At 64.8% G+C, this 57,671-nt stretch carries 50 protein-coding genes, 1 tRNA gene and 1 pseudogene (1 of these 52 running past the window's edge); 16 read left to right on the plus strand and 36 right to left on the minus strand.

Translation table 11 applies throughout. The features are described from left to right. Positions 1-237: 237 nt before the first annotated feature. The gene (locus IWX64_RS12615; RefSeq protein ID WP_245345724.1) at positions 238-2,172 is read left to right on the plus strand and encodes an HNH endonuclease signature motif containing protein; all 1,935 of its coding nucleotides are present in this window, start codon (positions 238-240) and stop codon (positions 2,170-2,172) included. A 677-nt stretch (positions 2,173-2,849) separates the two neighbouring features. Here the strand turns inward: IWX64_RS12615 and IWX64_RS12620 are convergent. The 20 genes from IWX64_RS12620 to IWX64_RS12715 all read right to left on the minus strand — a co-directional run bounded on the left by IWX64_RS12620 (position 2,850) and on the right by IWX64_RS12715 (position 25,765). Then, positions 2,850-4,232: an ABC transporter substrate-binding protein gene (locus tag IWX64_RS12620; RefSeq protein ID WP_196867482.1), complete on the minus strand. Its 1,383-nt coding sequence runs from the start codon at positions 4,230-4,232 to the stop codon at positions 2,850-2,852. A gap of 180 nt (positions 4,233-4,412) precedes the next feature. Beyond that, positions 4,413-4,488: transfer RNA gene (locus tag IWX64_RS12625), tRNA-Leu, on the minus strand. Between the two features lie 165 nt (positions 4,489-4,653). Beyond that, a complete protein-coding gene (locus tag IWX64_RS12630; protein WP_196867483.1) occupies positions 4,654-6,090 on the minus strand; it encodes an NAD(P)/FAD-dependent oxidoreductase in 1,437 nt (478 codons plus the stop codon). Between the two features lie 95 nt (positions 6,091-6,185). Continuing rightward, positions 6,186-7,637 carry a S8 family serine peptidase gene (locus tag IWX64_RS12635; RefSeq protein WP_395939844.1) on the minus strand — a complete coding sequence of 484 codons (1,452 nt, stop codon included), beginning with the start codon at positions 7,635-7,637 and terminating at the stop codon, positions 6,186-6,188. A gap of 4 nt (positions 7,638-7,641) precedes the next feature. After that, on the minus strand, positions 7,642-8,604 hold the full coding sequence (locus IWX64_RS12640; RefSeq protein ID WP_312884108.1) for a Ppx/GppA phosphatase family protein: 963 nt from the start codon (positions 8,602-8,604) through the stop codon (positions 7,642-7,644). After that, on the minus strand, positions 8,601-9,293 hold the full coding sequence (locus IWX64_RS12645) for a DUF501 domain-containing protein (RefSeq protein ID WP_196867485.1): 693 nt from the start codon (positions 9,291-9,293) through the stop codon (positions 8,601-8,603). The genes IWX64_RS12640 and IWX64_RS12645 overlap by 4 nt, the downstream gene beginning before the upstream one ends. Before the next feature lie 73 nt (positions 9,294-9,366). Next, a complete protein-coding gene (locus tag IWX64_RS17060; protein WP_245345725.1) occupies positions 9,367-10,200 on the minus strand; it encodes an FtsB family cell division protein in 834 nt (277 codons plus the stop codon). Between the two features lie 84 nt (positions 10,201-10,284). After that, positions 10,285-11,565: a phosphopyruvate hydratase gene (gene eno, locus IWX64_RS12655; RefSeq protein WP_196867486.1), complete on the minus strand. Its 1,281-nt coding sequence runs from the start codon at positions 11,563-11,565 to the stop codon at positions 10,285-10,287. A gap of 44 nt (positions 11,566-11,609) precedes the next feature. Next, positions 11,610-12,437 (minus strand): MazG nucleotide pyrophosphohydrolase domain-containing protein, encoded by an 828-nt coding sequence (locus IWX64_RS12660; protein ID WP_196867487.1) that lies wholly within the window; start codon positions 12,435-12,437, stop codon positions 11,610-11,612. Then, on the minus strand, positions 12,430-13,566 hold the full coding sequence (locus IWX64_RS12665; RefSeq protein WP_196867488.1) for an adenosine deaminase: 1,137 nt from the start codon (positions 13,564-13,566) through the stop codon (positions 12,430-12,432). The genes IWX64_RS12660 and IWX64_RS12665 overlap by 8 nt, the downstream gene beginning before the upstream one ends. Before the next feature lie 88 nt (positions 13,567-13,654). Continuing rightward, positions 13,655-14,293: a DedA family protein gene (locus tag IWX64_RS12670; protein WP_196867537.1), complete on the minus strand. Its 639-nt coding sequence runs from the start codon at positions 14,291-14,293 to the stop codon at positions 13,655-13,657. Between the two features lie 443 nt (positions 14,294-14,736). Then, positions 14,737-16,023, minus strand: coding sequence for a thymidine phosphorylase (locus IWX64_RS12675; RefSeq protein ID WP_196867489.1), 1,287 nt, complete (start codon positions 16,021-16,023; stop codon positions 14,737-14,739). Between the two features lie 131 nt (positions 16,024-16,154). Next, positions 16,155-16,634, minus strand: a complete 480-nt coding sequence (locus IWX64_RS12680; protein WP_395939845.1) for a cytidine deaminase — start codon at positions 16,632-16,634, stop codon at positions 16,155-16,157. Positions 16,635-16,636: 2 nt separating this feature from the next. Continuing rightward, positions 16,637-17,923 (minus strand): ABC transporter permease, encoded by a 1,287-nt coding sequence (locus IWX64_RS12685; RefSeq protein ID WP_196867490.1) that lies wholly within the window; start codon positions 17,921-17,923, stop codon positions 16,637-16,639. Next, positions 17,920-19,164, minus strand: coding sequence for an ABC transporter permease (locus tag IWX64_RS12690; RefSeq protein WP_196867491.1), 1,245 nt, complete (start codon positions 19,162-19,164; stop codon positions 17,920-17,922). Before IWX64_RS12690 ends, IWX64_RS12685 begins: the two co-directional genes overlap by 4 nt. Further along, on the minus strand, positions 19,161-20,696 hold the full coding sequence (locus IWX64_RS12695) for an ABC transporter ATP-binding protein (protein WP_196867492.1): 1,536 nt from the start codon (positions 20,694-20,696) through the stop codon (positions 19,161-19,163). The genes IWX64_RS12690 and IWX64_RS12695 overlap by 4 nt, the downstream gene beginning before the upstream one ends. Before the next feature lie 167 nt (positions 20,697-20,863). Then, positions 20,864-21,997 (minus strand): BMP family lipoprotein, encoded by a 1,134-nt coding sequence (locus IWX64_RS12700; protein ID WP_334683284.1) that lies wholly within the window; start codon positions 21,995-21,997, stop codon positions 20,864-20,866. Between the two features lie 193 nt (positions 21,998-22,190). Continuing rightward, complete coding sequence (locus IWX64_RS12705) at positions 22,191-23,255, minus strand: LLM class flavin-dependent oxidoreductase (protein ID WP_334683285.1); 1,065 nt, start codon at positions 23,253-23,255, stop codon at positions 22,191-22,193. A gap of 77 nt (positions 23,256-23,332) precedes the next feature. Continuing rightward, positions 23,333-24,547, minus strand: a complete 1,215-nt coding sequence (locus IWX64_RS12710) for an amidohydrolase (protein ID WP_196867493.1) — start codon at positions 24,545-24,547, stop codon at positions 23,333-23,335. A gap of 78 nt (positions 24,548-24,625) precedes the next feature. Continuing rightward, on the minus strand, positions 24,626-25,765 hold the full coding sequence (locus IWX64_RS12715; protein WP_196867494.1) for a mannose-1-phosphate guanylyltransferase: 1,140 nt from the start codon (positions 25,763-25,765) through the stop codon (positions 24,626-24,628). Between the two features lie 274 nt (positions 25,766-26,039). Here IWX64_RS12715 and sdhC point away from each other — a divergent pair, with 274 nt between their 5' ends. The 5 genes and pseudogenes from sdhC (at position 26,040) to IWX64_RS12740 (ending at position 31,072) form a co-directional block, all read left to right on the plus strand. After that, positions 26,040-26,417 carry a succinate dehydrogenase, cytochrome b556 subunit gene (gene sdhC / locus IWX64_RS12720; protein WP_196867495.1) on the plus strand — a complete coding sequence of 126 codons (378 nt, stop codon included), beginning with the start codon at positions 26,040-26,042 and terminating at the stop codon, positions 26,415-26,417. A gap of 3 nt (positions 26,418-26,420) precedes the next feature. Beyond that, the gene (locus IWX64_RS12725; RefSeq protein ID WP_171586492.1) at positions 26,421-26,888 is read left to right on the plus strand and encodes a succinate dehydrogenase hydrophobic membrane anchor subunit; all 468 of its coding nucleotides are present in this window, start codon (positions 26,421-26,423) and stop codon (positions 26,886-26,888) included. A gap of 61 nt (positions 26,889-26,949) precedes the next feature. After that, entirely contained in the window at positions 26,950-28,728 is a 1,779-nt protein-coding gene (gene sdhA / locus IWX64_RS12730) for a succinate dehydrogenase flavoprotein subunit (protein WP_196867496.1), read from the plus strand. Continuing rightward, the gene (locus tag IWX64_RS12735; RefSeq protein WP_196867497.1) at positions 28,728-29,516 is read left to right on the plus strand and encodes a succinate dehydrogenase iron-sulfur subunit; all 789 of its coding nucleotides are present in this window, start codon (positions 28,728-28,730) and stop codon (positions 29,514-29,516) included. The genes sdhA and IWX64_RS12735 overlap by 1 nt, the downstream gene beginning before the upstream one ends. A gap of 258 nt (positions 29,517-29,774) precedes the next feature. After that, positions 29,775-31,072 (plus strand): annotated as a pseudogene (locus tag IWX64_RS12740) (ISL3 family transposase). A gap of 71 nt (positions 31,073-31,143) precedes the next feature. Here IWX64_RS12740 and IWX64_RS12745 read toward each other — a convergent pair. From IWX64_RS12745 to IWX64_RS12765, 5 genes are all read right to left on the minus strand, one after another. Beyond that, complete coding sequence (locus tag IWX64_RS12745) at positions 31,144-32,244, minus strand: YihY/virulence factor BrkB family protein (RefSeq protein ID WP_196867498.1); 1,101 nt, start codon at positions 32,242-32,244, stop codon at positions 31,144-31,146. After that, positions 32,192-32,824, minus strand: a complete 633-nt coding sequence (locus tag IWX64_RS12750) for a 2'-5' RNA ligase family protein (RefSeq protein ID WP_196867499.1) — start codon at positions 32,822-32,824, stop codon at positions 32,192-32,194. The genes IWX64_RS12745 and IWX64_RS12750 overlap by 53 nt, the downstream gene beginning before the upstream one ends. Positions 32,825-32,828: 4 nt before the next feature. Continuing rightward, positions 32,829-33,863 (minus strand): tryptophan--tRNA ligase, encoded by a 1,035-nt coding sequence (trpS, locus tag IWX64_RS12755; RefSeq protein WP_196867500.1) that lies wholly within the window; start codon positions 33,861-33,863, stop codon positions 32,829-32,831. 18 nt (positions 33,864-33,881) lie between these two features. Beyond that, positions 33,882-34,688 carry an exodeoxyribonuclease III gene (locus tag IWX64_RS12760; RefSeq protein ID WP_196867541.1) on the minus strand — a complete coding sequence of 269 codons (807 nt, stop codon included), beginning with the start codon at positions 34,686-34,688 and terminating at the stop codon, positions 33,882-33,884. A 113-nt stretch (positions 34,689-34,801) separates the two neighbouring features. Next, a complete protein-coding gene (locus tag IWX64_RS12765; RefSeq protein WP_196867501.1) occupies positions 34,802-35,341 on the minus strand; it encodes a hypothetical protein in 540 nt (179 codons plus the stop codon). A gap of 184 nt (positions 35,342-35,525) precedes the next feature. On the opposite strand from IWX64_RS12765, the gene IWX64_RS12770 reads away from it, so the two are divergent. Together IWX64_RS12770 and IWX64_RS17065 are read left to right on the plus strand one after the other, a co-directional pair. Then, the gene (locus IWX64_RS12770; RefSeq protein WP_196867502.1) at positions 35,526-36,308 is read left to right on the plus strand and encodes a CHRD domain-containing protein; all 783 of its coding nucleotides are present in this window, start codon (positions 35,526-35,528) and stop codon (positions 36,306-36,308) included. 16 nt (positions 36,309-36,324) lie between these two features. Next, positions 36,325-37,020: a class F sortase gene (locus IWX64_RS17065; protein ID WP_245345727.1), complete on the plus strand. Its 696-nt coding sequence runs from the start codon at positions 36,325-36,327 to the stop codon at positions 37,018-37,020. 116 nt (positions 37,021-37,136) lie between these two features. On the opposite strand, the gene IWX64_RS12780 is transcribed toward IWX64_RS17065, so the two are convergent. The 6 genes from IWX64_RS12780 to glyA form a co-directional block, all read right to left on the minus strand. After that, complete coding sequence (locus IWX64_RS12780) at positions 37,137-38,006, minus strand: ABC transporter permease (protein WP_245345728.1); 870 nt, start codon at positions 38,004-38,006, stop codon at positions 37,137-37,139. After that, positions 38,003-38,905, minus strand: a complete 903-nt coding sequence (locus tag IWX64_RS12785; protein WP_196867503.1) for an ABC transporter permease — start codon at positions 38,903-38,905, stop codon at positions 38,003-38,005. The genes IWX64_RS12780 and IWX64_RS12785 overlap by 4 nt, the downstream gene beginning before the upstream one ends. Beyond that, positions 38,898-39,839: an ABC transporter ATP-binding protein gene (locus IWX64_RS12790; RefSeq protein ID WP_196867504.1), complete on the minus strand. Its 942-nt coding sequence runs from the start codon at positions 39,837-39,839 to the stop codon at positions 38,898-38,900. The genes IWX64_RS12785 and IWX64_RS12790 overlap by 8 nt, the downstream gene beginning before the upstream one ends. Before the next feature lie 138 nt (positions 39,840-39,977). Then, positions 39,978-40,907 (minus strand): bifunctional methylenetetrahydrofolate dehydrogenase/methenyltetrahydrofolate cyclohydrolase, encoded by a 930-nt coding sequence (locus IWX64_RS12795; RefSeq protein WP_196867505.1) that lies wholly within the window; start codon positions 40,905-40,907, stop codon positions 39,978-39,980. Next, a complete protein-coding gene (locus IWX64_RS12800) occupies positions 40,904-41,056 on the minus strand; it encodes a hypothetical protein (protein WP_196867506.1) in 153 nt (50 codons plus the stop codon). Before IWX64_RS12800 ends, IWX64_RS12795 begins: the two co-directional genes overlap by 4 nt. Next, positions 41,050-42,357: a serine hydroxymethyltransferase gene (gene glyA / locus IWX64_RS12805; RefSeq protein WP_395939846.1), complete on the minus strand. Its 1,308-nt coding sequence runs from the start codon at positions 42,355-42,357 to the stop codon at positions 41,050-41,052. The genes IWX64_RS12800 and glyA overlap by 7 nt, the downstream gene beginning before the upstream one ends. A gap of 290 nt (positions 42,358-42,647) precedes the next feature. Between glyA and purU the strand changes: the two genes are divergently transcribed. Beyond that, complete coding sequence (gene purU, locus IWX64_RS12810) at positions 42,648-43,511, plus strand: formyltetrahydrofolate deformylase (RefSeq protein WP_196867507.1); 864 nt, start codon at positions 42,648-42,650, stop codon at positions 43,509-43,511. 132 nt (positions 43,512-43,643) lie between these two features. Here purU and IWX64_RS12815 read toward each other — a convergent pair whose 3' ends face one another. After that, positions 43,644-44,630, minus strand: coding sequence for a hypothetical protein (locus tag IWX64_RS12815; RefSeq protein ID WP_196867508.1), 987 nt, complete (start codon positions 44,628-44,630; stop codon positions 43,644-43,646). A gap of 216 nt (positions 44,631-44,846) precedes the next feature. On the opposite strand from IWX64_RS12815, the gene IWX64_RS12820 reads away from it, so the two are divergent. The 6 genes from IWX64_RS12820 (at position 44,847) to IWX64_RS12845 (ending at position 51,839) form a co-directional block, all read left to right on the plus strand. Further along, positions 44,847-45,368, plus strand: a complete 522-nt coding sequence (locus IWX64_RS12820; RefSeq protein ID WP_196867509.1) for a gamma carbonic anhydrase family protein — start codon at positions 44,847-44,849, stop codon at positions 45,366-45,368. Positions 45,369-45,400: 32 nt separating this feature from the next. Then, entirely contained in the window at positions 45,401-46,603 is a 1,203-nt protein-coding gene (locus IWX64_RS12825) for an ROK family transcriptional regulator (protein WP_196867510.1), read from the plus strand. Between the two features lie 113 nt (positions 46,604-46,716). Further along, on the plus strand, positions 46,717-48,261 hold the full coding sequence (gene mmsA, locus IWX64_RS12830) for a multiple monosaccharide ABC transporter ATP-binding protein (protein ID WP_196867511.1): 1,545 nt from the start codon (positions 46,717-46,719) through the stop codon (positions 48,259-48,261). 15 nt (positions 48,262-48,276) lie between these two features. Beyond that, a complete protein-coding gene (gene mmsB / locus IWX64_RS12835; RefSeq protein ID WP_196867512.1) occupies positions 48,277-49,548 on the plus strand; it encodes a multiple monosaccharide ABC transporter permease in 1,272 nt (423 codons plus the stop codon). A gap of 51 nt (positions 49,549-49,599) precedes the next feature. Continuing rightward, positions 49,600-50,682, plus strand: coding sequence for a substrate-binding domain-containing protein (locus tag IWX64_RS12840; RefSeq protein ID WP_196867513.1), 1,083 nt, complete (start codon positions 49,600-49,602; stop codon positions 50,680-50,682). Between the two features lie 74 nt (positions 50,683-50,756). After that, positions 50,757-51,839 carry a Gfo/Idh/MocA family protein gene (locus IWX64_RS12845; RefSeq protein ID WP_196867514.1) on the plus strand — a complete coding sequence of 361 codons (1,083 nt, stop codon included), beginning with the start codon at positions 50,757-50,759 and terminating at the stop codon, positions 51,837-51,839. A 77-nt stretch (positions 51,840-51,916) separates the two neighbouring features. Here the strand turns inward: IWX64_RS12845 and IWX64_RS12850 are convergent, their stop codons facing one another. The 3 genes from IWX64_RS12850 to purH all read right to left on the minus strand — a co-directional run bounded on the left by IWX64_RS12850 (position 51,917) and on the right by purH (position 55,489). After that, positions 51,917-53,149: an NADP-dependent isocitrate dehydrogenase gene (locus IWX64_RS12850; RefSeq protein ID WP_196867515.1), complete on the minus strand. Its 1,233-nt coding sequence runs from the start codon at positions 53,147-53,149 to the stop codon at positions 51,917-51,919. A 131-nt stretch (positions 53,150-53,280) separates the two neighbouring features. Continuing rightward, on the minus strand, positions 53,281-53,847 hold the full coding sequence (locus IWX64_RS12855; RefSeq protein WP_196867516.1) for a hypothetical protein: 567 nt from the start codon (positions 53,845-53,847) through the stop codon (positions 53,281-53,283). A 28-nt stretch (positions 53,848-53,875) separates the two neighbouring features. Next, positions 53,876-55,489: a bifunctional phosphoribosylaminoimidazolecarboxamide formyltransferase/IMP cyclohydrolase gene (gene purH / locus IWX64_RS12860; RefSeq protein WP_196867517.1), complete on the minus strand. Its 1,614-nt coding sequence runs from the start codon at positions 55,487-55,489 to the stop codon at positions 53,876-53,878. A gap of 137 nt (positions 55,490-55,626) precedes the next feature. Here purH and IWX64_RS12865 point away from each other — a divergent pair, with 137 nt between their 5' ends. Next, on the plus strand, positions 55,627-57,012 hold the full coding sequence (locus tag IWX64_RS12865) for an MFS transporter (RefSeq protein ID WP_196867518.1): 1,386 nt from the start codon (positions 55,627-55,629) through the stop codon (positions 57,010-57,012). Here the strand turns inward: IWX64_RS12865 and IWX64_RS12870 are convergent. Continuing rightward, positions 56,990-57,671, minus strand: partial view of a magnesium and cobalt transport protein CorA gene (locus tag IWX64_RS12870; protein ID WP_196867519.1) — the 3' portion only. 335 nt of this gene lie beyond the right edge of the window; only the last 682 of its 1,017 coding nucleotides appear in the window; its start codon lies beyond the right edge, outside the window; it ends in the stop codon at positions 56,990-56,992. The two genes, IWX64_RS12865 and IWX64_RS12870, sit on opposite strands and share 23 nt — an antisense overlap.

The raw sequence follows: 57,671 nt of genomic DNA on the forward strand, positions 1-57,671 counted from the left end.
GCCGACAAAAAGAACGCTACGGGCGGGTCGAGGGTGGGGCCACTTCAAACGGCTAAAAGTCCCCTAAGTGGGGCCATTTCAGAGTGCCATACCCAGGGGGTGGCCTCCCGGGGGTGTTGACGCGGTGTCGACTGGGTACCGGCCGGGACTCCGGGACCCGAAAATAGTACGAAAAAGTTATTACCGAGTGCCCGATTTAAGGCCAAAAATGTCAGTGCTCGATGATGGACTAGGGGTATGAAAAGCAGCAATTCTTCTGCTTCGCGGACCGGATTCCCGCCCGCTCCTGGCGCCGGGACTGAGTCCGACGGCGGCCCCACGGACGGCTCGCCCGCCGGACTTTCAGAGAGTCCTGCGGGTGGACCCACTCCCGAGGCTAAGGCTGAAACGGGGAATGGGACTGGTGCCGGTACCGGTACGGAGACTGCAGGATACGGTCCGGCTGGGCCGTTGGGTGAGGGTGCGGTGTGGTTCGCCCCGGCACCCGGCCCGACTGTGGTGACCGACCCGACTGTGGCACCCGGCCCGCCCGTGGTGACCGACCCGACCGTGGCACCCGCCCCGACCGTGGTGACCAACCCGGCCGAAGTGGCTGGCGCGGCGGCCGAAACCGACCTAACAGGCTCAAGCGAGGAGGCTGTTCGTGGTGGTGAGTCGGCTTCTGGTGGTGGGGCGGTGTTGACGGGGTGGGTGTCTTTGGCGGCGTTGGTGGACTCTGATGCGTCCCAGACCCTTGAGGTGATGAAGGCCCTGGATGGGTTGCGGTCGTGGGTTGATGCGCAGGAAGCCAAAGCGGTCACCCACCTGTGGGATCTGACCCGCGCGGAATACCCGTGGGTGGAAGAGGGAGCGCAGGATCTGGGCCGGACAATCACCGCAACCGAGATCGGTGCGGCGCTGCGCCTGCCGGACCGGACCGCTGGTGCCCTGATCGAGACCAGTGAGTTCCTGGTCCGGGACTACCCGTCAACCCTGCGGGTCCTTGAAGACGGGAAGATCACCAGGCGTCACGCTGTCACCGTGGTCGGGGAAGTGATCAGCATCCCCGACACCGTGCCCGGGGTGTGCGCCGGGTTCGAAGCCCAGTTGATCGATCTGGCCTGCCAGTTGACGGTCGCGAAGTTCACCTACCAGGCCGTCCGGTTACGGGAGGCCCTGCACCCTGAATCGATCACGGTGAGGCGGCGGAAGGCCCTCCAAGACCGGCGGGTGTCAATTAATCCGGACTACGACGGGATGGCCTGGCTTCACGCCTTCCTACCCACCGAGCAGGTCGCCGGAATTTTCCACCGCGTCGACACCGCAGCCCGGGCGTTACAAGCCCCCGACGAGGCACGCACGCTCAGCCAGTTACGCGCCGACGTCCTCATCGACGTCCTCACCAGTGCAGGCGCCACCGGGCACATGACCAGCGCAGAACCCACCAGCGTAGATCCCGCCACCGACGACCTTGCCGGCGACGGCCTTGCCACCGAAAAACCCGCCACTGGGGACCTTGCCGGCGGCGGGATGAGGGAATCGGGCCGCCCGGATAGGACTGACGGGGTCATCGAACCCGGAAGCCCTGTTAGTTCGGATGCACCGAATATGCCGGGTGGGACGGATGGCATGGGTGGGACGGATGGCACGGGTGGGTTGGCCGGCCGTGGTGACGCAGACGCTTACTGGGGTGTGCAGGCGAAAGTATTCGTCACCGTCCCCGTGATGACCCTCCTCGGCGGGGACACCCCGGGTGAGTTGGAGGGCTATGGTCCGATTGACCCCGAAACGGCCAGGAAGCTCGCCGGTCACGCCCAGTCGTTCACGAGGATCCTCACCCACCCGTTCACCGGTGCCAGACTCGGCGCCGACGCCACCACCTACCGGGTGCCAAAGGACCTCCAGGACGCAGTCAGAGTGCGGGACCGGACCTGCCGACACCCGGGGTGTAACCGGTTGGCCGTGTTCTGCGAACTCGACCACACAAAACCCTGGTCACAGGGCGGGAAAACCAGCTACGGCAACCTCGCGGCCCTGTGTAAACGGCACCACATGCTCAAATCCGAGGGCTACTGGCGCTACCGACAACCCGAACCAGGAATGATCATCGCGACCTCACCCGCCGGTCACAGCTATGTCACCAGGCCAGACCCGCCACCAGCACCACCACCCAAGGTCCCACCACCCTTCTAGGCAGAGCGCGCTTCTAAGCAGAGCACCCTCCCACGCAGCGCAATCCTCCACGCCGGTCCGGCTCCGGAGAGTCGCGTATCGAAGCAGCCCCCGTCTTCCGACGGCCACCTCACCCCCAAGCACCGTCGCCTCAAGGGCAACGCCCGCTTCCAGACAGCCGGGCCCCACGGGCAGCGCCCGCTTCCAGACAGCCGGGCCCCACGGGCAGCGCCCGCTTCCAGACAGCCGGGCCCCACGCAGCGAAGCCCACAGGCAGCCCTGCCAGTCGGTCAAGCGACCGGATCAGCCCACAGGCAGCCCAGGCAGCCCTGCCAGCAAGCAAAGGGACTGCTCAGCTGGCAAGCAGCCCTGTCGGCCGGTAAAGCGACTACTCAGCTGCCAAATAGCCCAGGCCGCCCTCGCTGGATAGTCCGCAGGTAACCCAGGACAGCACTGGCGGCCGGTCAAGCGGCCGGATCGGCCGCCAGTAGCCTCAAGCACCCCGACCACCCTAAGGGCCCCCTGTAGCCGCCAGAGTCCCCCGACCACCCCAGGGTCCCCTGTAGCCACCAAAGTCGCCCCGACACAGCAAAACGGTCGGTGCTACCCCTGGAACAGGGGTAGCACCGACCGTTTGTGGTGCGAGTGTCGTACTAGTTGTCAGTCGAACTGGAAATCAGTCGACCTGACTCATCCGTTTAGAGCTGCCCGGTTTCGGAGCGGCTCGGCTGTGGGACGTTGTCGCCGTCGAAGGCGTAGATTCCGATGAATGCCTCGGTGGGATCACCGTTCTCATCGAACGTGATCGGACCGGAGATGCCGTCGTAGTCAATGTCTTCGCCGTCGCGCAGCAGAGTGACGCAGGCAGCGAAGTCGTAGCACTTCTCACCTTCGCCAGTAACACCCTGCAGTTCGGCAGCAATGGCCTCGCCGTCGGTGGATCCTGCAGCCTCAGCTGCCAACGCGACAACATTTGCTGCGTCGTAGCTTTCACCCGCGTAGCTCCAGCTGGTGAGAGCTGGATCGATTTCCAACAGTGCTTCCTGGAAGTCGTCACCGGTGAACGGGCCAGGAATGGTGCCCTGTGCACCTTCCATGGTTCCTGGATCCAGATCCTCACTGTAGTCAGCGGTGTTGCCGTCCACGAGGAAGAGGGTGCTTGGGTCGACGCCCTGAGCGGTGAGAAGCGGCACAATGCTGGTTGCCTGATCGAAGCTGATGACGACGATGGCGTCCGGCTCTGCAGCGACGACTGCGTCGACCTGGCTGCTGAACTGCGAGTCGCCTTCGTTGAACATCTCGTTGGCGACCACCTGGCCACCTGCGCCTTCAACAGCCTCGCTGACGAAGCCCTGGAGTCCGGTGCCGTAGGCATCGTTCAGGGTGACCATGCCGACGGTCTGGGCGCCACACTCCATGATGTAGTTGCCGAGCACACGCCCCTGCAGCACGTCGGAAGGTGCGGTACGCCAGTACAGACCGTTGTCATCCCAGTCGGTGAAGTCGGGAGCCGTGTTCGCCGGCGAGATCTGGATGACTCCAGCGCCAGTGATCTGGTTGATCACGGTCCGGGATACACCCGATGATGCGGCACCGATGATGGCGCTGACGTCCTGGGACAGGAGGTCAGTGACTGACTGGGTGGCGATGTCAGTGGTGGTATCGCCCGAGTCACGGTGAATGATTTCGACATCCTGGCCGAGCACACCGCCTGCCTCGTTGATCTCCTGGACTGCCAGGTTTGTGCCGGCGATTTCGGGTGGGCCGAGGAACGCGAGTGCACCGGTGGTTGGCAGCAGCGTACCCAGGGTCAGTGGTGTCTCAGACGTGGTGGTTGCCTCAGGGACAGCTGAAGGGTCCCCCTTCGGGTTGGCCTCGGGGGCTTCCCCGCCCTGGCTCTCCGGGCAGCTAAGCCCGGTAGCAGCGGGTGCGGCTGAGGTCTCGCCGCCGTCTCCTTCAGGAGTCGATCCGCCGCAGGCAGATGCGAAGAGCGCGATGCCCAGCCCCAGGGCAGCGACCTTCGCTACGCGCGGTGCATTGTCTCCAATGCCAAACCGCACGGAGTTGCGTGTTGCAGTCATGTATTTTTTCTCCTCGACCGAAAGGCTTTGTGCGCCTTTGATGCGATCACCAGGTGTTCCTGGTATGTAGAAAAGCTAATGCAAAAACGTGTCGAAACTAAGCAATTCCGGTCACATCCTTGTAACGCTCGCCACAAGAGGATTGAATCCCTGCCGAACCACCAGCTTCCGGAGGGTCAGTGGTGCCCCAGGTCAGACTCGAACTGACACTGAACAGATTTTAAGTCTGGTGCCTCTGCCATTGGGCTACTGGGGCGGTGACGGGCTAATCGTCCCCTCAAGAATACGTGATCCACCCCATGTCCCGGTTCAGTCACGGTGTGCTCGCTGCCGTGAGGAAGGATCGCGATGAGTGGGATAACGCAAACGGCGGCACCTGCCCCGAAGGGCACGTACCGCCGTCAGCACCACTCTGGGTGGACTAGCTCTTCGCAGGCTCGCCGTAGGAGTCGGCCTTCGCTGCACCGGCGCTAGCTGGTGCTTCAGCCTTCTTCGGCGGCGGGGTGGCCGCTTCACGGAACTGGCGCTTGGGCGTCTGCAGGTCCATCAGCTGGGTGGTGTCGCGTCCGAAGACGAAGCTAAGGATCCAGTTCGAGACCACCCGGAACTTACGCTCGAACATCGGCATCGCCATGCCGTGGTAGCCGCGGTGCGCCAGCCAGGCCGGGAGTCCGCGCATCCCGAAGCCCATGATGTTGGCAACACCCTTGTACTGTCCGAATCCGGCCACTGCACCAAGATTCTTGTGCTTGTATTCCTTGACCCGGCCCACACCGTTGTTCTCCGCGTAGATATTCTTCGCGAGCAACTTGGCCTGCCGGACTGCGTGCTGTGCGTTGGGAACGCAGAACCCGCCAACTCCTCCGCCGGTGAGGTCGGGTACTGCCGCGACGTCGCCCGCGGTCCAGGCGCCGTCGATGGGCCCGTCGTCGCCCGTGATCCGGAGTTCCGCGTTGGCGCGCAGGCGGCCACGCTCGTCGATCGGGAAGTCGGAGGACCTGACCATCGGGTTGGCCTGCACCCCAGCAGTCCAGATGAGGGTGTCGGTCTCAAATTCGTCCGCCGGTGTCTTGTCCGGCATATTGATCAGCTTCAGGCGGCCGTCGACGGCGCTGGCAAGCGAGGTGTTCAGCTTGACCTGGATCCCACGGGACCGCAGGTGCGAAACCACCCAGACAGCCTGAGACTCGGTGACCTCGGGCATGATCCTGCCCATGGCCTCAACCATGACGAACCTCAGGTCGGCCTGCTCCAGGCGGTCGTTCTTCTTGACGGCCGCCCGTGCCATGTCCTCGATCTCGGTGATGGTTTCGATACCCGCGAACCCACCGCCGACGACGACGAACGTCAGCACGCGGTCACGCTCGGGGCCTGCGTCCATCAGCGAACCGGTTTCGATCCGCTCGAGGATCTGGTTGCGCAGGGCTACCGCTTCCTCGATGGTCTTCAGACCGATTCCCTGGTCCTTGAGTCCCTCGATCGGGAAGGTCCTGGTGATGGAGCCTGCCGCCATCACGACGTCACGGTAGGTGAGCTCAAATGGCTCTCCCCCGTTGCCGGGATCAATCATCGCCGTGCGGCGAGAGTGGTCGATGCCGGTCACCTTGCCGGTGATCAACTCGGTCTGCTTGAGGTGCGTACGGTGCGATACCACCGCGTGGCGGGCTTCAATGTTGCCGCCAGCCACCTCGGGGAGGAACGGCTGGTAGGTCATGTAGGGCAGCGGGTCCACCAGGGTGACGATGCCACCGTGGGACTTGACCTTCTTCTGTAGCTTGTGAGCGACGTAGAGGCCTACATAGCCCCCACCGACTACAAGAATGCGCGGACGATCGGAGAACTGTTGATTCAGTGCCATGGTTCGATGATACCGGACTTTGTGAAAATCTTCACTAACTCAGCGCCGGGCCAGATTCGGCCCCATAGCTGGGTGAAAGGAGCGGGAAAGTAGGATCACGGGCGGTCGTCGGCAGCATGCTCGTGGAAGCCGGTTTCAGTCTCCCCCGTCGCGTTGTCCACCGCAGCGCGCCGCGCCCGGAGGACAGCAACGGTGCCACCGGTCAGGATAACGAGGATCAACGAGCCGAAACCCAGCACGATGGCCGCGGGAAGACCGCCCGTAGTGGCCGCCACATCTTCGGCGACCGGCACCACGGGTTCGGGAATGTCGACGGGCGTCGGCTCGCTGGTGGGCTCCACCGGCTCGGGAGGTGGAGCTGGTTCTCCCCTGCGATAGATCTGGATGAACTCGGCCATGCTCCCGAGAAGGTTCTCCTCGGGCACAGCGAGGTCGGCGTTGACCGCCGCAGCGACATCGAGGATGCCGTAGCCGTACAGGGTGTCGCGCTCCCCGCCGTCGTCGCCGGCCTCCCGTGCAGTCAGGAGAATCCGGTTAATCACCTGGGCCGCCGAGAGGTCCGGGTACTGGGACCGGATCAGCGCGGCTGTGCCGGCAACCAGGGGTGCTGCACCGGAGCTGCCCGACCAGTCGGCGTAGACCCCGCCGGGCAGGGCACCCACGAGGTTTTCGGCGGGAGCGGCAACGCCAATGCTGATGCCTTCGGAGGAGGAATCAAGGCTCGCCTCGCCGTCGCGGTCCAGACCGGCGACGGCGAGAACCCCCGGCATGGTCGCCGGGGCGCCGACCTGCATGGAGCCGCCAGCACGGTTTCCGGCTGCGGCAACGATCACCACATCGTTCTCCTCGGCATAAAGGAACGCCTCGTCCCAGCTTTCCGGCCAGGTGGGCGAGGTGCTTCCCAGGGACATGTTGATCACCTGGGCGCCGTTGTCCACGGCCCAGCGGACGGCGTCGGGAATCTGCTGGTCAATACTGATTCCGGCGGGGTTGGGGCCCTTTGTCGGACCCTCAATCCAGACCGAGACGGCCAGCAGATCAGCCTGCGGCGCCACACCGACAATTCCGTCGGAGCCACGCCCGTAGGTGTCTGGCACGGTGGTTTCGACCGGGTCAGGAGACGGCGGCTGGTCGCCCGGAGATTGGTCGTCGTCGGCTGACGGCGTCGGGCTGGGAACGGGCTCAGGCAGATGCCCGCGCCCGGCCAGCAGACTGGCAACCAGGGTGCCGTGCTCGGACACTTCGCCAATACCGAGCTGGCCATCGAGCTGTCCCGCACCGGAAACATCTGTTCCGCCCACCACCACGCCATCAAGGTCGGGGTGAGATCCGTCGACGCCGCTGTCAATCACCGCAACCCGGACCCCCTCCCCCTGGGTGGTCTCCCATGCCTCGGTGATGCCATAGTCCTCCAGCCAGTACTCGCGTTCCCGCAGTTCATCGGCGTGGGCAGGGAACGCTGGCAGGAGCGCAGCGGCCAGCACCGCCCCGAGGAGGCAGGCTGTTGACCGCAGCCGGATATTTCGTGCACCGCGAGAGGGGGTCACCTGGTTAGTTTCCTGATCTTTGGCTGAGTGCGATTCCGTCAAGGATGTCGTGTTCGCTGGTCACGGAGGTGACCACTCTGCCTCCGGTGGCCACCGCTAGATGTGCGGTGATGGTCCGCCAGATCAACGCTCCGGCACCGATCACATCGACTCTGCCCGGGTGCATGTAGGGCAGTGCGGCCCGCTGGTCGCGGTTCATGTCCAACAGCTCAGTGGCAGCGCCTGCCACGAGGCCCTGGTCCAGTTCGGCACCATGGATGTCGGCTGGTGAGTACTCGGGCAACCGCAGTGCGTGCGCGGTGATCGTGGTGATGCTCCCGGCGACACCGACCAGCCGGGTGACCTGATCGAACGGCACCCGGAGCGCCGCGTCGGCGATGAGCCGCTGCACCTCGTTCTCCATGGTGGTGATCTCGGCCGCGGTGGGCGGGTCCGAGGCAAGGTAGCGCTCCGTGAACCGGACGCACCCCATGTCCATGCTGGTGGACGCGGTGACTCCTGCGGCATTGCCGACGACGAATTCGGTGCTGCCACCGCCGAGGTCGACGACGAGGACCAGTGAATCGTCACCGGCCGAGCCTGCGGCGGGCAGAACGCTCAGCGCACCGTCGAAAGACAGTGCTGCTTCCTCTTCCCCGCTTACCACCTCGGGGTGCACTCCCAGCAGGTCATGGATTCCCGCAGCAAACTCGTCCCGGTTCGCCGCGTCGCGGGTGGCCGAGGTCGCTACGAAACGAATCCGGTCCGCACCGTGTAAGTCGATGAGCCCGGCGTATTCACGGGCTGCGGCGAAGGTCCGCTCCAGTGCGGCGTCGGACAGCCTGCCGGTGGTGTCGACGCCTTCGCCCAGCCGGACCACCCGCATGAGGCGGACGACGTCGGTGAGGGTCCGGCCGTCGTCGGCCACGTCGGCGATCAGGAGGCGGATCGAATTGGTTCCGCAGTCGATGGCGGCTGTCCGCATTATGGCTCCTCGGTGGTTGCGGTTTTCGCGGTGGTTTCGGCTGTCGCCGCGTCGGCAGCGGACCGGCGGCTGGCCCGCTTCGTCTCCAGCTCCTCCGGGGTGAGGCCCTGGGTGCGGGTGTGCCGGCTGAGTTCGCGGTCGGGGGCTGACCCCGCTGTGTCCCAGGCCCCGGCACAGTAGCACCGGTCACGGGTCCACCACTGGGCGATCCCGTCGAGCGCCTCATCACCGAGCGGGTTGACCCCGGGACCGGCGGCCAACGAGTGACCGACCAGCACGTGCAGGCACTTGACCCTGGTGGGCATTCCGCCAGCGGAGACCCCGTCGATTTCGGGCACCGGCCCCGTCCCTGACCGCTCCCCGATGGCGTTCCTGACGCTCAGATAGTGTTCGTGCGCCTGTCCGTACTGATCAGCCAGGGCTGGATCCCGCTCCAGCCGCTCGGTCATCTCAGCCATCAGGCCTGACGCCTCAAGGCGTGAGACCGCAGCAGTGATCACCGGGTGGGTGAGGTAGTAGGTGGTGGGGAAGGGAATGCCGTTGGAGAGCCGTGGGGCGGTGGTCGCGACCAGCGGGTTTCCGCAGACGCAGCGTGCCCCGATCTCGACGACGTCCCGCACCGGACGGCCCAGCTGACGGCTGAGGGTATCGAGGTCTGAGCTGGTCAGTTCGGTGCTGGGTGCGGAATCCATGACGGCCTACCTTTCGTGCGTGGAAGCAGTAAACGTGCGGTGAAGTGGGGACTCGACGGCGGGGTTGCCGGGGCTAGGAGTCGGTCGCCGACCGCTCAATCGAGTCCCAGAGGGCATCGACCCAGGGCAGGTCCTGCGGCGCCTCGCCCGAGGAGCCGACAGCCTCCTCGCCGAGGACGCTGTCCCCCACCACGACGTAGCGGGTCTCACCGGGCATCACCAGGAAGATCCGTTCGCGGGCCTGCGCCTTGATATAGGCGGGGTCCTCCCAGCGGGCGATCTGCCGTTCGGACTCGAGCTGAGACTGTTCAAGGGCAGCGATTTCGTCGCGCAGCGTAGTGAGCTCGCCCTGCTGAAGGAGGTAGGTCCTTACCGAGGGTGCCAGCAGCACCGTAATGGTGACCAGTACTACTGCCAGGGCCAGGAGCCTGCCGGAGAAGGACTTCGCGGGGATGGGTTTGGCGTCTTCGGCCGGCACGATCGCCGGCGCGTCCCGCCGGAAAGGTCGCCGCGCCCGCCGGATGGCTCCAGCGAGCTGCAACCGCTGCTGAGCCCTCGCCTCGGAGGGACTCAGTGGAGCAGATTCGGCGGTACCCGGCTGAGAGGTACGTGACTCGGCGGTACCCGGTGTGGTGGTGCCTGCACCTGTGGTTCCTGGTTCGGCAGAGCGGGACTCATCGCTGCTGGCTGTTCCCGCGTGGGGGGCCGGTCCGCGCCCTGCGGGCCCCGCCGACTTTCCGGCTGGACCCGCTGGGCGGGCTGGTCGTAAAGACCCGGAGGACGCCGCCGTGGAGCCGGATCGCACGCCGGGGCGGGCACGCGGCCCACCCTCGTGGCTCTCCGGAGCCGGTGTCGCTGGCGCCTGAGGACCTGCGCTGCGCGGCACCTTGGGGCGGCGGGTGGACATCAATACTCCTCTGGATCCTCACTACACGTCACGGGCAGCCCGTAGGCAACCCTCTCTTACGAGGGTAGCCGCCGGGGCTGCGAACTAGGCCGTGAAACGCGGGAAGGCGGCCCGTCCCGCGTAACGTGCGGCGTCGTCGAGCTCCTCTTCGATCCGCAGGAGCTGGTTGTACTTGGCCACCCGTTCGGACCGCGCCGGTGCGCCGGTCTTGATCTGACCGGCATTGGTGGCGACACAAATGTCAGCGATCGTCGTGTCCTCGGTCTCACCGGAGCGGTGGGAGGTGATGGTGGTGTAACCGGAGCGCTGCGCCAGGGAGATCGCGTCCAGGGTTTCGGTGAGTGTGCCGATCTGGTTCACCTTCACCAGCAGCGAGTTCGCGGTATCGGCCTCGATGCCGCGGGCCAGACGCACCGGATTGGTGACGAAGAGATCGTCGCCGACGAGCTGGACCTTGGAGCCGACCTGCTCGGTGAGGGCCTTCCAACCGTCCCAGTCTTCCTCATCCAGAGGATCCTCAATGGAAACCAGTGGGTAATCCCGGACCAGTTCACCGTAGTAGGTGTTCATCTCGGTGGCGGAGAGGGTCTTCCCCTCGAAGTGGTAGGCGCCGTCAGTGTAGAACTCCGACGCGGCGACGTCGAGCGCCAGCGCAATATCCTTGCCCGGGGTGTAACCGGCCCGCTGGATGGCGGTGGTAATCAGGTCCAGTGCGTCGCGGTTGGACGGCAGATTCGGTGCGAAGCCACCCTCGTCGCCGAGCCCCGTGGCCAGGCCCTTCTCCTTCAGAACCGATTTCAGCTCGTGGTAGACCTCGACGCCCCAGCGGAGACCCTCAGAGAATGACTCGGCACCGAGGGGGACGATCATGAATTCCTGGATGTCGACGTCGGAGTCGGCGTGGGAGCCACCGTTGAGAATGTTCATCAGCGGCACCGGGAGCACGTGCGCGTTAGGGCCGCCCAGGTAACGGTAGAGGGGCAGTGCCGACGATTCGGAGGCTGCCCGGGCAACGGCGAGGGAGACGCCGAGCATGGCGTTGGCGCCCAGGCTGGACTTGTTCTCGGTGCCGTCGAGGTCGATCATGGCCTGGTCGATGGCCCGCTGGTCGGTGGCGTCGAAGCCGAGGAGCGCCGGCTGGATCTGCTCGATTACCGCTTCAACGGCCTGCAGTACGCCCTTCCCCAGGTAGCGGTTCTTCTCGCCGTCTCGGCGTTCGTTCGCCTCAAAGGCACCGGTGGACGCGCCAGAGGGTACCGCTGCCCGGCCGAAGGTGTCGTCGTCCAGCAGGACCTCCACCTCGATGGTGGGGTTGCCGCGGGAATCAAGGATTTCACGTGCGTGGATGGCATCGATGATGGCCATGGGAATGCTCCTTTGGTCCTAGGGGAAAATTGCAGTGCACCCGGTCAGGGGTTGACCTTCCCGGGTGGTGGGGTCAGTGATGGGGTCGGTTCAAGCCTAGTGGAAACGTCGGCGGAAACGCCGATCATGTCCTCGGCCTGCAGGGTCCGTGACCTTGCCTGAAGCCGAAGCACAGCGGACCGCAGCGCGAGCTCCGGATCCAGGCTCACGGCGGTGGACTGCTGCACCACCGCCAGCAGCAGGTCGCCGAGTTCAGTTTCGGTTTGCGGTGCGGCACCTGGCAGCGGCACGGTGGGCTCAGGCAGGCCCACGGGGATCCGCCGGAGAGTCTTGGCCGCCAGTGCCAGGGCGGGCAGCTGCCGTGGGATCCCATGAAAGGGATCTTCCCGGCGGGGTTCCTCGGCGCGTTTGACCCGGTGCCAGGTCTCCACGATCGAGTCGGTGGTGGCCGGGAAGCCAGCCCGCAGTGATCCGTCCGCGGCAAAGACGTGCGGGTTGCGGCGGATCATCTTGTCGGTCAGGGAGGTGACGACGTCGTCCAGCCCGAAATGCCCCCGTTCGCGTTGCAGCTGTGCGTGCAGCACCACCTGCAACAGGACGTCGCCGAGCTCGCCGCGCAGTTCCGTGGTGGCGGTGTTGCCGGCAGGAGCTTCAGCGTCAGCCGCGGAAGTGCCAGCTGCAGGAGTGCCCGGGAGCTCGTCGAGTGCATCGACGAGCTCGTAGCATTCCTCCACCAGGTATTCGACCAGCGAAGAGTGGGTGAGCTGCGCCATCCATGGGCAGTGTTCCCGCAACTGGGCCACCACCGCCACCAGCCGGTCCAGCGGGTGCTGGGTTCCGGCTGGGGCGCTGCGCAACTCAGGCTCAGCCATCGGCGTGAATGTAGCCTTCGGTGACGTAGGCAGCCAGCGCCTCCCGATCCTCGAGAGGCAGGAAGGCTGCGTCGACCGCGTTCAGAGTGAGCTCAAGCAGGTCATCCAGGTCGTAGTCGAACGTTTCGCTGAGGAGCTCGAACTCGTCGGTCAGGGTGACCCCGCTCATCAGGCGGTTGTCCGTGTTCACGGTGACCTTGAATCCGAGCTGGAACAGCAGGTCGATGGGGTGGCTGGCGATATCGCCGCCAAACGCGGCGACGGCGCCGGTCTGGAGGTTCGAGGACGGACACACCTCAAGGACGATGCCGCGGTCCCGGACCCAGGAGGCCACCTGTCCCAGGGTGACGACACCGAGCTCCGGCTCTTCGCTGTCGGCGTCGTAGTCAATCTCGATGTCTTCGGCGATCCGGACGCCGTGGCCCAGGCGCAGCGCGTGGCCATGCACCAGGGCGTCGACGATGCTGTCCAGGCCAGCGGCCTCGCCAGCGTGGACGGTGGCGGGGAACTGGTGCTCGGCCAAAAAGGTGAAGGCGTCCTTGAACCGGGATGGCAGGAAGCCATCTTCGGCGCCGGCGATGTCGAAGCCGACGGCACCCTTGTCACGGTGCCGGACAGCGAGCTCGGCGATCTCCTGGCCGCGGTCGGCGTGGCGCATCGCGGTGATCAGCTGGCCGACCTGGATGGCCCGGCCGCCGGCAACGATCGAATCCACTGCCTCGTCGAGGCCCTGCTGGACCGCTTCGACGGCTTCGTCGAGGCTCAGGCCCTTCGCGGTGTGCTGCTCCGGGGCCCAGCGGACCTCGCCGTAGACGACGCCGTCGTCGGCCAGGTCTTCGACGAACTCGCGGGCCACCCGGATCAGGCCCTCGCGGGTCTGCATGACGGCGATGGTGTGGTCGAAGGTTTCCAGGTAGCGGACTAACGACCCGGAGTTCGCTGATTCGCGGAACCATTCGCCCAGAGCCACCGGATCGGTCGAGGGCAGCTGGTGCCCCACCGCTTCGGCAAGCTCGATGATCGTGGACGGGCGCAGGCCCCCGTCGAGGTGGTCATGCAGGGAAACTTTGGGAAGGCTCCGCAGGTCGAAGGAAAGGTCGGTCGCTGGGGAGATGATTGGCTCAGTCACCTCACTTACCTTACGCGAGGTGCAGTGTGCACACCTAGCACCGTCCACCCGCCGAAGGGTGGCACCATTCGGCGGATTTCGGCGACGACTATTGGCTGTCCGAGGGGACTTTGGTCGGTTCGGGGCGCAGCGGGGTGGAGCCCCGGACCGCAGCAATGATGCGGTCGAGGATGATTCCGAGGGTGACGGCAATACTGATGGCCACCATCACGCCCAGCAGGTGGTTGTGCTCGAACCATGAGCCCGCGACGACGCCGATCCCCACCGAGTAGCTGGACCAGACAACCGCCGAGAGCCCAGTCAGGGCAACGAAGCTACGTCGTGAATACCCCGTGGCCCCAGCGGTGAGGTTGACCGCGACACGACCGATCGGAATGAACCGTGCCACCAGAATGAGCGAGGCTGCCCGCTTCTGCAGTTCGTGACCGGCCCAGGCAAAGGAACGCTGCATGCGGGCAGTGCGCATCCAGCGGAACCGTTCGGTCCCAATCGCCCGCCCCATCACATACGCGATGTTGTCCCCGATGAACGCGCCGAGACCCGCGGCGATGATCAGCAGCCAGGGGTTGGGGACGCCCTGGGTGAGGACCAGCGATGCCAGGCCCACCACCACCGATTCGCTGGGAAATGGTGGGAAGAACCCGTCGACGGTGCAGCAGATGAAGACCAGCAGGTAGACCCAGGGTTGTTCGGCGGTGCTGAGGATGAAGGTGCTGGCCGCGTTCATCGCCTGGATAAGCATTTCCATTTCGACCCACCGCCTTCCTGACGCTCGCTGACTCCCGGACACCCGGACACCCACCACGATGCCAGCCGACACAGGATGCCACCATGGGTGGATGCCCTGACCAGACCCCTGACTCTGGTTCTGTTTCTTACTCTGGTGCTGGTTCTGGTTCTGGTTCACGCGAGTGAACAGTGTCCAGGCATAGCGCCGCGGCGCTTGAGGACCAGGGTTTTCCAGGACCAGGACCAGAATGTTTCAGGACCAGAGCGTTTCAGGGTGGGGATTGGCTCAGCGTCGGATGTCGGGTTGATGACTCAACCCAGCGGATGATTCAACGGTAGTGTGCCGATGCAGGCTGCCGCGTCGACCGTTCGGCTGATCTTTGCACCCGCCGCCTCCTCCCGTGGGGGGATGGGAGGAGGCGATGGCGGGAAGTGCAGACCCTAGGCGATGCGGTCCAGGATAAGTTGCGCGTCGGGCCGTGAGCCTTCAGGGGCAATAACGACGGCGCCCTCGAGCGCTTCACGCGCCCGGTCAAACTTCTCGGGGGTGTCGGTGAGCAGTGTCATCAGCGGCTCACCGGCACGGACCAGCGCGCCCGGCTTGGCGTGCATCCGAACGCCGGCACCCGCCTGCACCACGTCCTCCTTACGGGCACGGCCCGCACCGAGGCGCCACGCGGCGACGCCGACTGCCAGGGCGTCGAGTTCCACCAGCACCCCATCGGCGGGGGCGTAGATGGTCTCGGATTCCCGTGCAACCGGAAGTTCAGCACGGGGATCGCCGCCCTGAGCTTCGATCATTGAGTTCCAAACATCCATGGCACGGCCGTCCTTCAGCGCCGCGGCTGGGTCCGCATCCCGCACACCAGCGCAGGCGAGCATTTCCTCGGCCAGCCGGACGGTCAGTTCGACCACGTCCTCAGGTCCGCCACCGGCGAGTACCTCGACCGACTCCTGCACCTCGATGGCGTTGCCAGCGGTGAGGCCCAGCGGGGTCGCCATGTTGGTGAGGAGCGCAACGGTGTTGACGCCGGCGTCCTGGCCCAGCGCCACCATGGTGCGGGCCAGCTCACGGGCCTGATCAAGGTTCTTCATGAACGCTCCGCTGCCCACCTTCACATCGAGCACCAGCGACCCGGTGCCCTCAGCGATTTTCTTGCTCATGATGGAAGAGGCGATCAGCGGGATGGCCTCCACGGTCCCGGTCACATCCCTGAGCGCGTAGAGCTTCTTGTCGGCAGGTGCCAGTCCCGCGCCCGCAGCGCAGATGACGGCGCCGACGTCGGCCAACTGACGCATCATCTCATCGTTGCTCAGATCGGCGCGCCAGCCGGGGATGGATTCCAGCTTGTCCAGGGTGCCGCCGGTGTGGCCCAGCCCGCGGCCGGACAGCTGCGGGACAGCCACCCCGAAGACTGCTACCAGAGGTGCCAACGGCAGGGTGATCTTGTCGCCCACTCCCCCGGTCGAATGCTTGTCACTGGTGGCCTTGCCCAGCGAGGAGAAGTCCATCCGCTCGCCCGAGGCGATCATCGCCGTCGTCCACCGGCTGATCTCGGCGCGGTCCATGCCGTTGAGGAGGATCGCCATATTGAGGGCTGCCATCTGCTCGTCGGCGATGGCGCCGCGGGTGTAGGCGTCGATGGTCCAGTCGATCTGGTCCGGGCTGAGGGTGCCTTTGTCCCTCTTGATGCGGATGATGTCGACGGCGTCGAACTGCTCAGACATGGGTGCGGGTGTCCTTTACTTCTGGTGTTTCGTCGGTGATTCGTCGGTAAATACTGGTGCGCTCAGGGCTGACCGTGTTCTGGGTGAAGTTCCCAGTGACGTTCTGGGATGAGGTTCCGGGGTGAGCCGGTTCAGGATAGGTGCTCTGGTCCGAAAGCGTCGGGCAGTACCTCATCCATGGTCTTGATGCCGCTCACCGTCAGGAGTTGCATGCCGGGGGCGCGGAACTCGTAGAGCAGCTGCCGGCACCGGCCACAGGGCATGAGCGTGTTGCCGTTGCCGTCGACGCAGCTGAACGCGACGAGTTTCCCGCCACCGGTCATCTGGAGCTGGCTCACCAGTGAGCACTCAGCGCAGAGGGTCAGCCCGTAGGAGGCATTTTCCACGTTGCACCCGGAGACCATGCGTCCGTCGTCGGTCAGCGCTGCGGCACCGACAGGGAACTTCGAGTACGGCACGTAGGCACGGCACATGGCCTCCGTCGCAGCGGCGGTCAGCATCTCCCAGGGGATCTCGTCGGCCGGGATCCCTGACGCGGGATCCTCAGCTGCGGGGTCCTCAGCTGTGCCATTCCCGGTCATAGGGTCCTCGGTCATGGAGTTCTCGGTCATGGCTACTCCTTCATGTACGGGGTGCCGCTGGCGGCCGGTGGACGGGACCGTCCCACCAGGCCAGCCACCGCGAGGATGGTGACAATGTACGGGAGCATGGCCATGAACTGGCTGGGCACCGAGGTTCCGACGATCGACAGCACATACTGCAGGTTGGTGAAGAACCCGAACAAGAGGGCAGCGAAGAACGCCCCGATCGGGTTCCACCTGCCGAAGATCAGCGCGGCCAGCGCGATATACCCGGCACCGGCGGTCATGTCCCGGGAGAAGGAACTCACTGAGACGAGGGTAAAGAAAGCGCCTCCGAACCCGGCGACCGCGCCACCCAGGAGAACGTTCCAGAACCGGGTCGAGTTGACCTTGATCCCCATGGTGTCCGCCGCCTGGGGGTGCTCGCCAACGGCCCTGACCCGCAGGCCCCACTTGGTGTGGAACAGGCCCACATAGATCACAATCACTGCCACGTACATCAGGTAACCGACGATGCTCTGCCGGAAGAGGATGCCACCGATGATCGGCAGGTCGGACAGGAACGGGACGCTGATCACGGGCAGGCTGGGTGGGGAGTTGAAAGTGGCCGGGTCGCGGCTCAGCAGGGTCGACGCGAGGAAACCTGTCAGACCCGAGACGAGCACGTTCAGTACCACACCGACGATGATCTGGTTGACGTAGTACTTGATGCTGAACACCGCGAGCACCACCGACACCAGGGTGCCGGCGAAGGCCGCAGCGATCAGCCCAACGTAGGCGTTACCGGAGATGGAGGCGGCTACCGCGGCAGCGAACGCGCCGGACAGGAGCTGACCCTCGATGGCGATGTTGACCACGCCTACCCGCTCACACAGGACACCCGAGAGCGAGCCAAAGATCAGCGGGATGGCGAGGGTGACAGACCCTGCGATGAGGCCCGCCAGCGAGATGCTCGGGGTATTGGCACTTCCTACCACCCAGGTGAGGAAGCCGATCATGAACAGCGCACCGTAGGCGATCGGGATCCACCTGTTGATCTTCCGCCCGTTCCTGACCTGGAGGAACGCGTAGACGGCGATCAGGGTCAGGGCGACGGCGGTGAACCAGCCGACGGCGGTGGCAGGGAGGGCCAGGTCGGCCAGCCGGAACCGGTCCGAATCGTTCGAGATGCGAAAGACCGCGGTCTGTGCCGGACTGCCCAGGGCGAAGACCAGCAGTGCGACCAGGGCGCCGATGCCGAAGCCAATGGGCGCCTTCCAGTTCCTCACTGTCGCGTTAGGCGTCGGGCCCTCCGGCCGCGTTTGGGTTGCAACACTCATGCCACTCCTCCAGCTGCCGTTGTGGTGGTCATGTCCTCTGAGGACTGATCAGGCTTGGTGGTCTTTTTCTTCTTCTTCTGGTCAATCCGGAAGATGGCCTTGACCAGCGGAGGCGCGGCGATGAAGAGCACAATCAGCGACTGCACCACCAGGACGATGTCGATGGGCGTTCCGGTCTGGGTCTGCATCTGCACACCGCCGGCGCGGAACGCGCCGAACAGCAGGCCGGCGAAGAAGACACCCCACGGGTGCGACCGGCCCAGGAGTGCCACCGTGATTGCGTCGAAGCCGAAGCTGGCGGCGATACCGCCGGTGAGCACCTTCTCGGTCCCGGCGACCTGGGCCACCCCGGCGAGTCCCGCCAGTCCACCAGCGATCATCATGACAACTACATACCCCTTGGTCACACTGATGCCTGCGGTGCGGGCAGCGTGGGGGTTGGCTCCGACAGCGCGGAGTTCGAATCCCGTGGTCGAGCGGTTCAGCAGCCACCACACACCGTAGGTTGCCGCGATGGCCACCAGGAAGCCCAGGTGCAGGCGGTAACCGGAGCCCAGGAGCAGCGGGTACAGGGCGGAATCGTCCAGGCGGGGGCTGATCGGGTTCGAGGACCCGGGGTTCTGGAAACCTGGCGTGAACAGCAGGTAGGCCACGAGATACACGGCTACATAGTTGAGCATGATCGTCACGATCACCTCATGCGCGCCGGTGCGGGCCTTGAGGATGCCCGGGATGAAGCCCCAGAGGGCGCCGCCGATGAATCCGGCAACCACCGCAATGAGTAGGTGAAGACCCGGTGGAAGTTCGAGGGTGAAACCGACCCAGGCAGCGAACGTAGCGCCGAGGATGATCTGTCCCTGGGCGCCGATGTTGAACAGGCCGGTGCGGAACGCGATCGCCACGCCGAGGCCCGCGAGGATGAGCGGCGTCGCGACGGTCAGCGTCTCGGTCAGCGGTCGCAGTGCCTGCGCCACCGTGTCTGCCCGGGGGTTGAAGATAGCGCCCTGGAACAGTGCGATATACGCGCCGCTGGCCGCTTCCCAGGCGGCTGCCAGCATATCTCCGGGGCGGCTGAAGAAGTACGCTGACGTTTCTGCCACCCGATCATCGGTGACAGCGATCAGGATGCCTCCGAGCACGATGGACAGCACCACCGCCAGTACGGCGACCAGCGTGCTTCCGCCCATGATCCGGTGCAGGACACTGCGGGAGCCATCGCCCTGCTGCAGCTGTGAACTCATTGCTTCTCCTCCGCGGACTGGCCGAGGGCCTCGTCCGCCGTCATTCCGGCCATCATCAATCCCAGGACGTCGCGGGTGGTATTTCCAGGCACCACACCCATCAGTTTGCCGCGGTGCAGGACGGCGATCCGGTCTGCCAGTTCGCTGATCTCGTCGAGCTCGGTCGAGACAATCATGACGGGGGTGCCGCTGTCGCGCTCCTGCACAATCCGCTTGTGGAGGAACTCGATGGATCCGACATCGACGCCGCGGGTGGGCTGCGACGCGATAAACAGGTTCAGCGGCCGGGATAGCTCACGGGCCAGCACCACCTTCTGCTGGTTACCGCCTGACAGTGTCCCCACTGCGGAATCCGCCGATTGGGTGCGCACGTCGTACTCGTCGATCTTTGCTTTGGCGTTGGCCATCACCACCGACGGCTTCATGGCCAGCCCCTTGGCGAACGGGGGCTCGTTGTACCAGTTGAGGATCAGGTTCTCGGCGACCGAGAAGGTTCCGACCAGTCCGTCGACCTTGCGGTCCTCCGGGACGAAGCCAACACCCTGGCGGATTACATTCTTGGCTTTCAGACCGATCAGTTCGGTGCCCTTGAGCTTGATCGATCCGCTCGCGTGATCCTGCAGGCCCAGGATGGCCTCGGTCAGTTCGGTCTGACCGTTGCCCTGGACGCCAGCGACGGCGAGGATCTCGCCCTCGGCAATGTCGAAGGTGACGTCGTCGACCAGGCGCTGCCCGGTGGCTGAGAGAACCGTCAGGTTCTTCACCTGGAAGGTGCGCTCCCCGGGGTTGGCTGGTTCCTTGTTGAGGCTGAGGCTCACCTGGCGGCCGACCATCATGTTGGCCAGTTCGGTGGTGCTGGTACTGGGGTCGACGCTTCCGACTACCGCGCCGCGGCGGATCACCGTGATGACATCAGAGACAGCCCGGACCTCGCGCAGCTTGTGGGAGATGAAGACGATAGCGGTGCCAGCCGCTTTAAGCTGGCCTATGATGTCGATCAGCTCGTCGGTTTCCTGGGGGGTGAGGACCGCCGTCGGCTCGTCAAGAATGAGTACGCTCGCGTTGCGGACCAGGGCCTTGATGATTTCCACCCGCTGCTGCACACCCACGGGTAGGTCTTCGATCAGGGCATCGGGGTCGACGTCGAACCCGTAGCGGTCGGAGATGTCACGGATTTTGGCCCGCGTTTTTTCCAGGTCGAGGAGGCCGCCGGCGCGGGTGAATTCGTCACCGAGGGCCACGTTTTCGGCGACGGTGAACACGGGGATGAGCATGAAGTGCTGGTGCACCATGCCGATCCCGGCAGCCATGGCGTCGCCGGGACCCTTGAAGGCGACCGATTTACCGTCGAGTAAAATTTCGCCGTCGGTCGGTTCGTAGAGTCCGTACAGGACATTCATGAGGGTCGACTTGCCCGCACCGTTCTCACCGAGCAGACAGTGCACTTCACCGGGTTTGACGACGAGGTCGATGGAGTCGTTCGCCACCAGGGTGCCAAACTTCTTTGTTATTCCCTGCAGTTCGAGCAGCAACGGACTCCAACCACCTGTTCTGGATCGGGACCGGATGTCAACGGAGGGGGCCGCCTGACCGGTCGATAAGGTTCTTGCTGGTTACCAGCCTAAATGCAAGACGCGCCGTCAGCTTGAGCGTGTGGGAATCCCTCACGCTCAAGCTGCGGCGCGTTATGCCTTGGCTGTTATGACTCCGGGCTGGCGTCGGAATCGACGGTGATGTCGCCCGAGATGATGCCTGCCTGGATCTCTTCCAGTTCGGCCTTCAGCTCGTCGGAAACAGCGGCTTCCTGGTCGTGGAAGGGCGCGAGGGCCACTCCACCGTTTTCGAGGGTGCCAACGTAAGGCGTGTTGTCGAAGTTGTCGTCGACGTCGGTGCTGATGACCTCTTCAACAGCCTCGCCCATGAGCTTCATGACCGAGGTCAGGATGAACTCATTGCCGGCGTCAACCGTGAGGAACCCATCGGAGTCAACCCAGATGACCTTGGCATCGGCGCCGTCTGCGTTGGCTTCCTCGACTGCTTCAATGGTACCGAGGCCCACAGGACCGGCAACCGGCATGATGATGTCGGCGCCTTCGTTGATGAAGTTCTCGGTGTTGGTCTTGCCGTTGGCGAGTGACTCGAAGTCGCCGGTGAACGTACCCGTTGCGGCTTCCTTGTCCCAGCCGAGGAGCTGGACGTCCTCGCCCTTCTGCTCGTTGTAGTAGGCGACACCGTCAGCAAAGCCATCCATGAAGATGGTCACGGTGGGGATCTGGATGCCGCCGTAGGTGGCGACCGTGCCGGTCTGGGTGGTGCCAGCAGCGGCGTAGCCCGCGAGGAACGCAGCCTGAGCCGTGTCGTAGATGATGGGCTTGACGTTGTCCAGTTCGATGGCGTTGTCGTCAACGATGGCAAAGTTGGTGTCCGGATTGGCCTCTGCAGCCTCCGCGGTGGTGGCAGAGAGAAGGAAACCGACGGTGACGACCATGTCGCAACCGCTCGTGACCATCGAGTTCACGTTGGGTCCGAAGTCAGTTTCGGCCTGTGATTCGGCTTCGCGGATCTCGATGCCCAGGCTGTCGCGGGCGGCGGTCAGGCCCTCGTAGCTGGACTGGTTGAACGACTGGTCGTCGAATCCGCCCGCGTCCGAGACGATGCAACCGGTGTAGTCAACGGTTGCTTCGGTTGCCTCTCCGCTAGCGTCCGAGGTACCTGCTGGCTCTTCGGGAGCCGCGCCACAACCGGCGATCAGCAGTGCCGAGGCGCCGAGCATAGCGGCTGACAGGGCGGTCTTGTTGTTGAGGCGCGTGGTGGTGCGCTGTGAGTTCTTCAAAATTCCTCCAGAAAGAAATGGGCCCCACGGCCGAAGACCTCAGTGAGTGACCGCCCCGGAAGCACTCAATCGTGTTCGTGGCTCTGTTTTCACTGATTTTTCGTAGGCTCTGTGCCGCACCGTGGGTCCGGCACGATATGAGCATACTCTAGCGGCGCCCTGCCCCAGCTCCTACCAAATCAAGCGACGGAAATCACATTGTTCGGGATTTGTTACCAACCGGTATTCCATTGGAAACCTCACGTCCCCACGCCACGCTGAGCGCTTCGAGAGATGCCACCCGCGACGCAACCTCGTAGGTGGTCCCGGTGATCATCAGTTCATTGGCTCCGGTCTGCTGCACCAGTGCGTCAAGCCGCCCGGTCGCCTGTTCCGGGGTGCCGACCGCCTTGATGGCGGGGAGGTGCTCCAGCACCATCAGCTCCTGATCGGAGAGTTCCCTGGCAGCTGCCTCCTCCGGCGAGACGATGGGACCCAGTTTGCCGGAGCGCAGGGCCAACGCCATGATGCGGGCCGGGCCAGCCAAATAGTCAGCTTCTTCCTCGGTGTCAGCGGTCAGCGCCGAGGTGGCGAGCATCGCGTACGGCTCATCGAGCACGGGTGAGGGCTGGAAGTTGGACCGGTACAGGTTCATCACCGCTGCGGGATCCTCGTTGCCGAAGTGGTGCGCGTAGCTGTAGCGCAGTCCCAGCATGCCTGCCAGCTGCGCCGAGTATCCGCTGGAACCGAGCAGCCAGACCTCGGGGTAGCTGGAGGCCGACGGTGTGGCGACCAGGTTCAATGCCTGATCCGTTGACCGGTGGTCGCCCAGCAGGCTCATCACCTGCAGGACATGCTGCGGGAATTCCTCGACGCCCAGGCCCCCGGCCTGCCGCCGGAGCGCCATGGCCGTAGCCTGATCCGTGCCGGGCGCCCTGCCGATGCCCAGGTCGATCCGGTCCGGGTACAGCGCCTCAAGAAGTGCGAACTGTTCAGCGACCACGAACGGCGCATGATTGGGGAGCATCACTCCCCCGGAGCCGAGCCGGATGCGTTCGGTCTGTGACGCCAGGTGGGCCATCAGGACGGGCGGGGAGGTGGATGCCACTGCCGGCATGTTGTGGTGTTCGGCGACCCAGAACCGTCGGTAGCCCAGCCGGTCAGCGGCCTGCGCGAGGGTGGTGCTGTCGGCGAGGGCGTCCCCCGACGACTTTCCGGCACCGACGGTGGCAAGGTCGAGGACTGACAGGGGCGGACGGGTATTCACTGATGTACTCACACTGGGGCTAACCTTTCGGGCACCGGCTCTATTCCAACCGAGTCACCAGCCAGCGCAGGATGTTAATCGGAAACCCGCTAGTGGCGCACTCCCCTGATCGCGCGCAGTGCGGCGTTGGCCATCACCCGGACGCCGCAGCCAATCGCCTGCTCGTCGGGGTTGTAGTCGCCCCGGTGCAGGTCGTAGGTCTCCCCGTTCGGTGTGCGCGTCCCGAGGCGCATCATGGCGCCGGGCACCTCCTGGGTCATCCAGGCGAAATCCTCACCGCCCATTGACTGAGGCGTGAGGACGACGGCGTCCGGTCCGAGTTCCGCGCGCGCCGCGGCTTCCAGCAGTCCGGTTTCCGCTTCGGTGTTGATCACGGGCGGCACTCCGCGGGTGTGTTCCAGATGGACGTCCACCCCGAAAGGAGCGGCAATCTGCCGGACGGTGCTGTCGAGGAGGTCACCCGCGGCTTCCCAGGCCTCACCGTCGAGGCAACGCATGGTGCCGGACATGAAGCCGTGGCCGGGAATGGCGTTGGGCGCACTGCCGGCATGGATCTGGCCCCACACCACCGACACGGCACTGCGGACGTCGATCCGCCGGGACAGCACGGCTGGCACGTTGACAGCAATGTTGGCGAGCGCGAACACCAGGTCCTCGGTGAGGTGCGGCCGCGACGTGTGACCTCCCCTCCCGGTCAGTTCCACCCGGACGGTGTCAGACGCCGACGTGATGGCCCCGATCCGGGTCCCCACCAGGCCGACGTCGATATGCGGGTCGCAGTGCAGTGCCACGATCCGTGGCACGTCGCGGAGCACTCCCTGCTCGATGACTTCCAGGGCGCCGCCGGGCATCATTTCCTCAGCGGGCTGGAAGATGACCCGGATGCGCCCGCCCAGCGGCTCGTCGTCGTTCATCCGTGCGAGCACCAGCGCCACCCCGAGCATCACCGTCGCGTGGATGTCGTGACCGCAGGCGTGGGCAATACCGGTCGACGACGACTCGTAGGCCAGCCCCGTCTCCTCCAGCACCGGCAACGCGTCAATATCCGCGCGCAACCCCAACTTGATGGGACCGGAGCCGATGTCGACGAATAATCCCGTGTATTCGAGCCGCTGGGGTGTCAGGCCCGCTGCCTCCAGCCGCTCCACGAGCCGGTCGGTGGTGCGGTGTTCCTTGTGCGACAGTTCGGGGTGCATGTGCAGATCCCGCCGGAAAAGGGTCAGATCCTCCAGCAGGGGGGCAAGCCACACGCCGATGGAAGGGGCTGCTGCGGGATTGGTTGGCGCACTGCTGTTGGTTTGCACCCCTCCAGCCTAGCCACAGCCGGTCCGCACTCTTGAACTGTGCAGTTGGGTTAAGCGGGAAGGATGGCTAGCGGGTTGTTAGAGGACGTCGATCTCGCCGCTGGCACGCAGGTGCTCGACGGCCTTCTTGACTTCCTGCGCGTGCTCCTTGGTGGTGACCAGCAGTGCGTCGGGGGTGTCGACGATGACGACGTCGTCAATCCCAATCAGGGCGATCACCCGCTTCGTGTCGGAAACCACGATCCCCGAAGCGTTGTCGGAGAACACCCGGGCCCCCTCGCCCATCACGGTCAGCTTCGAGTTCTCGATGGCGGGATTCAGCCGGCCGATGGCGGCGAAATCGCCGACGTCGTCCCAGCTGAAGTTGCCGGGGATCATCGCCACGTCACCAGCCGCGGCGGCCGGTTCGGCGACCGCGTAGTCGATGGCGATCTTCGGCAGGGTGGGCCAGACCCGGCGGGCCACCTCAACCCGGTTCGGGGTATCCCAGGCCTGCGCAATTTCGGTCAGCCCGGCATGAAGGATGGGCTCGTTGGCTTCGAGGTGGCGGAGCATGAGCGCCACCGGGGCCACGAACATTCCGGCGTTCCAGCTGTACTTTCCGGATTCGAGGTACCCCTGGGCCACTTCCTCGGACGGCTTCTCCACGAATTCGATCACCGCGTGGGCGCTCGGGGCACCCTCGATCTCGAGCCGCTCCCCGGCGCGGATATAGCCGAAACCAGTGGCGGGAAGGGTGGGCTTGATGCCGATGGTGACGATATAACCCTGGGCCGCTGTGTGGATCGCTTCGCGCACCGCGTCCTGGAACACCTCCACCGGAGTGATTACCTGGTCGGCGGCGAACGAGCCCATAATGATGTCCGGGTCCCGCTGGTACAGGATGGCAGCGGCGAGGCCGACGGCGGCGGCGGAGTCTTTCGGTTCGCTCTCAAGCACCAGGTTGGAGTCCTGGATCTCGGGGATCTGCTTCAGGACCGCCGTGCGGTGCACCTTACCGGTGACCACCATGATGCGGTCACCGCTGAGCGGGCCCAGCCGATCATAGGTGGCGCGGATGAGGGTGCTGCCGGAACCGGTGAGGTCGTGCAGGAACTTGGGCGCGGCCGCACGGGAGAGCGGCCACAGGCGCGTCCCCACTCCACCGGCGGGGATCACACCGTAGAAGCGCTCAAGCGCCTCGGTCGAATTTTGGGCACCAGCCCGCTGCGTAGTCATCGCCTCCACGTTAGTGCACGATGGTGAATTCGGCGGGCCGCAGAGCGGCTCCGACCGCCGATCGGCCCCCGAACCGCACCCGCCACGAGCCAAAAACGGGGTGCAGGTGAAGCGTCACTTTAGCGCCTGTTAAGAATGTCACAGCGTAGGGAAGCCTAAATTGAACCCACGGGTGACGGAGCCTACATTAGGATCAAGTGAAGAGTGCTTTCGCATCGGCGTCTTTCTGCGTGGGAGACATGCATACGCCGGGCGTGCAGGGGAGGTTATTTCAGTGTCGAAGATACCAGCGGGCACCCTCTACCGCGGCCGTGAGGGCATGTGGTCATGGGTAGCCCATCGTATTACCGGAGTAGTGATCTTCTTCTTCCTCCTGGTTCATGTGCTTGACACCTCTTTGGTGCGCGTGTCCCCCGAGGCTTATGACGCAGTGATCGAATCCTACAAAAACCCCATCATGGGCCTGGGCGAACTGGGTTTGGTGGCAGCCATCGTGTTCCACGCGTTCAACGGGCTCCGCGTCATCCTGATCGACTTCTGGAAAAAGGGGCCCAAGTACCAGCGTCAGCTGCTCTGGGGCGTCATCGGGCTGTGGGCCGTCACCATGGTCGCGTTCTCCATCCGTCACCTCTCAGTTGTCTTTGGAGGCTAAGCCATGGCTAATCCAGTAATTGAAAGTCCCCGCTCCGGGCGCGTTGCGCCGGAGTACACCCGTACCGGTGCCAGCAAGGGCAACTTTGAGATGTTGGCCTGGCTGTTCATGCGGGTCTCAGGCATCATCCTGGTGGTCCTGATCTTCGTCCACCTGTGGACTTCACTGATCGACGGCGATGGCATCAAGGGCGTCGACTTCGGTTTCGTGGCCGGCAAGTGGGCTGATCCGGTGTGGCAGATCTGGGACCTGGTGATGCTGTGGCTGGCAATGCTGCACGGCACCAACGGTGTGCGGACCATCATCAACGACTACGCGGAGAAGGACTCGACCCGGTTCTGGCTCAAGAGCGTGCTCTACGCCTCCACCGTTGTCATCATCGTGCTCGGCACCCTGGTGATTTTCACCTTTGATCCGTGCCCCGTGATCGACGGCGTGGCGCACGTAGCGCCATACTGCCCGGCTCCGTAGGGCTCTCGACGCATCAGGCCGCCGGCGCGGCCGTCCGGTTACAACAGAAAGAGCAACACGTATGCAGGTCCACAAGTACGACGTCGTTATCGTGGGTGCCGGCGGCGCCGGTATGCGCGCCGCCATCGAATCCGGGCAACGTGCGCGGACCGCAGTTCTGACCAAGCTGTACCCCACCCGCTCCCACACCGGGGCGGCGCAGGGCGGCATGTGCGCGGCTCTGGCCAATGTCGAAGAAGACAACTGGGAATGGCACACCTTTGACACGGTCAAGGGCGGCGACTATCTGGTTGACCAGGACGCGGCGGAGGTGATGGCCAAGGAGGCCATCGACGCCGTGCTGGACCTCGAGAAAATGGGGCTGCCCTTCAACCGCACCCCCGAGGGCCGGATCGACCAGCGCCGCTTCGGCGGCCACACCCGTGACCATGGCAAAGCCCCGGTACGCCGCTCCTGCTACGCAGCCGACCGCACCGGACACATGATCCTGCAGACCCTCTACCAAAACTGCGTCAAGCACAACGTCGAGTTCTACAACGAGTACTACGTGCTCGACCTGCTGACCGTTCAGGAAGAAGTCACCGTCGACGGGGTCACCAAGTTGCAGACCCGGGTAGCCGGCGTCGTCACCTACGACCTGGCAACCGGCGAGCTGCACGTGTTCCAGGCCAAGTCGATCGTCTTCGCCTCGGGCGGTGTGGGTAAGGTCTACAAGACCACCTCCAACGCACACACCCTCACCGGTGACGGAATGGGCATCGCGTTCCGCCGGGGCATCCCCCTGGAGGACATGGAGTTCTTCCAGTTCCACCCAACCGGCCTGGCCGGTCTGGGCATCCTGCTCTCCGAAGCCGCCCGCGGCGAGGGCGCGATCCTGCGTAACTCCGAGGGCGAGCGGTTCATGGAACGGTACGCCCCCACCATCAAGGACCTGGCTCCCCGTGACATTGTGGCCCGCTCGATGGCCAACGAGGTACGGGAAGGGCGCGGCTGCGGACCGAACAAGGATTACGTCCTCTTGGACCTCACCCACCTGGAGCCGGCACACATCGACGCGAAACTCCCGGACATCACCGAGTTTGCGCGCACCTATCTCGGCGTCGAGCCGTACACCGAGCCGGTGCCCGTCTTCCCCACCGCCCACTACGCGATGGGCGGCATCCCCACCAACATCAAGGCCGAGGTGCTGCAGGACAACGACACCATTGTGCCGGGCCTGTACGCCGCCGGTGAGGTGGCATGCGTGTCGGTGCACGGATCAAACCGTCTGGGCACCAACTCACTGTTGGACATCAACGTGTTCGGCAAGCGCGCAGGCATCTACGCGGCGGAGTACGCATTGACCGCCGACTTCGTGGAAATCCCCGAGAACCCGCTCACCGAAACCGAGTCGCTGCTCGACACGATGCGCAGCTCCGAAGGTGGCGAGCGGGTGGCACAGATCCGCAAGGAACTGCAGGACATCATGGATGCCAACGTCCAGGTGTTCCGCACCGAGGAAACCCTGCTCGAGGCGCTCAGCGTCATCGACGGCCTGGAAGAGCGGTACAAGCACGTCACCGTCCAGGACAAGGGGAAACGGTTCAACCTGGACCTGCTGGAAGCAGTGGAACTGGGCTTCCTGCTCGACATGGCCAAGGTCATGACCGCCGCCGCCCTGCACCGCAAGGAATCCCGCGGCGGGCACTTCCGCGAGGACTTCCCCGACCGGGACGACGAGAACTACCTGACCCACTCGATGGCCTACCTGGATCCGACGGCCACCGAAACCTCCGGCGTGCGCCTGAAAACCAAGCCGGTTGTGTTTACCCGTTACCAGCCCATGGAGCGTAAGTACTAATGAGCACAGAAACAGTCGAAAGAGAACCAGCCTCCAAGATCGACCTCGCACCGGGGATTGGCGGCGGCGGGGAAATCCCGACGTTCGACATCACCCTCAAGGTACGCCGCTACAACCCGGAGGTTTCCGACGAGTTCCACTGGGACGAGTGGAAGCTGACCATGTACGGCACCGACCGCGTGCTGGACGCCCTGCACAAGGTCAAGTGGGAGCATGACGGTACCGTGACGTTCCGTCGCTCCTGCGCCCACGGTGTGTGCGGGTCCGACGCGATGCGGATCAACGGCCGAAACCGGTTGGCCTGCAAGACCCTGCTGAAGGACCTCGACACGTCCAAGCCCATCCTGGTGGAGCCCATCAAGGGCCTCCCGGTGGAGAAGGACCTCATCGTGGACATGGAGCCTTTCTTCCAGTCCTTCCGTGAAGTCATGCCGTTCCTGGTCAACCGTGGCCACGAGCCCACGAAGGAGCGCCTGCAGTCGTCCGAGGAGCGCGAACGTTTCGATGACACCACCAAGTGCATCCTGTGCGCCGCGTGCACGTCCTCGTGCCCGGTGTTCTGGACCGACGGCCAGTACTTCGGCCCAGCCGCAATCGTCAACGCGCACCGTTTCATCTTCGACTCCCGCGACGACGCCGGCGACATGCGCCTGGAGATCCTCAACGACAAAGAGGGTGTGTGGCGTTGCCGCACCACCTTCAACTGCACCGAGGCTTGCCCCCGTGGCATTCAGGTGACCAAGGCCATCGCCGAGGTCAAGCAGGCCATCCTGAACCGCAAGATCTAGGAAACTTCAGCTCAGCCTCATGAACGGCTCTGGCCCGGTCCCGCTCTCCAGCGGACCGGGCCAGAGGTGTTTAATCGGAGTTGTTTAACCTGAGTTGCTTAACCGGCTCTTCACGAACGAGAGTGTAGTGGTCGGCCTTCGGTGATCTCTCGGGACATCGTGGACGGCGTTTGGTGCGCGTCGGTGGAGGGGTAGGGGTCGAGGTCTCCCGGAAGATGGAAGTTCTCACACTGATCATCCCGGCCGAAAGACCTCGACGTGCTCAACCCTACGTTCGCGACCCCTGATCTGACGACGTTCTGCCGCCTCGACGAACTCGGCCTGGTGGCCGTCGGGCAACATCTGGACCCGAAGCGCGCGGTGATCAAGTGCCGTGTCGTGGAGTCGGACGGGTGGTGCCGCGAATGCGGGGCCGAGGGCACGCCACGGGACACGGTGATCCGCCGTTTGGCGCATGAGCCATTCGGGCACCGGCCCACGACACTGCTCGTACGGGTTCGCCGGTACCAGTGCTCGGGATGCCGGCGGGTGTGGCGGCAGGACACCTCGAAGGCGGCCCCGTCTCGGGCGAAGATCTCCCGTGGCGGACTGCGGTGGGCACTGACCGGACTCGTGGTCGACCACCTGACCGTGTCCCGTATCGCGGCAGGTCTTGGAGTGCCGCTAACGACGCCGTTCTGGGCGAGGGCAAGCGTCGGCTGATCGATGACCCCACCCGGTTCGACGACGTGTCCGCGATCGGGGTCGATGAGCACGTGTGGCGGCATACCCGTCGCGGCGACAAATACGTGACGGTGGTCATTGATCTGACGCCAATCCGCAAGAAGACGGGCCCAGCACGACTGCTAGACATGGTCGAGGGCCGCTCCAAGCAGGTGTTCAAGCAATGGCTCCGGGGTCGGCCGCAGGCCTGGCGGGACGGCGTGGAAGTGGTCGCGATGGATGGGTTCACCGGGTTCAAGACCGCGACCAGCGAGGAGCTCCCGGACGCGGTCCCTGTGATGGACCCGTTCCATGTGGTGCGGCTTGCCGGCGACGGGTTGAATCGGTGCCGGCAACGTATTCAGCAGGCAACGCTCGGGCATCGGGGGCGGGCCGGGGATCCGCTGTATCGGGCGCGGCGGACCCTGCATACTGGCGCGGACCTGCTCAGCGAGAAACAGAACGCACGGCTGAATGCTGTCTTCGCGGTCGAGGATCACGTCGAGGTCGAAGCGACGTGGGGCATCTATCAGCGGATCGTCGCCGCGTACCGAGAACCTGATAAGAGACGAGGAAAGCAGATGATGCAGGCGGTCATCGACGCGGTCACCAGCGGCGTCCCGAACACGCTGACCGAGGTCCGTCGGCTCGGCAGGACCCTGAAACAGCGTGCCGCGGACGTGCTCGCGTTCTTCGACCGTCCCGGCACCAGCAACGGCCCCACGGAGGCGATTAATGGGCGCCTCGAGCACCTCCGCGGCTCCGCCCTCGGGTTCCGGAACCTCACCCATTACATCGCCCGTAGCCTCCTCGAATCAGGCGGCTTCAGACCTCAACTACACTCTCGTTCGTGAAGAGCCGCTTAACCAGAGTCGGTGTTTAACCAGAGTCCTTTCGGTGAAGACGGTTGTTCACCGCCATGCCGCTAGCCCTTCTGTCGGTTGGCGACGCGGCTGCGCTGCTTCAGCGACCGGCCGTGGCGCGGGGTGAGACCCGCCTCGGTATCGGCGGCACCAATGGCGCCCCAGGCGGCGGCCAGCAGGTAGACCTGGCTGAGCAGGAAGAACCAGACGAACAGGCCGACGACGACGGTGAACGGTGCCAGCAACGGGTTGCCTTGGCCAACACTGCCGAGGAGCAGGGTGCTGAAGGTGCGCAGCACGGTGCTTCCGACCGCGGTAATCAGGGACGACTGGATGAGCAACCGACGGGACTGCTCAATCCCCGACGCACGCCGGAAGAGGATGACTGCGACGGCGAAGTCCACCACCAGCATCAGCACGATACCGGCGAGCTGGGTGAAGGGCCGGCCTGTGTCGCCGAACTCCAGCCAGTCGAACACCACGTCCAGGAGGGTGTTGGCCACGAGGCCGATCGCGGTGGTCACGATCATCGCAGCCCCCAGCACCAGGAGCGTCCCCAGGTCCTTGATCCGCAGCAGGATGGGATTCACCAGCAGTGGGGGTAACGCGAAAATCCCCCTCATGGCCTGCCGGACACCCGCAATCCAGCCCAGCGCGGTGATGAGGGTGATGACCGTCGAGACGATCAGGGTGAGGGTCAGGCCCTCGTTGGCGTTGAACAGGGCTTCGGGGGTGGCGAGACCGGGGCCATCGGGTTCCATGATGAGGATGCCGGGAGCGGTGGCATCCACCGCCTCGACGATCAGGTTCTGCAGGGGTGCATTGCCGGCGACCACCAGGCCCAGAATGGAGAACCCGGCCAGGAGCAGCGAGGCCATGGAGAAGAACAGCCGGTAGGCGATGCCCGCTGCCATGAGCGGACCCCGTCGAACCACGTAAAGGTGGAACACCCGGACGGCGCGGACCACGAAGATGCGGGCCAGCAGGTAGGTGATTGTCGGCTCCGCGAGGGCCAGACCGGTGAGCCCCCGGCGCCGCGCCTTGCCCAGGTCACGGCGGGCGTCGATGACCTTGCGTTTGAGGTGGGCTAGCTCTGCCGGGCGGGGCTCATCATAGTGCGGACCCTGGGCCGTGGCTGCGGTCCGGGTGTTGATCTTGGCCAAAGCTCAGCTCTTCCCTCAGTCTCCAGATGCCCAACGAGTCATGCTCGTACAGACCCATAGTACGGACAGTGAAGGAGGCTTCGAACCCTTCAAGCTGACTCTCGGCCCAGTCCATGCTGGCCGTACTGACATCGTGGGCCACTGTCACATGCGGGTGGAAGGGAAACTCGAGGGTGCGCTCCAGGGGACCACACTGCAGTTTCTCGTGCAGTGCCACGCAGTCGGTGAATCCCTCGTCCAGGTTCAGGTACACCACCGGAGAGACGGGCCGGAACGTCCCGGTGCTCTTCAGGGTGACGGTGAACGGCCGCTGCCCCCTGGCTACCTCACGTACATGGGCGGTGGTTTCAGCCCAGTCCGAAGCGGGGGTGGTCGTCACTAGCGTGATATGCGCCGGGATCAGGGAGGCCATCGGGTCGCCAAAGGCAGCACGCCACTGTTCGAGGATCGCCGCCAACGGTTCCGGCACTGCGATGACTATCCCAACGCAACTCTCCCGGACACCACCGGCCGACGGCGCGGCTTCGCCGTCGGCCGGTGACGGCTGACCGCTGGTGGAGGCCCTGATGCTGTGGTCCATGCCGCTAGCGCGCACCACCCAGAGGGGGAAGGAACCCGAGTTTCGCGTACACATCCGCCAGCGTGGCGGAGGCGATGCTGCGCGCCTTCTCCGCACCGCGGGCGAGGAGGGAATCGAGTTCGGCGGGGTCGTCGAGGAGTTCGGTGGTGCGGAGTCGGATGGGATCAAGGTGGGCGACCACGACGTCGGCCAGCTCGGTCTTCAGATGCCCGTACATGCGGCCCTGAAACTCCCCCACCACCTCATCAATGGTCTTGCCGGTGAGCATCGAGTAGATCGAGAGCAGGTTGGACACCCCTGGCTTGGTTTCCCTGTCGAACCGGATCTCCGTCCCGGTGTCGGTGACCGCCGACTTGATGCGTTTGGCGGTTACCTTCGGGTCATCCATCAGGTTGATCAGGCCTGCCGGCGAGCTGGCAGACTTCGACATCTTGGCCGTCGGATTCTGCAGGTCGTAGATCTTGGCCGATTCCTTCTGGATGAAGGGCCTCGGAACCACGAACGCTTCCCCGAAGCGGGAGTTGAAGCGTTGCGCCAGGTCCCGGCTCAGTTCGACGTGTTGCCGCTGGTCCTCCCCCACCGGAACGCCCTCCGGCTGGTACAGCAATATATCTGCGGCCTGCAGGATGGGGTAGGTGAAGAGGCCAACACTGGCCGCGTCGGCGCCCTGTTTCAGGGACTTGTCCTTGAACTGGGTCATCCGTGACGCTTCACCGAAGCCGGTGATGCAGTTCAACACCCAGCCCAGCTGGGCATGCTCCGGCACATGGGACTGCACAAACAGGGTGCACTTATCCACGTCCACCCCGCCAGCGATGTACTGCGCAGCGGTACGGCGGGTACGCTCAGCGAGTTCCGCCGGGTCCTGGGGCACCGTGATGGCGTGCAGGTCCGGGATGAAGTAAATCGCCTCGTACTCGTCCTGCATCCGCACCCAGTGCACCAGCGCGCCGAGGTAGTTTCCCAGATGAAGGGACTCACCCGAGGGCTGCATGCCGGAGAGGACCCGCTGCCGTGCACCGGTGGTGGAGATTGTCATGGTTGTTGATTCCTGAAGTTAGAGCCGGTAGTCCACTACCAGCGGGGCATGGTCTGAGAATCGCGTATCCCAGGAAGGTGCTCGGTCGACGACGGCGTCGGCTGCGGCTGCGGCGAGGCCCTGGGTGGCGAGGTGGTAGTCAATCCGCCATCCGGTGTCGTTGTCGAAGGCCTGGCCGCGCCAGGACCACCAGGTGTAAGGTCCGTCCACCTCGCCTGCGAGGCGGCGGTGAACGTCGACAAACCCGAACTCGTCATCGAAAAACCTGTCGAAGTAGGCGCGCTCCTCGGGGAGGAATCCCGCCTTCTTCTGGTTGCCCTTCCAGTTGCGGATGTCGAGCTGGGTGTGTCCCACGTTCAGGTCGCCGACCAGCAGGGCATGGTCGCGGGTGCGCCGCAGCTCGGGGAGCCGCTCGGACATCACATCAAGGAAGCGGTACTTGTCGGCCTGCTTGGGGCTGTCCACCTCGCCCGAGTGGACGTAGGCGCTGACGACGGTCAGGCTGACACCCGAAAGGTCGAAATCGGCCTCGACCCAGCGGCCGGACGTGGCAAAGTAGTCATCGCCGATATGGGTGCGGGTGGCCAATGGCGCCATCCGTGAGGCGATCGCGACGCCGGCGCGGCCCTTCGCCTCCGCTTCGGCGTGGATGATATGCCAGGAATCGCCCAGCAGTCCCCGCAGGATGTCGTCGGGCGCCCGCACCTCCTGCAGGCAGAGGATGTCGATCTCACGCTCGGCCAGCCAGTCGGCCATGCCTCGTTTGTAGGCCGCCCGGATGCCGTTGACGTTGACCGTTGCGACGCGAAGCGCCGCCCCTTTGATGGGGGACAACACGGCAGAGGAGGCGGGAAGGGTTGCTGTAGAACTCACTCGTTCAACCCTACCGGAGCGCGCTGGCGGTGGGGTTGAACCGCGGGTGGCAGCTGGTGCCGCACTCAGTCGACAACAGTGCCCTCCACCGGGCCGTCGTCGTTCCGCTTCATCATCGAGCGCGCGTTGTGGGAGGTGATCTCAATGGTTTCGAGCGCCCGACCAACTGTCTCCTCATCGCTGGACTTCCCGGCGTCCATATGGTCGCGGATGACCCGGACCTGGACCTGGACGATTTTGAAGCTGTGGTCAAGTTTCATATCTCGGGCCAGCGTTGCCTCATCGACGACGCCGGTCGTGGTGGCGTCCGGGATGCCGTTGGCGCGGTTGAACTGTTGCTGGGCCTCGTTAATGCGGGCCCTCGCGTTGCGTGCCGCCGACCGAAGGCTGAACACCACGAAACTGAAGATCAGCAGCCAGCCGAGCGAAATGATCGCCACCAACCAGCCGACTACATCGTTCTGGTTCGCGGCGAAGACCACCGCCACGAGGAACACGATGAGCATGATGCTCATCCCGATGGTGCCCATCCGCAGGCTCAGCCCTCGGCCCGCACCCGTGGGAGCTCCGGTTGCTGCAGGTTTTTGGTTCCCTAGAGGCTTCATAGAGACCATTCTCGCAAATCTCTCGCAACTAGGGGACTTCGAGGGTGGGCTTCCACCGTTGGCGAACGCTGCCCGCTCCACTTCTTTTCAGAACCCGACCCATCCGTGACCCGCACCACTCCGAAGTAAAAGTATGTGTGCTTATGATTGGCATGCTAATACTCGCACTACGGAGGAAAATCACATGAATAAGAACTTGCGTCTTCTCGCAGTCCCCACCCTCGCCCTCGGCATGGTTGCTATGGCCGGTGCACCAGCAATGGCTGACCACGCCGACGGTTCTTACACCGCCACGTTCGGCCAGCTCAACGGCACCACTGGTACCGCCACGTACACCATGGACATTGATGATACGACGGCGACTGTGAACCTGCAGGTTTCCGGCCTGGCCGAAACCTTCATGGACGCTCCGTACCCCCACGTACAGCACATTCACGGTGGCGCACTGGGCGAATGCCCGACCATGGCGGATGACGAGAACGGTGACGGCATCATCAACACCTCTGACGGCGCACCTGCCTACGGCGGAATTCTCACCACGCTGACCACCAGCGGCGAGACCAGCGCTGCAGAGGGCCTGAACCTCGAGCTGGCTGGCCAGGGCGGAAGCTACTCCATCGAGCGCACCTTCGAGATGAATGCAGAGACCCTGGATTCCATCGAAGCCGGTACCGCAGTGGTTGTTATCCACGGACTCGACCCAGCTACCGCAACCGGTACCGAAGAAGCGTTCAACTCAGAGAGCGACATCGCTCCTGACCTGCCACTGGGCGCAACCTCGCCTGCACTGTGTGGCGTTGTGACAGCCGCCCAGATGGGCGCCATGCCTGAAGGTGGCGCTGACACCGGTGTTGCACAGTCCAGCACCAACAACATGGGAGCGCTCGTCCTCGGAGGTGGCCTCGTTCTGGCTGCTGCCGCTGGCGGCACCTACGTGGTTCGCCGCAACGCTGCAAACCGCGCATAAGGAATAGTCTGATTTCATGATCAGCACTACAAACGGTCGTCGTCGAGGCTTTGCGGTCTCGGCGGCGACCGCCCTTTTGATACTCACCGCCTGCGGCGCCGAGGCGCCTCCGCAGGGCACTGACCAGTCGTCTTCGGCTGCGCCCACCTCGGCCGCCCCCCCGGAGGCGTCGCCGACGCCGACCGCGTCACCGTCAGGCACCCCCACCCCGTCGGCCGCATCCTCACCCGCACCCTCGCCGGAGCTTCCCGCTGTGCTCGAAGCGTCGAAGCCGGTGTCGTTCAACATCCCGACGATCGATGCCGGATCCGAACTGCTCCACCTGGGACTGCGTGACAACGGGTCGCTCGAAGTGCCACCCGAAGGCCCGGGTGCGCCGGCCAGCTGGTATGACCAGTCGCCCACGTCGGGCGAACGGGGACCATCAATTCTGCTCGGCCACGTCAATGCGACCGGCGGCGGTCCAGGCGTCTTCGCGGACCTGCGGTCCCTGGAAGCCGGCGACGAGATCAACGTGGTCCGTGAGGATGGCACCACCGCTGTCTTCGCCGTCGACCGCGGCGAGCAATACATGAAGGACAACTTCCCCACCCTTGAGGTTTATGGGAACACCGACGCCGCCGAACTCCGCCTGATCACCTGCGACGGGTACAACCCGGACACCGGCGAATTCGACGACAACTACGTGGTGTACGCGACCCTCGTCCTCTAGCAGGCCAGTACGGCTTGACAGAGCAGGGCTACCAGTTCACGAGGCAGATTGGGTGGCCTGCGGGATCAAGATCCCGCCGTCCTCCCGTTGTCGTGTTGGACCCCGATCATCCGCACCTACTTGAGGAACAGCTTCCGCAGCCGGCTGGTGGTCAGCACCATCCCGATCAGGATCATCACCAGATAGTAGAGAATGTGGATCGCCGTCGCGGACGTGAACGTGCCGACGCTGATCTGGCGCAGCAGCTCAACACCATGCCAGAGGGGAAGCGCCTGGATGAACCATTGGATGCCCTGCGGGTACACGCTCAGCGGGTAGAACGTCGCCGAGAACAGGAACATCGGCAACATCACGAAGTTGATCCAGTCCATCTGCTGGAAGGTCTTCATGTAGCTGGTGATCCCCATCCCGAAGGACGCGAACCCGAACGCGATCAGCACCGACGCCGGCACCATCAGCAGCGCCCACGGTGTGGTGATCAACCCCATCATGCCCATCACGGCTGTGAACCCGGTGGCGTACATGGCCCCGCGCAGCAGGGCCAGGAAGATCTCCCCGATCGCGACGTCCAGCGGCCCCAGCGAGGTGTACAGCATGCCCTGGTAGAGCTTCGCGAAGTTCATCTTGAAGAACACGTTCCAGGTGGAGTCGTAGACGGCGCCATTCATCGCCGAGACGGCCAGCAGGGCCGGAGCGATGTAGGCCGCGTAGCTGATCTCCTCGCCGCCGGGCCCGACGACGTCGCCCACCAGTGCACCGAGCCCCACCCCCATGGAGATCAGGTAGAGCACCGGCTCGAAGAAGCCCGAGACCATGATCAGCCAGTTGCTGCTCTTGGTCGCGCGCAGACCACGGGCGATCACTGCTTTGGCGTTGCGGGAGTAGAGGGCGCTGAACCGTCGGTTGTGCGCGGTGATCCGGTAGTCGTCGTCGGTCAGCGGCCGGGCCGACGACGGGCCGGATCGCTGGGCCAGGTTCTCGATCATTTGCCCAGCCTCCGTTCGTAGGTGCGACGGGCCAGACGCCAGCCGAGGAAGGCGAGCGCTACCAGATACACGAGGTGGATCACTGCCAGCCAGGCCGGCACCGGGTAACCGTAGGTGAGCATCCGGCCCAGTTGGGTGCCGTGCCAGAGCGGTGAAACCCACCCGATCCACTGCAGGAAGATCGGCAGGGTGTCCAACGGGAAGAAGGTGCCGGAGAACAGGAACATCGGCGTGACGAGGAAGCGCATCACCAGCGCAAACTGGCCCTTGTCCTCCTCGACGCTCGCCGAGTAGGCCATCAGCGGCAGCCCGAAGGAAAGCCCGCACAGCACCGCCACCGGGACCGCCGCCCATCCCCACGGCGACGGCGAGGCGCCAAACGCTGCAACGATGCCGAAGTAGATGGTGCTCATCAGCACCAGCCGCAGCGTGATCGCGATGATGTAGCCGTTAACAATCTGGTGCACCGCCAGCGGGGAGGCGTGTGGACCGTAGTACACCCGCCGCCATTTGAAGCCATCCATCACCGGGTAGGTGAACTCGGTGGCGGCGGTCATGATGGTGGCCGCCGCGAGCAGGGCCGGCGCGATGAACGCGAGGTAACTGACCCCGCCGAAAGCGTCCGCCGAGTTCTGGTCCACGAGGGTGGCCAGGCCAACCCCCATGGCGAACAGGTACATCACCGGGTTGCCCACACTGTAGGCGATGAGCGTCCAGCGGTACCCGTTCATCACCCGCAGGGCATGTTCGGCGTAGTACCAGGACCCGAACCGTTTCGCCCGGTCCGCCGAGACCTGAGGCGAATGGGCCCGCAGGGGCGGTGACGCCGTCGTCGCCGTGGCATTGGGTGGGGCCGACCCGGGACCGACGCCGACGGGAGGGCTGGGTGGGTTAGTCAACGAGGCTCCTCCCGGTCAGGCGCAGGAAGACGTCCTCCAGCGAGGAGCGCCGCACCAGGGACGTGATGGGGTGCAGGCCGCGGGAGGCTACCTGCTCGAGGGCCGCTTCGCCGTCGTGCGTGTAGATGAGCACGCGGTCGGGCAGCGGCTCGAGCCGGTCGCCGATCCCCTGGAGCTCGGCAGCGACAGTGGTGTTGCGTTCGGAGCCGAACCGGAGCTCGAGCACCTCGCGGGTGGAGTGCTCGCGAATCAGCTGCGCCGGCGACCCCTCCGCCATGATCTTGCCCTTGTCCACCACTACCAGCCGGTCGCAAAGCTGCTCCGCCTCGTCCATGTAATGGGTGGTAAGGATCAGGGTCACCCCCGATTCCTTCAACCGGAACAGCCGGTCCCACAGGATGTGGCGTGCCTGCGGGTCCAGGCCCGTGGTGGGTTCATCAAGCAGGAGGATTTTCGGCTCGTTGATGAGGGACCGGGCAATCGTCAGCCGGCGCTTCATGCCGCCGGAGAGCGAATCGACCTTGGATTTCGCTTTCTCGGTGAGCTGGGCGAACTCCAGCAGCTCGTCGGCCTTGGGCTTGAGGTAGCTCAGGGGCAGCCCGAAGTAGCGCCCGTAGACAATGAGGTTGTCGCGGACCCGGAGCTCCTCGTCGAGGTTGTCCTGCTGCGGCACCACGCCCAGGTGGGCCCGCACCTGCGGGCCGTGCTGCTCCGGGTCGAGGCCCATGATGGTCAACGCCCCCGAGGTGCGCTGCGACACTCCCCCGATCATCCGCATCGTGGTGGATTTACCGGCCCCGTTCGGGCCCAGCAGACCGAAGGATTCGCCAGCGGGAACGTCGAAGGAGATGTCATCGACCGCCGCGAAGTCACCGTAGTGCTTGGTGAGATTCCGGGCAGAGATGACGTAGTCGCGGGACGGTGAGTTCGGCACCTGCTCAGCCTAAGGTATACAACCCATTGGGAAAAGCCAACCACACTCCTTCGCGGACAACAGTGGTCCGCGTTGCCGGTCCCCGCCCGGCTGGTCTTGTCCCGGACGGTCTGGTGCCGGACGGCGATGCCGGACGGGCTAGTCCCGGACGGCGATGCCAGCCTGCCGCTCGGCGGCCTCCACCACGTTGGCGAGCAGCATGGCCCGGGTCATCGGGCCGACGCCACCGGGGTTCGGGGACAGCCAGGCGACGGTCGACGCAGCGGCGGGTTCCACGTCGCCGGTCAGCTTCGCCTTGCCGGTTTCGGGATCCTCCACCCGGGTGACCCCGACGTCAAGCACGATCGCGTCGGACTTGAGATCCGCGGCCTTGATCATGCCGGGGAAGCCTGCGGCGGCGACCACTACATCGGCCTGGCGCAGCAGGTGCGGCAGGTCGACCGTCCCCGTGTGGGCGAGGGTGACGGTGGCGTTGATGTCGCGGCGGGTCAACAGCAGCCCCAGGGGGCGACCGACGGTGATCCCGCGGCCCACCACGAGAACGTTCTTTCCCTCAAGGCTGATCCCGTGGCGGCGCAGCAGCTCCACGATGCCGTGCGGCGTGCAGGGCAGCGGCGAGTCGAGCGGGGCGCCCACGTTGAGGACCAGTTTGCCCAGGTTGACGGGGTGCAGGCCGTCGGCGTCCTTCTCCGGGGACATCCGTTCCAGGATGGCGTTCGCGTCGAGGTGCTTCGGGAGTGGGAGCTGGACGATATAGCCGGTGGTGGCGTCGTCGTCGTTCAGCTCGTCGATGACCTTTTCCAGCTCTGCCTGGGAGATATCGGCGGGAAGGTCCCGGCGGACCGAGGTGATGCCGACCTGCTCGCAGTCGCGGTGCTTTCCGGCAACGTAGGAGTGGCTGCCCGGGTCATTGCCCACCAGGACCGTGCCCAGGCCCGGGGTGACGCCCCGTTCTTTGAGGGCGCCGATGCGGGTGGTGAGTTCGGACCGGATAGCGGCGGCGGTCTTCTTGCCGTCGAGGATCCGGGCGGTCTGGTTCTGGGCGGTCTGGTTCTGTGCGGGGCTCATGGGGTAATGCCAGCTTCCAGTTGCTCGAGGAGGAATGCCTTGCCCCGGTCGCAGCAACCGGTGAAGCAGCACTCGTCGGTAGGAATGTCGTAGTCGGGTGAGGCGGCCGCAGCGGAAGTCAGCGCACCCTCCGGGAGGTCTTCTACCACTGCTCGTGTTCCGGGTAGAGCGGGAAGTCGGCGGTAAGGGCCAGCACCCGGGCGCGGAGGGCGTCCGCGTCGGCACCGGGCTTCAGCGCGGTCGCGATGATGTCGGCCACTTCGGTGAACTGCGCCGCCCCGAAACCACGGGTGGCCAGCGCCGGGGTGCCGATCCGCAGCCCGGACGTGACCATCGGCGGGCGTGGGTCAAACGGGACAGCGTTCCGGTTCACGGTGATCCCGATCGAGTGCAGCAGATCCTCGGCCTGCTGCCCGTCGAGCTGCGAGGCTCGCAGGTCCACCAGCACCAGGTGCACGTCGGTGCCGCCGGTCAGGACCGAGACGCCGTGTTCGCCGACGTCGCTGGCGGTCAGCCGCTCCGCGATGATCCGGGCACCGGCCAGCACCCGCTCCTGGCGTTCCCTGAACTCGGGGGATCCGGCGATCTTGAACGCCGTCGCCTTCGCGGCAATGACGTGCATCAGCGGGCCGCCCTGCTGGCCGGGGAAGACCGCCGAGTTGAGCTTCTTGGCCCACTCCTGCTTCGCCAGGATGACGCCCGAGCGGGGACCGGCGAGCGTCTTGTGCACCGTGGACGTCACGACGTCGGAGTACGGGACCGGGTTGGGGTGCAGACCGGCTGCAACGAGTCCGGCGAAGTGCGCCATGTCGGTCCACAGCAGCGCTCCCACCTCGTCGGCGATGGACCGGAACGCGGCGAAGTCGAGCTGCCGCGGGTAGGCGGACCAGCCGGCAATGATCACCTGCGGCTTCTCGGCGATGGCCTGGGCGCGGACCTTGTCCATGTCGAGGCGGTGGGTGTCTTTCTCAACGCCGTAGGCGGCAACCTCGTAGAGCTTTCCCGAGAAGTTGAGCTTCATGCCGTGGGTCAGGTGGCCGCCGTGTGCCAGGGACAGGCCCATGATCTTGTCGCCGGGCTTGATCATCGCGGCGAGCGCCGCCGCGTTGGCCTGCGCACCGGAGTGTGGCTGGACGTTGGCGAACTCGGCGCCGAACAGGGCCTTGACCCGCTCGATCGCGAGGCCCTCGGCGACGTCGACGTGTTCGCAGCCGCCGTAGTAGCGGCGGCCGGGGTAGCCCTCGGCGTACTTGTTGGTGAGGACGGAGCCCTGGGCCTGGAGCACCGCGCGGGGTGCAAAGTTTTCGGAGGCGATCATCTCGAGGGTGTCGCGCTGGCGGGCGAGCTCGTCGGTCAGGACGGCGGCGATCTCCGGGTCGATCTCGGACAGGGGTGCGTTGGTGACCGCCGAGGAGGCTGATGCGGTGGCGGGCAGGGGCGAAGTGGTCACGGTGAACTCCTGGATGGGGACGTGTTGCTACTGGTCAGGCTACCCGCTGAGTCTGCAGTCCGGCACCGGTGTTTTGGCCACACTGAAGCATCCTCGGGCAAGTTCTTGACCATACGTCCCAGGCGTGCGATCCGTGGTCGGCGCTGCGCGCCGTCGTCGTCGGTAGCTGAACTAGCTAAAGTACCGATGATGACGATGCATGCCGCTTCCTGATGGTGACCCACCTGACGCCAGTCGCGGCACTTCTCAGTGTATCGCGGGGCGGCTTTCATTCGAAGTACGCTTGATTTGTGACTGACTCCCCCACCTCCCAGGCTTCCTTCATCCTGACGCTTTCCTGCGCCGATCAACCCGGCATTGTGCATGCCGTCGCCGGGGCGCTGGTGAGCTCCGGCTGCAACATCACCGAATCGCAGCAGTATGGCAGCCCCGACACCGGGACGTTCTTCATGCGGGTGGCCATGAGCACTCCGGCTCCGCGCACCTCGCTCGTGGCGCATCTGGCGCCGGTAGCCGAGGCATTCGGCATGACCTGGGCCCTGCACGACGACGGCGCTCCCGCCCGGACCCTGATCCTCGCCTCGAAGTCGGCGCACTGCCTGAACGACCTGCTGTTCCAGCAGCGCTCGGGCACCCTGCCGATCGAGATCCCGGCGATTGTCTCCAACCACACCGATCTGGCCGACCTCGCAGCGTTCTACGGCATCCCGTTTCACCACATTCCGGTCACCGCAGCGACCCGGGAGTCCGCCGAGGACGCTCTGCGGGACGTCATCGCGGAGCACAACATCGAGCTGGTTGTCCTCGCCCGGTACATGCAGATCCTCAGCGACGGGCTGTGCTCGGAGCTGGTGGGACGGGCGATCAACATCCACCACTCGTTCCTGCCCTCGTTCAAGGGTGCCAAGCCCTACCACCAGGCCCACGCGCGTGGCGTCAAGCTGATCGGCGCCACGGCACACTATGTGACGCCTGCCCTGGATGAGGGCCCGATCATCGAGCAGGAGGTCATTCGGGTGGATCACGCCCGGTCGGCGGAGCAGTTTGTGGCGATCGGGCGCGATGTTGAGGGCCGCACCCTCACCCAGGCCGTGCAGTGGCACGCCGAGCACCGGGTGCTGCTCGACGGTAGCCGGACCATCGTCTTCAACTAGGCTCCGGGGGCTTCTCACCGGCTCAGCACCAGCTCTCCACCGGCTCAGCGCCTGCTGCGGATAGCAACCTGGACATCCGTGGCCAGCATCTTCCTCACCGACGTCCACCTTGACCCGGCCGGTCCAGGTTGCTCACCGATTCGGGCGCAGCTGGGCGGTGGAGAGCCGACGACGGCGGGCTGTCGGGTTGCACGGTAATCCGGCCTGCAGGAGGAGAGCCTTCAGCTTCGGCGGGGACACCGCCGTCGACCAGTCCCATCTCACGACCTGCAGTCCGGTGGATCGGATCCTGTCCTCGCGGAGCTTCTCCTCGATGACAGCCTGGGCGGTGGTCCGTCCTTGCAGGTATTCGGGCTTGAGATATTTCCCGATTCCATCGAACTCCCCCACCAGGCGCTGTTCCTTCCAGTAGAAATCCACCCAGGCCGAGCGACCGGTATGGTCGACCACTTCATGCTGGAGCTCCGGCGCGGGGAACCCCAGTTGTGCCATCTGCACCCTGCTGAGGGACTCCCCCGGATACATGGCCTGCCCGTCAGCGAAGTCCAGCACATGCAGGGCCCGGCGGCGTTTGGGTGCAGACGACAGCAGGGCAATCCGGTTCCTGACCTCATCTCTTGTCACCGGGCGAGGGCTCGATTCTGGTGGGAGTGGCTTCTGGTTGAGCAGCCGGTCCAGGACTGACACCGCCCAGGGGAAGTCATAGCGGATAGCCAGTTCGACGGCCGTGGCGACCTTTCCCGTGACATACCGTCCGCCGAAGGTGACGACTGTGAACTCGTCCGGGTACCGCGCCAACCGGCTCACCCCGTTGGCGCTGCGACGGCCACTGGCAACGGGCACCACCACCTCGACCTTCGCCGGGAGTACAGGTCGCGGCAGCCCCCAGAGCAATCCCGCAGTTTCACCTCCGAAGACTGGTTCGCGTCTGGCGGTGCGCCCGACGGCGTCGATCTTGACCCGGTAACGCGCCTCTTCATCGAGGTCCCGCCAATCCGACGCGTCGACATAACACCCGAGCCGGATCCTGATCAGCTCCCCGCGTGCGGCTCGACGCGCCAACTGCCGGGGCCACGCTTCGTCCAAAGGATGGTCGACGATGGAAATGATACTGGTCATGACTCCAGTCAACCCGGACACCAGTGCCGCCCGGACTGCCACCGCTGCTATGTGGACAATGCGCACAGAACATCCAGGGTCTGATCCGATTCGGATAGCAACCTGGACATCGGTGGTCAGCATCTTCCTCACCGACGCCCACCTTGACCCGGCCGGTCCAGGTTGCTCACCGAATCGGTCAGGACCGGCTGGGCACGGGCCGCTAGGCTGGGTGACATGGCCCACATCATCGAAATCTTCGGCAAGAAACCCACCATCAGCGACTCCTGCTTCGTTGCACCGACGGCGTCGATCATCGGGGACGTGGTCCTCGGCGAGGACTCCAGCGCGTTCTACGGCGTGTCCGTGCGCGGTGACACCGCCCCCATCCGCGTGGGCGACGGCACCAACCTGCAGGACAACGTGGTGCTCCACGCGGACCCGGATTTCCCGACGACGGTCGGCGACCGGGTCAGCATCGGCCACACCGCGGTAATCCACGGCTGCACCATCGGCGACGACTGCCTCATCGGCATGAGCGCCACCGTCATGAACGGCGCAGTCATTGGCGCCGGGTCGCTGGTGGCTGCGGGTGCGGTTGTCCTGGAAGGCATGCAGGTCCCACCCCGCTCGCTCGTCGCCGGTGTGCCGGCGAAGGTCAGACGGGAACTGACGGACAGCGAGTTTGAGAAGGTCAAGCAAAACGCAGCGTCCTATCAAGTGTTGGCCACGTCCCACCGTCAAGCGTTAACTTCTTGACTACAAGGTGACCATGTAGCACCCTGTAGTACATGCCCGTAGGACGCCCGAAGACCAAGCGTGACTTCGACGGGAATCCTCCGAGCCCGGGTTCCCAATCGGCCCTTCGGCAGCGCAACCAGCAGCGGATCGTCAGTGTCCTCGCCGCTGGTCCGCAGACGCAGGCGGAGCTAGCACGGCAGACCGGGCTCTCCACCGCAACGGTCTCCAACATCGTTAAAGCGATGGTCTACGCCGGCCTTGCCACCACCACCCCCACCACCAGTTCGGGACGTCGTGCCCTCCTGGTTATCCTCAACGACAATGGTTCGCTTGCGGTGGGCATCGACATCGGCCGGCGCCATGTCCGGGTGGTCCTCGCCGGGCTGAACTATCAGGTGATGCAGGATGAGGCGACCGCCCTGCCGCTGGGACATTGCGCCGAGGAAGGGCTCGACGCCGCCGAACGCCTCCTCGACCAGCTTCTCCTGCAAGCCGGCACCACCCGCGCGTCGGTGCTCGGCGCCGGGGTAGGGATACCCGGCCCCATCGACCGCCGCACCGGGACCGTGGTACAGGGCGCTATCCTGCCCGAGTGGGTAGGTATCAACATCCTCGCCACCTTCGGCGAACGGCTCGGATTCCCCGTCTTCATTGACAACGATGCGAATCTTGGTGCCCTTGCCCAGGTCACCTGGGGGCCGCACGGGGCGGTCGAGAACCTGATGTTCCTCAAGGTCGGCTCGGGCATCGGTGCCGGGCTGATCCTTGGCGGCTCGGTCTACTACGGCCACGTTGGCATCACCGGCGAACTGGGCCACAGCACCATCGTGGAGCATGGTCTGGTCTGCCGGTGCGGAAACCGCGGCTGCCTGGAGACGGTTGCCTCAACCAGCACCATGGTGGACCTCCTCAGCCGCCGCGCGGAAGGGCCAATTGCCGTCGATGAACTCGTGGACCTCGCGCTGGCCGGAGACACCACTGTGCTCCGCGTGATTGACGACGCCGGCCTCGCCCTGGGGAAGGCAGTCGCCAACGTGGCAAACCTGATCAACCCGGAGCTTGTGGTGATCGGTGGACCGCTGACCAGGCTGGACGACATCCTGCTCGAACCGATCCGCCGCGGCCTGGTCCGCCACGCGGTACCCGTCGTGGGCGAATCAACTGCGGTGCTCATGTCAGCCCTCGGTGACCGCACCGAAGCACTTGGCGGTGCCGCCGTCGTCCTCTCGCAGCCCCACCTACATAACGTTTAGCTACCAATAAAAGACGTTTTGTGTTCAAGACTTGACTCCAACATGCCGGACGGGGTTAACTGCCTATTCTGACCAGTCATGGTCAGGGAGAGCCAATGCCGCCACTCGGGAGGATGCCTTTGGAACATCACAAGATCCTGGAAATGCGTTCCATCACCAAGGAATTCCCGGGCGTCAAAGCCCTCGACCAGGTTTCCATCACCGTCGAGGCCGGCGAAATTCATGCCATCTGCGGCGAAAACGGTGCCGGAAAATCCACCCTGATGAAGGTCCTTTCCGGGCTGTACCCCCACGGAACCTACGACGGCGCCATCATCTTCCAGGGCAAAGAGGTTGAATTCAAGGACATCCGGTCCAGCGAAACAGCTGGCATTGTGATCATTCATCAGGAACTCGCCCTGATCCCTGAGCTCTCCATTGCCGAGAACATCTTCCTGGGCAACGAACCCGGTAAACGCGGAGTCATCGACTGGGATTCGGTGAACGCCCAGACCCTCGAGCTGATGGCCAGGGTGGGTCTCCGCGAGGAGGCCAACACCCCGGTCAAGGACATCGGCGTCGGCAAGCAGCAGCTCGTCGAGATTGCCAAGGCCCTGAGCAAGTCTGTGAAGCTGCTGATCCTCGACGAGCCCACGGCAGCGCTGAACGAATCCGACTCGCAGCACCTCCTCGATTTGATGGCCGGGCTACGTTCCAAGGGCATCACCTGCATCATGATTTCTCACAAGCTCAACGAGATCGAACAGATCGCCGACTCCATCACGATCATCCGTGACGGCAAAACCATCGAGACGCTGCATGTGAAGAACGACGGCGTCGACGAGGACCGGATTATCCGGGGCATGGTGGGGCGGTCGCTTGAATCACGCTTCCCCGACCACACGCCGACGATCGGGGAGACCTTCTTCGAGGTCCGCAACTGGACCGTGGGCCACCCGGCCGTAGCGGACCGGCTGGTCTGCAAGGACTCCAGCTTCAAGGTCCGTCGGGGTGAAATCGTGGGGTTTGCCGGCCTGATGGGCGCAGGACGCACTGAGCTGGCCCGCTCCATCTTCGGACGCTCCTACGGGAACTTCATCTCGGGTGAGATTTATAAGGACGGCGAACTCGTCACCCTCAAGTCGGTGCCGTCGGCTATCAAGCACGGTCTGGCCTACGTGACTGAGGACCGGAAATCGCTCGGCCTGAACCTGCTCGACGACATCAAGACCACCACCGTGTCCGCGGCCTTGAAAAAAATCACCCATGGGCTGGTAGTGGACAACGACGAGGAATTCGTGGTGGCCGAGAAGTACCGCAAGTCGTTGAGGACCAAGACACCGTCCGTCAACGAGGGCGTCGCCAAACTTTCGGGCGGCAACCAGCAGAAGGTTGTCCTCGCCAAGTGGATGTTCACCGACCCCGACCTGCTGATCCTCGACGAGCCCACCCGGGGGATCGACGTCGGCGCCAAGTACGAGATTTACGGGATCATCCAGCAGCTCGCCAACCAGGGCAAGGGAGTGATTGTCATCTCCTCCGAACTGCCGGAACTGCTGGGCATCTCGGACCGCATCTACACCATCTTCGAGGGAGCCATCACAGGCGAGCTCGCCCGTGGAGAGGCCGACCAGGAATCGCTGATGAAACTTATGACCGCCCGCAGGAAGACTGCCTAGCTCTTAGGATCCACCATGAAATCCCTCAAACAACTCTTTGGCGGCGATACGCGGCAGTTCGGGATGATCTTCGCCCTGCTTGCCCTGGTCGTCTTCTTCCAGATCATGACCGGCGGTAACACCCTCACCTCCGGCAACATGATGAACCTGTTCAACGGCAACTCGTACATTCTGATCCTCGCCATCGGTATGGTGCTCGTCATTATCGCCGGCCACATTGACCTGTCGGTCGGTTCCGTCGCCGCGTTCGCGGGGATCGTCGTCGCCATCGTGATGCGGGACTGGGGGTTGCCCTGGTACCTGGGCATCGTCGTCGGGCTGCTCCTGGGAGCGCTAATTGGGGCATGGCAAGGCTTCTGGGTGGCCTACGTCGGTATCCCGGCGTTCATCGTCACGCTGGCCGGCATGCTGCTGTTCCGCGGTGCCAACCAGTTCGTGGGGCAGTCGAACACCGTTCCCGTCCCCCAGGAGTTCCGGTTCATCGGCGCCGGATACCTGCCGGAGGTCGGACCGAACATCGGCTACAACAACCTGACCCTGCTGCTCGGATTCGCGCTGATCGCGGCCGTGATCTACAACGAGATGCGCACCCGGAAGCGGATTGCCAAGATCGGGGCCGAAGCGCCGCCCGTCTGGGTCTCGGTTGTCAAAATGTCGCTCCTCTCAGCTGTCATTCTGTACGCGACTTACCTGTTCGCCACCGGCAATCCCGGTACGTCCTTCCCCGTTCCCGGACTGATCCTCGGCGCACTGGTGATCATCTACGGGTTCATCTCCACCAAGACCATCATCGGCCGTCACGTCTACGCCGTCGGTGGCAACCGTCACGCGGCAAAGCTCTCCGGCGTGCGTAGCCGCCGGGTCGACTTCCTGGTCATGATGAACATGTCCATCCTGGCGGCGCTGGCCGGCATGATCTTCGTGGGCCGCTCCACGGCGTCGGGTCCGTTCGACGGCGTCGGCTGGGAACTCGATGCCATCGCCGCCGTCTTTATCGGTGGCGCAGCCGTCACCGGCGGTGTGGGCACGGTGGTGGGCTCCGTGATCGGCGGGCTCGTCATGGCTGTGCTGAACAACGGTCTGCAACTGCTCGGCGTCGGCGCCGACCTGACGCAGATCATCAAGGGCCTCGTGTTGCTGGTCGCCGTCGCCTTCGACGTCTACAACAAGAGCCAGGGCAAGCCCTCCATCACCGGGCTGATTATGAAGAATTTTGGCAACAAGGGGAAACCCGAAGTGCCGACAGCCACCGAGACGGTCATATCCAATGACGTCTCGGCCCGCTAACCCAGACCAACACTTCAGCAGGTAGTTACTTAGTTCACTAAAGGAGCAGTAATGCGTAAGTACGCACGATCATTTGCGGCAATCGCCGCGATTTCAGCACTGGCCATTTCTGGTTGCGGCCGCGATGCCGGGACAGAAACCGAAGGAGAAGGCGGATTTGAGGAGGGTGCTGCGATCGGTGTGGCCCTGCCCCAAAAGACGTCCGAGAACTGGGTGCTCGCTGAGGGCCTGTTCAATGACGGCCTGACCGAGGCCGGCTACGACCCCGACGTTCAGTTCGCCAACGGTGGCGTTTCCGAGCAGCAGAACCAGATCAGCTCAATGATCACCAACGGCGTCGAGGTACTGATTGTTGGTGCCATTGACGGCGCTCAGCTGGGCACCCAGCTCGCCCAGGCGAAGGAAGCCGGCATCACTGTTATCGCATATGACCGGTTGCTGACCAACACGGAAGACGTCGACTACTACGTGGCTTACGACAACTTCCAGGTGGGCGAGCTGCAGGGCCAGGCACTGCTCGATGGCATGGCTGAGCAAGGCGAAGGCCCCTACAACATCGAGCTGTTCGCTGGTTCACCCGATGACGCCAACGCCCAGGTCTTCTTCGACGGTGCGATGAGCATCCTCGAGCCAGAGATCGAATCCGGCAACGTCGTCGTCGCCTCCGGCCAGACCGAATTCAACCAGGCTGTCACCCAGGGCTGGGAGGCCGGCAACGCGCAGACCCGCATGGACACCCTCCTCACCGGCACCTACGGTTCCGAGGAACTGGACGGCGTCCTCTCCCCTAACGACACCCTGGCCCGCGCCATCCTGACCTCGGTCCAGGCCAGCGGCAAGGACCTCCCCATCGTCACCGGGCAGGACTCCGAGGTCGAATCGGTCAAGTCCATCATGGCCGGTGAGCAGTACTCCACCATCAACAAGGACACCCGCGCCCTCGTCTCTCATGCCATTGAAATGGTCGAGGGACTGGGTGCAGGCGAGGAGCTCGAGATCAACGATCCCGACTCCTACGACAACGGCGTCAAGGTGGTGCCGGCGTACCTGCTGGAACCACAGATCGTCACCATGGAAAACGCTGCCGAAGCCTACGAGAACGATCCAACGCTCTCCGAGATCGTCAACGAGTAACCAGATTGTTTGAGTAGCCCGGCCCCGAGTGGGTCGGGCTACTTTTTTGTCTGCCGGCAGGCAAAGATGGGACGATGAACTCCCTTCATCCTGTGCAGCAGATCCCCCGACCACCCTGCGCCGCTCCCGGTGCCCCCAGTCCGTTCGCCGCCACCGGCCGCACCCTCCGCTGGGGCGTTGTCGCCACCGGCGGCATCGCCACCAGCGTCACCCAGGACATGGCCGGACTGGAGGACGGAGTGCTGCACGCCGTCAGTTCCCGGTCCGAGGCGTCCGCGCGGGCCTTCGCCGAGGAGTTCGGGTTTGAGTCAAGCTACCACGACGCCGACGGCGTGACCGGCTACCAGCGCCTGTTCAACGATCCCGCCGTCGACGTCGTCTACATTGCGACGCCCCACGCCCAGCACTACGAGGTGGCCAAGGCTGCGCTCACCGCGGGCAAGCATGTCCTGTGTGAAAAGGCATTCACCGTCAACGCACGGGAAGCCGGCGAACTGATCGACCTGGCACGGGCCAACAACCTGTTCCTGATGGAAGCCCTGTGGTCGCGCTTCCTGCCGAGCGTCAACCGGGCCTGGGACATCATCCACTCCGGCGAACTGGGCCAGATCCAGTGGGTCCAGGCGGACCTGGGCTTCCCGTCAGACCATGGCAGCGCCCACCGGCTGTGGGACCCGGCGGCAGGCGGCGGTGCACTGCTGGACCTGGGCGTGTACCCGCTGACCTGGGCTCTCGGTTCACTCGGCTTCCCCTCCGCAGTGACCGCCACTGCGGTCCTGAACGACGACGGCGTCGACACCCAGAACGCACTCACCCTCACCTACGGCAATGGCGCGCAGGCCCAGTTGACGACGTCGCTGGCGGCCTCCTGCCCTGGCCAGGCGACAGTGGTGGGCACCAAAGGCTGGCTAAGGTCTGGCTCGGTCCTCCACAACCCGCGCGAGCTCACCGTGCAGCTGCACCAGGGCGAGCAGCGGGTCGAAACGTTCGATCAGGCCGGCCGCGGGTACGTGTACGAGTTGCGCGAAACCACCCGGTGCATCCAGGAGGGCCTGACGGAAAGCCCGACCATGCCCTGGGCCGATACCCTCGACACCATGCGCCTCCTCGACGGGGTGCGTGGCCAGTTGGGCATGCGGTACGCCAACGACGGCTGACCCCCGGCGGGACCCCCTGAACACAGAAGAGACCCGGCGGGAATCCGCCGGGTCTCTTCTGTGCTGCTGCGCCGGTACTAGCCCAGGCGTGCCTTCAGGTTGTCATCGAGGGTCGCAAGGAACTCCTCGGTGGTCTGGTAGGCCTGATCCGGTCCAACCAGGGCCGCGAGGTCCTTGGTCATGTGGCCGGACTCGACGGTCTTGATGACAACGTCCTCGAGGGTCTCAGCGAAAGTGATGACCTCGGGGGTGTTGTCCAGCTTGCCGCGGTGCATCAGCCCACGGGTCCACGCGAAGATCGACGCGATCGGGTTGGTGGAGGTTGGCTTGCCCTGCTGGTGCTGGCGGAAGTGACGGGTCACCGTGCCGTGGGCAGCCTCCGCCTCGACGGTCTTGCCATCCGGGGTCATCAGCACTGAGGTCATCAGACCCAGCGAGCCGAAGCCCTGGGCGACGGTGTCGGACTGGACGTCGCCGTCGTAGTTCTTGCAGGCCCAGACGTAGCCGCCTTCCCACTTCATGGCGGAAGCCACCATGTCGTCGATCAGGCGGTGCTCGTAGGTCAGGCCGGCTGCCTCGAACTGATCCTTGAACTCGGCGTCGAAGACTTCCTGGAAGAGATCCTTGAACTGGCCGTCGTAGGCCTTCAGGATGGTGTTCTTCGTGGACAGGTACACGGGGTATTCGCGCTGCAGGCCGTAGGCGAAGGACGCCCGGGCGAAGTCGCGGATGGACTCGTTGAAGTTGTACATGCCCATGGCCACGCCGCCCTCTTCAGGCATGGTGACGACGTCGAACTTCATCGGCTCGGAGCCGTCGGCGGGCTCGAACATCATGGTGACCTTGCCGGGGCCGGGCACCTTGAAGTTGGTGGACTTGTACTGGTCGCCGTGGGCGTGGCGGCCGATGATGATGGGCTTGTTCCAGCCAGGCACCAGGCGCGGGATGTTGGAGATGATGATGGGTTCGCGGAAGACGACGCCGCCGAGGATGTTGCGGATGGTGCCGTTGGGCGAAACCCACATCTTCTTCAGGCCGAATTCTTCTACGCGTGCCTCGTCGGGGGTGATGGTGGCGCACTTGACGCCCACACCGTGCTCCTTGATGGCGTTCGCGGCGTCGATGGTGACCTGGTCATCGGTCGCGTCGCGGTTCTGGATGGAGAGGTCGTAGTACTTCAGGTCGACATCCAGATAGGGGTTGATCAGGCGGTCCTTGATGAACTGCCAGATTATCCGGGTCATCTCGTCGCCGTCGAGTTCGACAACCGAACCCTGTACCTTGATTTTCGTTGCTGGCGCGTCAGCCACACGGTCTCCTTGCAATGGTGGGCCGGTTCTGTCTGATGGACGCAGCTCGGCCCGTGATTTGTGCTGGTTTTATCCTGCTCAACTATGCCACAGGCCACTATTGGTGCCCTAAATGGGTGTGATCCGACCGGCTATTCTGCGGGGACGATATTGCCCCAGCGGTCCATCATCGACCCGGGAGGAATCGGTTTGCCCCACCGGTCGGTGGCCGGAGCGGGCCGCAGCCCGCGGGTATCTGGCGCCGAGTTGTGACCGGGCGCCTGACCGGACGTCGCATAGGAGGCCGCCTGCCCCCGAAAGGCGGCCGGGGTCGGCCCGGCGGGCACCCCCGGAGAAGCGACGCCGGGAATCTGTGGGGTCCCTTGGCGGGCGATGCCCGGAACCCGCGGTGCCCACGCGGGCAACTGGAGCTGGCGCAGATCACCAAGGTTGGGGTGCCGGGCCGGATCCAGGCCGGCGTCGATCTTCTTCTGGCGCCGGTCCGCTGCACGGAAGTTCTTCACCGCAAACGCCACCGCAATAACCCACAGGAAAACTCCGGGGCTCGCTCCGAGGAACAACAGGACGACCGCGAAGAGGGACAGTGCCAGGCCCAGGATGGCCGACACCATCCGGGTGCCCGGCGACACGGCCGGCGCGAACGCCGAGCCGGCCAGTGCCATGCCTGCCGCGAGGGTAAAAATCGAAGCGATTTCCATGGGCACTGCCGCCGTCTCTGTTGGCCGGCTAGTGGAAGAAGTGCCTGGTGCCGGTGAAGTACATGGTAATCCCTGCGGCGGTTGCCGCGTCGATGACTTCCTGGTCCCGGACCGACCCTCCCGGCTGCACCACGGCGCGCACCCCGGCGTCGAGCAGAATCTGCAGGCCGTCGGCGAAGGGGAAGAACGCGTCCGACGCCGCGACGGCACCGCGGGCACGGTTCACGCCGTCGCCCGCCAGGGTGTTGGCGCGTTCGACGGCCAGCTTGCAGGAGTCGACCCGGTTCACCTGTCCCATGCCGACACCCACCGCAGCCCCACCATCGGCGAGGAGGATGGCGTTGGATTTCGCGGCCCGGCAGGCGGTCCAGGCAAACGCGAGGTCGGCCACGGTCGCCTCGTCGGCCGCCGGTCCGGCGGCGAGGGTCCAGGTTTCCGGGGCGTCGCCGTCGGCCCTGACCGTGTCGGCCAGCTGCACCAGCACGCCACCGGAGACCTGCCGGAGCTCAGCGGGGTCACGCCGGTATCCCTCGGGCAGGGTCAGTAGGCGGATATTCTTTTTGGCGGAGAGGATGGCCACGGCATCGGCCTCGAAATCAGGGGCGATCACCACTTCGGTGAACACGTCCTTCACGGCGGTGGCCATGGCCGCGGTGACGGTCCGGTTGGCGGCGATCACGCCGCCAAAGGCCGAGACGGGGTCGCAGGCGTGCGCCTTGGCGTAGGCGTCCGCGATCGGATCGGCGGCGTCAGCGGCACCGACCGCTACCCCGCACGGGTTGGCGTGTTTGATGATCGCCACAGCGGGCAGGTCGAAGTCGAAGGCGGCGCGCAGTGCGGCGTCGGCGTCCACGTAGTTGTTGTAGCTCATCGCCTTGCCGTGCAGCTGGTCGGCCTGGGCGATGCCCGGGGTGGCACCCTTCTCGACGTACAGGGCGGCGTCCTGGTGCGGGTTTTCGCCGTACCGCAGCACCTCGGACCGCTCCAGGGCCAGGCCGGCGTAGGCGGGCCAGGAGTCGCCGTCGGCGGTCCCGTCGCCGAACTGGGCGGCAGTCCAGGCGGCCACCGAGTTGTCGTAGGCGGCGGTGTGGGAGAACGCGAGGGCGGCCAGCCGGCGTCGCGCGCTGAGATCGAACCCGCCGGCATCGGCGGCGGCAACGACGTCGTCGTACCGGGCCGGGTCCACGACGATTGCGACCGAGGGGTGGTTTTTTGCCGCGGAGCGGACCATGGCGGGTCCGCCGATGTCGATCTGCTCGACGACTTCATCCTCGGCGGCGCCGGACTTCACGGTGTCAACGAAGGGGTAGAGGTTCACCACCACGAGGTCGAACGGCTCCACCTCGAGTGCCCGGAGCTGTTCCACGTGGTCACCCCGGCGGCGGTCGGCGAGGATTCCCGCGTGCACCATCGGGTGAAGGGTCTTGACCCGCCCGTCAAGGCACTCCTGGAACCCTGTCACCTCGGACACCTCGGTCACGGGGACACCCGCGGCGGCGATGCGCTTCGCGGTGGAACCCGTCGAGACGATGCTGACGCCGGCACGGTGCAACCCGAGGGCCAGCTCCTCCAACCCCGTCTTGTCGTACACCGAGATGAGGGCCCGGCGGATGGGAACTTGGTCGAGATGGTTCAAAGTCACGCGGAAGCTCCAGAATTTTCGCTACGGGTGGGATCGCCTCCAAGTCTAGGTCACTTGGCCCGTCCAGCCCCAAGGATGACCGACCCCTGACGCCCCGGTTTCCGTCGACTGGGCGCTTGCGGCGGTACAGTTTCCCCGTGAGCACCGAAACTGAACTACCCACCGGAGACCAGGTGGTGCAGGAACTACCGTGGCGCTGGAAGGTGCAGGGGAAGATCTTCCTCATCGGCGGCCTCGGATTCATGTTCGACGCCTGGGATGTGACCCTCAACGGGTACCTGATCCCCCTGCTATCGGACCACTGGGACCTTTCGCCCGGCGAAGCGGCCTGGGTGGCCACCTCCAACCTGATCGGCATGGCGATCGGCGCCTTCGCGTGGGGATCCATCGCCGACATCATCGGCCGGAAGCGCGCGTTCACGCTGACCCTGCTGATCTTTTCAATCTTCACCGTGCTGGGTGCGTTCTCCCCCGACTTCATCTGGTTCTGCGTCTTCCGTTTCATGGCCGGGGTTGGGCTGGGTGGCTGCATCCCGGTGGACTACGCCCTGGTGGGAGAGTTCACTCCCCGAAAACACCGGGGGCGCGTGCTCACCGCCATGGACGCCTGGTGGCCCATCGGAGCAGCCCTGTGCGGAGTGGTGTCGGCGCTGCTGATGACCGCTTTCGGCGACTGGCGCTACCTGATGCTCGTCATGGTGCTGCCCGCCCTGCTGGTCTTCTGGGTCCGCCGCTCGGTGCCCGAATCCCCGCTCTTCCTGGTCCAGAAGGGCCGCCAGGCGGAGGCGGAAGCAGTGATCAACGACCTGGTGGAGCGCACGGGCGCCGCGAAAACACCGTGGCGGCTGCCCACCCCCGAGGAAGCTCCCAAACTGTCCATCGGCTCTGTCTCCGGCCAGCTCACGGCCCTGTGGCGGTTCGACTGGCGGATCACCCTTGCCGCGTGGGGCTTGTTCCTGAGCATCCTGCTGGTCTACTACGGGGCGCTAACCTGGATGCCACAGATCCTGGTGCAGGCCGGGTATGCCCAGTCCGTCGCCTTCCTCACCACCGCCGGCATGACAGCCGTCGGATTCTTCGGCGTCGTCGCGGCGGCCCTGCTGGTGGAACGGGTGGGACGCAAATGGATCCTCGCCGTGTCCGGCCCGCTGTCCGCCGTCGTGCTGGTGATCTTCGCGCTCACCGTGGACCTCCCCGCCGTCGCCACCGCCTGGCTGCTGCTGTTCGGTTTCCTGATCCAGGTCGCCATCCCGGTGCTCTACACCTACGTGTCGGAGCTGTATCCCACCGAGCTGCGGGCCTCGGGGTTCGGCTGGGCGTCAACCGTTTCACGGGTGGGCGCGGGACTGGTGCCGTTGATCTTCGGGTCACTGCTGTGGCCGGTCCTGGGCCTGCCGCTCACCTTCGCCGCGACCGGACTGCTGGTCCTGGTGGCAGTGCTGTGGATGGCGCGCTACGCACCCGAAACCCGTGGCATTCCCCTCAACGAGGTGCAGCCGGTTACAACCAGCGATTCCGCTTGAACGCCAGGAACAGGCCGATGCCGGTGGCGACCATCAGGACCAGCGCAAACGGATACCCGAAGGTCCAGTGCAGTTCTGGCATCTCATCGAAGTTCATGCCGTAGATTGCTGCCACCAGGGTGGGAGCGAAGAGGATCGCCGCCCAGGAGGAGATCCGCTTGACCTCCTCGTTCTGTGCCAGCGACGTCTCGGTCAGCCGGGTCATTTCCTCGTTCTGGCGCTGCGCCACCAGCGTCGAGTGCACGGTGAGCGCGTTCTGCAGCAGGGTCCTGAAGGTGTTGACCTGCTCAATCAGCCGGATCACATGGTCCAGGACGTCACCCAGGCGGCGGTTCACCTCCGGGTCCAGATGGTACTTCTCGGAGCCGCGCTGCAGGTTCTCCACCATGAACTGCAGCGGCTGGGTGGCACGCTGAAACTCGACCACCTCGCGGTGCAGATCGTAGATACGCCGTGAGACGCCCGCGTCGCCGCCGAAGAGCTCGTTTTCGATCTCGTCAATGTCGTTTTCGAGCCCGTTCACCACTGGTTCATACTCATCCACCACTTCGTCGAGGATGGCGTAGAGCACCGCCGCTGGCCCCATCGCGAGCAGTTCGGGACTCTCCTCCAGCCTGTTGCGCACCTTCCCCAGATCGGGTGATTCGGCGTGCCTGACC

Origin of the sequence: Arthrobacter sp. CAN_A212 (assembly GCF_015752345.1) — a bacterium.
GTDB lineage: Bacteria > Actinomycetota > Actinomycetes > Actinomycetales > Micrococcaceae > Arthrobacter_D.

What these genes read in the sequence shown, in the direction of transcription:
- IWX64_RS12615 (WP_245345724.1), top strand. Translation starts at nt 238, where the DNA reads ATGAAAAGCAGCAATTCTTCTGCTTCGCGGACCGGATTCCCGCCCGCT.
- IWX64_RS12620 (WP_196867482.1), bottom strand. Translation starts at nt 4,232, where the DNA reads ATGACTGCAACACGCAACTCCGTGCGGTTTGGCATTGGAGACAATGCA.
- IWX64_RS12630 (WP_196867483.1), bottom strand. Translation starts at nt 6,090, where the DNA reads ATGGCACTGAATCAACAGTTCTCCGATCGTCCGCGCATTCTTGTAGTC.
- IWX64_RS12645 (WP_196867485.1), bottom strand. Translation starts at nt 9,293, where the DNA reads ATGGATTCCGCACCCAGCACCGAACTGACCAGCTCAGACCTCGATACC.
- IWX64_RS17060 (WP_245345725.1), bottom strand. Translation starts at nt 10,200, where the DNA reads ATGTCCACCCGCCGCCCCAAGGTGCCGCGCAGCGCAGGTCCTCAGGCG.
- eno (WP_196867486.1), bottom strand. Translation starts at nt 11,565, where the DNA reads ATGGCCATCATCGATGCCATCCACGCACGTGAAATCCTTGATTCCCGC.
- IWX64_RS12660 (WP_196867487.1), bottom strand. Translation starts at nt 12,437, where the DNA reads ATGGCTGAGCCTGAGTTGCGCAGCGCCCCAGCCGGAACCCAGCACCCG.
- IWX64_RS12670 (WP_196867537.1), bottom strand. Translation starts at nt 14,293, where the DNA reads ATGAACGCGGCCAGCACCTTCATCCTCAGCACCGCCGAACAACCCTGG.
- IWX64_RS12675 (WP_196867489.1), bottom strand. Translation starts at nt 16,023, where the DNA reads ATGTCTGAGCAGTTCGACGCCGTCGACATCATCCGCATCAAGAGGGAC.
- IWX64_RS12680 (WP_395939845.1), bottom strand. Translation starts at nt 16,634, where the DNA reads ATGACCGAGAACTCCATGACCGAGGACCCTATGACCGGGAATGGCACA.
- IWX64_RS12685 (WP_196867490.1), bottom strand. Translation starts at nt 17,923, where the DNA reads ATGAGTGTTGCAACCCAAACGCGGCCGGAGGGCCCGACGCCTAACGCG.
- IWX64_RS12690 (WP_196867491.1), bottom strand. Translation starts at nt 19,164, where the DNA reads ATGAGTTCACAGCTGCAGCAGGGCGATGGCTCCCGCAGTGTCCTGCAC.
- IWX64_RS12715 (WP_196867494.1), bottom strand. Translation starts at nt 25,765, where the DNA reads ATGACTACGCAGCGGGCTGGTGCCCAAAATTCGACCGAGGCGCTTGAG.
- IWX64_RS12725 (WP_171586492.1), top strand. Translation starts at nt 26,421, where the DNA reads ATGGCTAATCCAGTAATTGAAAGTCCCCGCTCCGGGCGCGTTGCGCCG.
- sdhA (WP_196867496.1), top strand. Translation starts at nt 26,950, where the DNA reads ATGCAGGTCCACAAGTACGACGTCGTTATCGTGGGTGCCGGCGGCGCC.
- IWX64_RS12735 (WP_196867497.1), top strand. Translation starts at nt 28,728, where the DNA reads ATGAGCACAGAAACAGTCGAAAGAGAACCAGCCTCCAAGATCGACCTC.
- IWX64_RS12750 (WP_196867499.1), bottom strand. Translation starts at nt 32,824, where the DNA reads ATGGACCACAGCATCAGGGCCTCCACCAGCGGTCAGCCGTCACCGGCC.
- trpS (WP_196867500.1), bottom strand. Translation starts at nt 33,863, where the DNA reads ATGACAATCTCCACCACCGGTGCACGGCAGCGGGTCCTCTCCGGCATG.
- IWX64_RS12765 (WP_196867501.1), bottom strand. Translation starts at nt 35,341, where the DNA reads ATGAAGCCTCTAGGGAACCAAAAACCTGCAGCAACCGGAGCTCCCACG.
- IWX64_RS12770 (WP_196867502.1), top strand. Translation starts at nt 35,526, where the DNA reads ATGAATAAGAACTTGCGTCTTCTCGCAGTCCCCACCCTCGCCCTCGGC.
- IWX64_RS17065 (WP_245345727.1), top strand. Translation starts at nt 36,325, where the DNA reads ATGATCAGCACTACAAACGGTCGTCGTCGAGGCTTTGCGGTCTCGGCG.
- IWX64_RS12780 (WP_245345728.1), bottom strand. Translation starts at nt 38,006, where the DNA reads ATGATCGAGAACCTGGCCCAGCGATCCGGCCCGTCGTCGGCCCGGCCG.
- IWX64_RS12795 (WP_196867505.1), bottom strand. Translation starts at nt 40,907, where the DNA reads ATGAGCCCCGCACAGAACCAGACCGCCCAGAACCAGACCGCCCGGATC.
- IWX64_RS12815 (WP_196867508.1), bottom strand. Translation starts at nt 44,630, where the DNA reads ATGACCAGTATCATTTCCATCGTCGACCATCCTTTGGACGAAGCGTGG.
- IWX64_RS12820 (WP_196867509.1), top strand. Translation starts at nt 44,847, where the DNA reads ATGGCCCACATCATCGAAATCTTCGGCAAGAAACCCACCATCAGCGAC.
- IWX64_RS12825 (WP_196867510.1), top strand. Translation starts at nt 45,401, where the DNA reads ATGCCCGTAGGACGCCCGAAGACCAAGCGTGACTTCGACGGGAATCCT.
- mmsA (WP_196867511.1), top strand. Translation starts at nt 46,717, where the DNA reads ATGCCTTTGGAACATCACAAGATCCTGGAAATGCGTTCCATCACCAAG.
- mmsB (WP_196867512.1), top strand. Translation starts at nt 48,277, where the DNA reads ATGAAATCCCTCAAACAACTCTTTGGCGGCGATACGCGGCAGTTCGGG.
- IWX64_RS12840 (WP_196867513.1), top strand. Translation starts at nt 49,600, where the DNA reads ATGCGTAAGTACGCACGATCATTTGCGGCAATCGCCGCGATTTCAGCA.
- IWX64_RS12845 (WP_196867514.1), top strand. Translation starts at nt 50,757, where the DNA reads ATGAACTCCCTTCATCCTGTGCAGCAGATCCCCCGACCACCCTGCGCC.
- IWX64_RS12855 (WP_196867516.1), bottom strand. Translation starts at nt 53,847, where the DNA reads ATGGAAATCGCTTCGATTTTTACCCTCGCGGCAGGCATGGCACTGGCC.